The 57671-nt window shown below is 69.1% G+C and carries 11 protein-coding genes (2 of these 11 running past the window's edge); all 11 read right to left on the reverse strand.

Annotation, left to right across the window (positions count from 1 at the left end; translation table 11 throughout):
* Positions 1 to 191: the start of an MBL fold metallo-hydrolase gene (locus tag BKX93_RS02980; protein WP_052729381.1), read on the reverse strand. 511 nt of this gene lie to the left of the window's left edge; only the first 191 of its 702 coding nucleotides appear in the window; it begins with the start codon at positions 189 to 191; its stop codon lies off the left edge, out of view.
* Between the two features lie 15 nt (positions 192 to 206).
* Positions 207 to 13523 carry an SDR family NAD(P)-dependent oxidoreductase gene (locus BKX93_RS24435; RefSeq protein WP_070978674.1) on the reverse strand — a complete coding sequence of 4439 codons (13317 nt, stop codon included), beginning with the start codon at positions 13521 to 13523 and terminating at the stop codon, positions 207 to 209.
* An 88-nt stretch (positions 13524 to 13611) separates the two neighbouring features.
* Positions 13612 to 27810 carry an SDR family NAD(P)-dependent oxidoreductase gene (locus BKX93_RS24440; protein WP_070978676.1) on the reverse strand — a complete coding sequence of 4733 codons (14199 nt, stop codon included), beginning with the start codon at positions 27808 to 27810 and terminating at the stop codon, positions 13612 to 13614.
* Complete coding sequence (locus BKX93_RS24445) at positions 27807 to 43286, reverse strand: SDR family NAD(P)-dependent oxidoreductase (RefSeq protein WP_070978678.1); 15480 nt, start codon at positions 43284 to 43286, stop codon at positions 27807 to 27809. The genes BKX93_RS24440 and BKX93_RS24445 overlap by 4 nt, the downstream gene beginning before the upstream one ends.
* Positions 43287 to 43331: 45 nt before the next feature.
* Entirely contained in the window at positions 43332 to 43598 is a 267-nt protein-coding gene (locus BKX93_RS03000; protein WP_070978679.1) for a hypothetical protein, read from the reverse strand.
* A 14-nt stretch (positions 43599 to 43612) separates the two neighbouring features.
* Positions 43613 to 44350 carry an SDR family NAD(P)-dependent oxidoreductase gene (locus BKX93_RS03005; protein ID WP_145929240.1) on the reverse strand — a complete coding sequence of 246 codons (738 nt, stop codon included), beginning with the start codon at positions 44348 to 44350 and terminating at the stop codon, positions 43613 to 43615.
* Between the two features lie 77 nt (positions 44351 to 44427).
* Positions 44428 to 45207 carry an START domain-containing protein gene (locus tag BKX93_RS03010; protein WP_070978682.1) on the reverse strand — a complete coding sequence of 260 codons (780 nt, stop codon included), beginning with the start codon at positions 45205 to 45207 and terminating at the stop codon, positions 44428 to 44430.
* 8 nt (positions 45208 to 45215) lie between these two features.
* Entirely contained in the window at positions 45216 to 45959 is a 744-nt protein-coding gene (locus tag BKX93_RS03015; RefSeq protein ID WP_144408728.1) for an SRPBCC family protein, read from the reverse strand.
* Between the two features lie 36 nt (positions 45960 to 45995).
* Positions 45996 to 47267 (reverse strand): FAD-dependent oxidoreductase, encoded by a 1272-nt coding sequence (locus BKX93_RS03020; protein ID WP_070978683.1) that lies wholly within the window; start codon positions 47265 to 47267, stop codon positions 45996 to 45998.
* A 10-nt stretch (positions 47268 to 47277) separates the two neighbouring features.
* Positions 47278 to 50703 carry a beta-ketoacyl synthase N-terminal-like domain-containing protein gene (locus BKX93_RS03025; RefSeq protein ID WP_083340419.1) on the reverse strand — a complete coding sequence of 1142 codons (3426 nt, stop codon included), beginning with the start codon at positions 50701 to 50703 and terminating at the stop codon, positions 47278 to 47280.
* A 1-nt stretch (position 50704) separates the two neighbouring features.
* Positions 50705 to 57671 carry the 3' portion of an SDR family NAD(P)-dependent oxidoreductase gene (locus tag BKX93_RS03030; protein ID WP_070978687.1) on the reverse strand. Its footprint extends 3677 nt past the window's final position, so only the last 6967 of its 10644 coding nucleotides appear in the window; its start codon lies beyond the right edge, outside the window — the gene reads right to left on this strand; the stop codon is at positions 50705 to 50707.

A 57671-nucleotide genomic window follows, 5' to 3' on the forward strand; every position in this document is an offset into this window, starting at 1 on the left:
CGCAGCCTGGCGGCGCGGCCAGCCAGCGCGGCCTCTATCTTTTCATCCTGCCAAGCCGGGTCCACCAACACCGCGTCGCGGCTGAGCGGGTCCATCGCGAGATAGTTGTTGTTCTTCATGAACTGGTGCTCGACGCGGATCACGTCGACCACCGGCGCCACCTCGCACTCCTCCATCCGCATACGCTGCATCGCTCAATCCACTCCTCAGTCCGCGTGCTGCAGCCGCGCATCCCCCATGGAGCCGGCCCCTCCGGCGAAGGCCCGCGCGTACAGCCTGTTCAGCCGGAGCAGCGGTTCGCCGTTTTGATTGAGCAGCAGAATATCGAACTGCTTAAGGTCGGAGGGACGGCCATGCGCAGATTCGCACAGCCACGCGCATGCGTAGCATTCCGGCGGCAAACGCCCCAGCAACTGGACGCCGCCCAGCGCGAAAGGCAGGTGCGGCGCGGCGCTTGCGCCCTGCCCCGCGACGCCCAGCACCGTTTGCAGCGCGCCGTCCACCAAACTGGGATGCAGCGAATACTGGTCGAAATCGGCCAGGCAGCTGTCGGCTAGCTTGAGCCGCGACAGCGCGTAGCCCTCCCCGATGTGCAGTTCCTGGATGGTCTGGAAGCCGGGCCCGTAATGGAAGCCCAGCTTCGCCAGCTCGGCGTAGCAATCTGCGCCGGACTTCGTCTGAGCGGCCCTGGCCTTCAGATCGTCCAGCCGGATGGGCTCCGCCGCCTCGCTATGGCTTGCCCGGCCATAGACCAAGCGGGCCTCGGCATGCACCACCCGCTCGTTGTCCTCGTCAAAGGACACGATCAGGCAATCCGCGCCATCTTCTCCGCCGCGCAAGACGGTCTTCACCAACTGGCTGCGGCCGGCGTCCAGCCGCAGCGGCTGGTTCCACACCACATCTTCCAGTCCCGCCACCGGGCGCTCGCCGGCGATGGAGCCGGCCACGCAGGCCAGTTCCAGGAAACCCGCGCCGGGGAACAGCCCCTGGCCATTGATGCGGTGGTCGCGGGCATAGAAACCGTCGCCGGACAAGCAGGACGAAAACGCCACTTCCTTGAGCGTGGAGGCATTCTCCGCCACCAGCGGATGCAGGCGCGGAGCCGGCGCGGCCGGCTGCGATCGCGTTCCGGGCTGCGAAGGCGCGGCATCGGACACCCAGTAGCGCAACTGGGCGAAGGGATAAGCCGGCAACGGCAGCCGCGCGGGCGGTTCGCCTTGATGCAGCAGCGGCCAATCCAGCTCCTGGCCGGCCACCCAGGCGCGGGCGATTTCCAGCGTCTCTCCCGCGTCGCGCAGCGCGCGCAGACGAGCCAGCTCTTCGTCCGCCAGCTTCCGGCGCCGCTGATGAGGCTCCACCCTGCCCTCCGCCATGACTGGAGCGGTTTCGCCGGCGGCCGCCAGCCGCAGCGCGTCCAGCAGGCTGGCGCGGTCGTTCGCGGCGATGGCCAACCGTTGCTCCATCGCCTCGCGGCCGGTCTGCAGCGTCCAGGCCAGCGCGTCCAGGTCGATGGTCTGGTCCCCGGCCACGCGCTCGGCCAGCCTGACGGCCTGCTCGCGCAACCGGTCCCCGTCGCGCGCGGACAGCGGGAACAGTTTCAACGCCTCGCAACTCCGCCCGGTCGGCGGCAGGTGCTCTTCCAGAATCAGGCAGGCGTTGACGCCGCCGGCGCCGAAGGAGTTGATCATCGCCCGGCGCGGCTGGCCGTCTACCGCCTTCCAATCGGCCAGCTCATGCTGCAAATAGAACGGCGAAGCGGCAAAGTCGATGTTGGGATTCGCCTCTCGGGCGTGCAGCGTCGGCGCGATCTGCCGATGGCGCAGCTGCAGCAGGATCTTGGCCACGCCGCCCATGCCGGCCGCCGACTCCGCGTGGCCGATATTGGATTTCACCGATCCCAACGGACAGTACTGCTTTTTATCGGTGCCGGCGCGGAAGGCCTGGCTCAGGGATGCCACTTCCAGGCTGTCGCCCAGTTGGGTGCCGGTGCCGTGCCCCTCGACATAGCCCATGGCCTCCGGACTCAGGCCGGCCTGGGCTAGCGTGCGGCCGATCAGCGCCGCTTGCGCGCCGGGGTTGGGCGCGGCGTAACCATTGCCTCGCCCGCTGTGCTCGTAGCCGCTGGCGGCGATCACGCCGTGAATATGATCGCCGTCTGCGAGCGCGCGCGACAGCGGCTTCAGCACCACGGCGCCGACGCCCTCGCCGGGCACGAAACCATCGTCGCCGGCGCCGAAACTGCGGCAATGCGCGCCGCGCGCCAGCATGCCGCGGCCGCACAGCGAGTAATACTTGGACGGATGCAGGTAAAGGTTGACCCCGCCGGCCACCGCCGCCTGGCATTCGCCCCGGCGCAGGCTTTCGCAAGCCAGGTGCATCGCCACCAGCGACGACGAGCAAGCGGTGTCCACCGGCATGCTCGGACCGTTGAAGTCGAAAACATAGGACACGCGGTTGGCGATGGACCACGGCATCGAAGCCGGGGACGCCATGTTTCCGCGGCGCCATTCGTCCGGCGCCAGCATCTGGTAGCTGTTGGTGGTGACGCCGCAGAACACCCCGACATCCGCTCCTCGGCCTTTGGGGTGACGCCTGCGCAGACTGTCCCGGGTATAGCCGGCATCCTCCAGCGCGCTCCATGCCGACTGCAGGAATAATCTCTCTTGCGGGTCCATCAGCCTGGCGTCGTCATCCGGGATGCCGAAGAACGGCGCGTCGAACTGGTCGACGCCGTCGAGAAAACCGCCCCAGCGGCAATAGATGCCCTGCTCGCCCTCGGCCCAGGCCTCGGCGTTCCAGCGCGCCGCCGGGACTGGCGAGATCAGGTCGCGCCCGGCCTGCAAGTGGGCCCAGAAGGTGTCCAGATCATCCGCTCCGGGAAAGCGGCCATGGATGCCCACTATTGCGATTTTTTCGCCGCTTTCCATCGGCGCGACAGCCGATGCGACAGCTAAACCCACGGTCGACGCCGCTTCGGCGGACTCGGCTTCGCCAGCGGGCGCCATCGGCGCCGCCAGCAAAGCGGACAAGGCCGGCGCGGCTTCTCTGCGCAGGTAGCCGGCCAGTTCCGCCACCGTCGCGCATTCATAGAACAGGGTTTTCGGCAACACGCCCAGGCCGCGCTCCAGCTCGGCGTTCAGGCGATTCACCATCACCGAATCCAGGCCGTAGGCGTCGAAACGCTCGTCAGAGTCTATCCTATCCTCCGGCAAGCGGATTTCTGCGCTCAACAGGCGCTTCAGGTAAGCTTCCACCGCCTCCTGCCCCAGACCGGCGCTCGCCACAGCCAGCGAAGAGGCCGCGGGGCGTGGCCGCGCGGCAAGATTGGCGTCCAGCCGCTCGGCCTCGCCGTACAGCGCGATGCCCTGCGTCAGCCCGGACGCCAGGAAATCATCCCAGCAGCGCAGGCCCAAGGCAGTCGGCAGCGGGTGGATGCCGGCCCGCTCGCGCAACAGCTCTAAATCGGCGCTGGCGATGCGCATGCCGCCATCGGCCCAGAACGGCCAATCTATCGACAAGGTCCGGCCGGACGAGCGCGCGGCCCGCGCTTCGGCGTAAGCATCGAGGAAGCGGTTGGCATAGGCGTAGTCGCATTGTCCGGCATTGCCGGCCACGCCGGCGATGGACGAGAACAAGACGAACAAATCCAGGTCCAGATCGCGCGTCGCCCGATCAAGGTGGACGGTTCCCAATACTTTGGCGGCGAGCACCGCATCCATGTCTTCGCGCGGCTTGTTGACCGCGTAGGCATCCCGATGCGCGCCAGCGCTGTGGATTACACCGTCCAGCCTGCCGAAGCGGGTCAGAATCTTCGCCACCAGCGCGTCCGCCCGGCCGCGATCAGCCACGTCCGCCTGCAGATAGACGGCCTCGCCGCCGCAGGCGCGCAGATGCGCCAGCCTGCTTTCGGTGTTTTCATCCGCCGCTGAGCGGCCGCTGAGCGCCAGTTTGGCGCCGTACTCTCGCGCCAGATGCTCGGCCAGCAGATAGCCCAGCCCGCCCAGCCCGCCAGTGATCAGATAGGCCCCACCCTGGCGGATGGACGCGCTGGTGCGGCCAGCCGCGAAATCGGCGTCATCGCAGCGTTCGATGGCGCGGACCTGACGGCGCGCTTGCGCCCCGTAACGCACTTCCTCTCCGCGCCAGTCGGCATCGCCCAGCTCGGCGAGCGCTATGGCGGCCAGCTCGTCGCTGGTCGCGGCGGCTTCCGCCCCGATCACGCGTCCGGCGATGCGCGGCGCTTCCAGCGTCAGGCTGCGCAGATAGCCGGCCAAGGCGGCGTGGGCGGGCAAAGCTCCCCGCGCCGCGGCCAGGATGCGCAGCGGGCCGGCGTTCTTGCGTCGCAATTGCGCCCGGCACAGGCTATGCAGCGCATGCACGCCGCCATCCAGCTGCGCGGTGATTTCGCCTTTCGCGCTGAAATGCAACACCGCGCGCGGCCGCAATCCGTCCTGCTCCAGATCGTCCAACAGGCGGTCGAAATCGGCGTCGCTGGCCATGTCCAGCTCATAACAACCCGCCTCGGCGCGGCGATACTCGCTGGCGGCGGTCGCTGAAGCGACCTGCGCCCCGGCATTTTTCAACGCATCCGCCAGGGCGGCTTCGGCGCCCAGCAACAGGATCCCGCCGCTCCACTCTCCGCCGGCCAGCGGCTGATCCCGCCAAACCGGACCATAGCGGCGCAACGCCAGCTCCGGCATCCGCGCTGCCTGCGGCGCGTCGGCGGGCAAAGCCGCCGCCAGCCAGTAGCGCTCCCTTTCAAATGGATAAAACGGAAGCGAGACGCGGCGGCCCGACGCATGCAGCCGCGCCCAGGCGATGTCCGCGCCGGCGATCCACAACCTCGCCAACCGATCCAGGTCTCGCTGCCTCAGCGCTACGTCGAGGAAGGCCGCGCCCGCCTCGCCATCCGTCAGCAGCGACGCGCCGTTTCCGGCATCGCGGACATTGCCTTCATGCGCCGCCTCGCCTTCGCCCCGCAGCCAACGCGCAAGCTTGTCCCGCCATTCGTCCCGGCTGGCGGCGATGACCGCCAACCGCTCAGGCAACGGCTCGCGCCCTAGCTGCGAGGTGTACGCGATATCGGCCCAGGCTGCCGATTCGTCCGTCGCCGCGAAGGCCAGCATGCGCTCGGCGTAGACCCGCAACGCGGCTCGGCTGCGCGCGGAGAGCAGGAAGATTTCCGGCTGGTCGGCTGTCGCCGGCGGCCGCGCGGCCAGGCATTCCTCTATCACCAGGTGGGCGTTGGAGCCGCCCGCCCCGAAGGAGCTGACGCAGGCGCGGCGGGCTTGTCCGTTCCGCCGCGGCCAATCCGCAGACGCGGTCTGCACCCGAAACGGAGAGGCATTGAAATCGATGAGCGGATTCAGGGTGTCGGCATGCAGCGACGGCGCCAGCTGGCCATGGCGGATCTGCAACAGCACCTTGGTCAGCGCGGCGATGCCGGCCGCCGACTCCAGGTGGCCGATATTTGACTTCACCGAGCCTATCGGGCAGGACTGGGCCTCCAGGCCGTCGCCGAACGCGCGCGCCAGGCCGGCGATCTCGATCGGATCGCCCAGCGAGGTGCCGGTGCCGTGCGTCTCCACGTAACCGATGGCGGCGGCGTCCACGCCGGCCTTGTCCAGCGCCGCGCGGATCACTTCAGCCTGCGCCGAGGGATTGGGCACGGTGTAGCCATTGGTCTTGCCGCCGTGGTTGACCGCGCTGGCCTTGACGATGCCGTACACCTGGTCGCCGTCCGCCAGCGCGCGCGACAAGGGCTTGAGCACCACCGCGCCCACGCCCTCGCCCGGCACGTAGCCGTCTCCGCCGGCGCCGAAACTGCGACAGCGGCCGTCGCTGGAAGAGAAGTTTCCCTGACTCAGATTCAAGTATTTGTTGGGATGAATGGAGACATTGACGCCGCCGGCGATGGCCACGTCGGCCTCGCCGCCGCGCAAGGCGTCGCAAGCCAGGTGAATGGCGGTCAGCGACGACGAGCACATGGTGTCCAGCGCCAGGCTGGGTCCATGGAAATCGAAGAAGTACGACACCCGGTTGGCGATGGATGCGAACGAGGAGCTGGGCACCCCGTCCTGCGGCGCGTTGACGCCATATAGCTCGTAATGGCCCCACATGGCGCCGACATAGACGCCGACGCGACGGCCGGCGAAACCGGTCTTGCCGTAGCCGGCATCCTCCATCGCCTCCCAGGCGGTTTCCAGGAACAAGCGCTCCTGCGGGTCCATCAGCTCCGCTTCCTTGGGCGAAATGCTGAAGAACAGCGGATCGAAACGATCCACGCCATCGAGGAAGCCGCCCCACTTGCTGTAGGTTTTGCCCGGCTGGTTGCGGCGCGGGTCGAAGAAGCGCGCGTGGTCCCAGCGCTCGGCCGGCACTTCGCCTATGCAATCCACGCCGTCGCGCAGATTGGTCCAGAACTCCGCCAGATTCGCCGCGCGCGGATATCGGCCGGCCAAACCGATGATGGCCACCTCGTCGCGGCCGCCGGCCGGCGGCGCGGTGAAGCGGGCCGCGCCCGGCAGCCAGCGCGCGGCTTGCGGCGGTCGCGCCGGTTCAGGCTGCGCGGCATGCTGGCCCAACCCCGCTATGGCCGCGACAGCGCCGGGATATTGGCGCGCCAGATGGCCGGCCAGCGCGTCCAGCGTCTGGTATTCGAACAACAGCGTCTTGGGCAAGGCACCGAAGTGGCACTCCAGCTGCTGAGTGAATTTCATCGCCAGCACCGAGTCCATCCCATACTTGTCCAGCGGAGCGCGGACATCCACCTCCCTTGCGGGCAGCTTCAGCAATGCGGCGAACTCGCCGGCCAGCCAACGGCGCGCGCCGTCGCGCAAGGCCTCCCCGCCCGTCCGTTCCGCGACGGAAGCCGCCGGCTCGGCTTCGGCGCGCGCCTCCAGCAGCGCGCGGCGCAGCTTGGGCAGATCGCCCTGCGCCACCGCCACCCGCGCAGCCCCCGACGCCAACGCCGCTTCTAGCGCGGCGACGCCGTTCGCCGTTTCCAGCGGACGCATGCCGGAGGCCTGCTCCAGGCTTGCCGCCTGGCCCTCGTCCAGACGCATGCCGCCCTCTTGCCACAAGGGCCAGGCGATGGACAGGCTGCGGCCCGCGCGCAGGCCTGCCTTCGCCAGCCGCGCGCGATGCTCGGCGTAACGGTCCATGAAGGCGTTGGCGGCGGCGTAGTCGGACTGCCCCGCATTGCCGTAAGCGCCGGCCAGCGAGGAGAACAGCGCGAAGAAGTCCAGCCCGATGTCGAGAGTGGCCAAATCCAGATTGACCGTGCCCGCCGCTTTGGGCACCAGCACCTTGGCGAAACCGGCGGCATCCTTGCCGGCCAGCAGTCCGTCAGCAGTCATGCCGGCGCTGTGGAGCACCCCGCTCAAGGCGCCGAACTGCGAAACGATGCTGGAAACCAGTTCCGCCACATCCGCGGCATCCGCCAGATCCACGCGGCGATACGCCAGCCGCCCGCCAGCCGCGCCGGCCTGCCCGGCCAGCTCCTGCAAGGCTTGGTCCTGCGCGCTTCCTGCCGGCGCGCGGCCGCTCAGCACCACGACGGCGTCGCGGGTCCGCTCCAGAATGGAGCGCGCGAACACGCGGCCCAGCCCGCCCAGACCGCCGGTGATCAGATAGACGCCGCCATCGCGGAAAGCAGGTGCATTTTGCGGCGCGGCAAGCTCGCGCCAGCGTTGGCCGGAAGCCTGGCTGCCCTGGAATTTCAGCAGCGTTTCCGACGGCAGATTCGCGGCGGCATTCAATTGGGCGGCCAGAACCGCCGCGTCGCGCGCCGCATCCGTCAGCAGCAGCTGGACGCGCAAGTTAGGCCGTTCCTGGCGGGCGCTGTCCAGCATGCCGCTCAGCCCGGCCAGCAGCTCGTCTTCGCCGCACGCGACCGCCACTTGCAGCGAAACGGGATCTTGCCCGCCAGCGAACAGCGCATGCAATCGTTTCAGCGTCGCCAGCGCCGCCGCCTGGAAGCGTTCGGCCGGCTTGGCCGCGTCGGGCAAATCCAGGGTTTCGACATCCACTTCGGGCAAGGCCCGGCGCAGCGCGTCCGGCTCCATGCCGTCCATGCCCAGCAACAGCGCCGCGCGGCGCCGGCCCGCATCCGCCGCTTGCGCTGCGGCGTGCGCAGGCAACGCCTCCCACGCCGGCTCGGCCATCAGTACCCCGTCGCGCCCGCCCTCCGCGCGCAGCTCGCGCACCTCAAGCCCTCGCAGTTGCACGCAGACCCGGCCGGCCTGGTCGCACAGATCAATGTCTATCCGGCCTAAATCGTCCCGGCGCAGCCAGGCATGCATCTCGGTCTGGCACGGTGCGAATGCCGTTATTGAGCCCAGCGCGAACGGCACTGCCGGCGTGTCCGGCAAAGCCCCGCCGGCCAGGGCGGCTGAGGCCTGCAAGGCGCTGTCCAGCATCCCGGGATGCAGCGCGTAGCCACTGGCCATGTCAGGCAGCGCCAGCCTGGCCAGCGCCTGCCCCTCTCCTGGAAGCAGCTCGGCCACGCCGCGGAAACCCGGCCCGTAATGCATGCCCATGGATTCGAAAACCCGGTACAGCTCCGCCGCCTTCATCTCTCCGGCGCCCATTGCGCCACGCAACGCCGCCAGATCCAGCGTTGGTCCGGCTGCCGAGGCCAATGGCGTCGCCTCGCCCAGGCAGAACGGCTCGTTCTCGCCGTTCGCCAACACTTCGAAGCCTATGCCGCCATCCGCGCGCGGCGTCAGCGCGACATGGACTTCTCCGGCCTGCCCGGCCGTCAGCGGACGCAGCCACGCTACGTTGTCCAGCCGCCAGACTGCCGGCCTGGCTTCGGCCGGCATGGCCAGCTCCGCCGCCGCGCGGGCCATTTCCAGATAGGCGGCGGCCGGCAGCACGCCGCGGCGCTCGCCGGCCATATTCAGCTTGTGATCGGCGAAAAAGAATTCGCCGCCGTCAAAACGGGAAACGTAGCGCTGTCGCGCGAGGTCCGATGCGTTTTCATGCAGCAAGGGATGCAGCGCGGCGGCGGCCCCGGCTTTGCGCGCCTTGCGCCGGTCGGCGATCCAGTAGCGATCGCGGGCGAAGGGGTAAGCCGGCAGAGAGATCAATCTGCCCGCCCCGCCGCTGCGCAAGCGGCTCCAGTCCAACTCCAGTCCTCGCGTCCACATCTCGGCCAGCCGCTCCAGCTTGCCGCGCGCGATCCAGCGCTCCACGGTTTCCCGCATGTCCTCGTCGCGGACCAGCGACGCGAACTCGTCGCCGTCCCGCCCGGCGTCGCCGCGGAAGCAAGCCTCGATCTCCGTCTCGCCGCGACAGAAGGCCTCCAGCCGTGCCGTCAGCTGGGGGAGGCTGTCGACGACAAAAGCCGCGCGCGCGTCCATCGCCTCGCGGCCGGCTTGCAGCGTATGGCTCAGCGCCGACAGCGACGGCTCATGCTCTTGACGGCGCAAATAGGCCAGCAGATCGCTCGCTTTTTGCGCCAGCTGCTGGCCGGTGCGCGCCGACAGCGGCACGATGGCCGGCCCAGCCAGCTCGCCGGCAAAGGCCGGCTGGATATACTCCGCCACGATCAGATGGGCGTTGGAGCCGCCGGCGCCGAACGAGGAAATACCCGCGATGCGGGGCAGCGCGCGGCCGTTTTCCTCCGGCGCGTCCCACGGCCGCAACGCCTGATTGACGATGAAAGGCGTGGATTCGAAATCGATGTGCGGATTCAACCGGGCGGAGTGCAGCGAAGGCGCCAGGCTGCGGTGCCTCATCTGCAGCAGCACCTTGGTCAGGCCGGCGATGCCGGCCGCCGATTCGCAGTGGCCGATATTGGATTTGGCGGAGCCTATCGCGCAGAATTGGCGACGGTCGGTGGATTCGCGGAACACCTCGGTCAGCGCGGCGATCTCTATCGGGTCGCCCAGCTTGGTGCCGGTGCCGTGCGCCTCGATATAGCCTACATGGCGGGCCTCGACGCCGGCGTCCTTCAAAGCCTGGCGGATCACGCTGGCCTGGGCCCGGGGATTCGGCACCGAATAGCCGTTGGTCTTGCCTCCATGGTTCAACGCGCTGCCGCGGATCACTCCGTAGATGACGTTTCCGTCGCGTTCGGCGTCCGACAGGCGCTTGAGCACCACCGCGCCGACGCCCTCACCGGGAATGTATCCGTCCCCGCCCTCGCCGAAGCTCTGGCAGTGGCCATCGCTGGAAATATACTGGCCAGCGCTGAGAATCAGGTATTTGTTGGGGTGTATCGTGACATTGACGCCGCCGGCGATGGCCAGCTCGGCGCGGCCGCTCTTCAAGTCCTGGCAGGCCAGGTGGATGGCGGTCAGCGACGATGAGCACATGCTGTCCAGCGTCATGCTGGGACCATGCAGGTTGAGCAGATAGGACACCCGGTTGGCGATGCTGGCGTAGCTGACCGGCACGCCCACTCGCTCCCCGTCCAGACTGGCTTCGGCGCCGAACAGCTGGTACTCGCCGTACATCACGCCGACATAGACGCCCACCTGTCCTGGCAGATCGCCGTCGCGCGGAATCTGCAATGCGGCCCGGCTGTAGCCGGCGTCCTCCACCGCCATCCAGGCGTGCTGCAGAAACAATCTCTCCTGAGGATCCAGGTATTCCGCGTCTACCGGCGGGATGTTGAAGAACAGCGGGTCGAATTCGTCTACGCCCTCGATGAAGCCGCCCCATTTGCTGTAGTGCGCGCCCGGTTTGGTTCGGTCCTCGCTGTAATACTCTCGCCAGTCCCAGCGCTCGCGCGGCACCTCGGTGACGCAGTCCTCGCCGTCGCGCAGCTTTTGCCAGAAGGCGTCCACATCCATGGCCTGCGGATAGCGGCCGCTGAGTCCGACGATGGCGATGGGCTCGTCGCGGCGCTGTGCGGGAGCGGCTGCCGGCTTGGCCAAGGGCCGCATTGCGCGCGCGGCTGGACGCGGAGCGGCGGGAGGCTGTCGCTTCGCGGCGGTTTCCGGCCGCGCCCCAGCGAACAGGCCGTCCAGCTTATCCGCATGCGCGCGCAGGAAATAGCCGGTCAGCTCATCGATAGACTGATATTCGAAAAACAACGTCTTGGACAGCGGGCCGAAGGTCTTTTCCAGCTGTCTGGTCAGGTCCATCGCCAGGATGGAGTCTATGCCGTATTTTTCCAACGGCGCGCGCGCGTCTATCTTGTGGTGCGCCAGCTTGAACAGCGCCGCGAACTGGCGGCGCAAGTAGTCGCGGGTTTTATCGGCCAGGTCGCCGCCAACGATGGCCGGCATCGGCTCTTCAATCGGTTCCAATCCAGCGGACGCCGGCGCGTCGAACAAAACCTGGCGGATGCGGCGGCCATCGCCCTCCACCACCACGGTCTGGGACACCCCTGACGCCAGGCTGATCCTGAAGGCGGACATGCCGCTCTGCGTCTGCAGCGCCCGCATGCCCGTGGATTCGAACATCGCGGCCAGCTGGCTCTCGGGCATGCTCATGCCGCCGTCGCGCCACAGCGGCCAATTGACGGCCAGCGCGCGGCCCTGGCGCAAGCCTTGCTCCGCCAATTGGCCGCGGTGCGCGGCGAAAGCGTCGAGAAAACCGTTTGCCGCCGCGTAATCGCCCTGTCCCGGATTGCCCAGCACGGATGCGCCGGATGAGAACAAGGCGAAGAAATCCAGCGGCGAATCGGCGCAGGCCAGGTCCAGATTGACTGTGCCGGCCACCTTTGGCGCGAGCACGCTGCGGAATTCCGCCTCATCCTTTCGCGCCAGCAGCTTGTCCCTGACCGTGCCGGCGCAATGCAGCACGCCGTTCAGGCCGCCGTGAGCGGATGCGATATCGGCCACCGCGCGGGCCGCCGCGTTGCGGTCGGCCAGGTCCAGCTGCCGATAGTGCAGCCGCGCCCGCGATGCCGGGTCCGGCGCGATCTCGCCAAGCCGGGCCTGGATGCCCTCCCCGTCGGCGGCCCGGCCGGCCAGCACCACGCGGGCGCGCGATGCCTGGCTCAGGATGTCGGCGGCGAACAACGCCCCGATGCCGCCCAGCCCCCCGGTGATCAGGTAGACGCCGTCTTCTTTGTACGCCAGCGGAGCGTGCTCGTCCGCCGGCAGCGCCGCCCAGCCGCGCGTCTTGCGCATGCCGTCGCGATAATCGACCAGCGCGTCGGCGCCGGACTCCGCCTGCAGTCGCTCAGCCAGCGTTGCCGCGTCGCAGTCCGGCTCAAGCAACAGCAATTGCGCGCGCAGCCGCGGACGCTCGAGCGCGGCAGTCCGCAGCAGGCCGGACAAACCAGCGTGCAGCTCATCGGCAACCGCCAGTTGCAACAGGACTTCTCCTTCTTCGGAGGACAACCGCTGGATCGCGCGCAGGCAGGCCAGCGCGGCGGCCTCGTAGCCGCTGGCCGCGTCTTCGCCAAGCCAAGGCAGGCATTCGATGGACGCGCCCGACAACGCCCTCCCCAGCGCATTGGCCTGCCCATCTGCCACGCCGCACAACAACACATGGCGGCTGCCCTGGTGGCTGCCCGACGCCACCGCCTCGCGCCAGACCGGCTTGGCGATCACCAGCTCGTCGGCCGAGCCGTTTTGCAGAGGCCGCGAGCAAAAACCGCGCAGCGCGGCGCATACCCTGCCATCTTCGTCGCAAAGGTCGATGTCCAGCCGCGCGGTCAGATCGCCGCCGGGCTCGCCCGGACAGCGGCGCACCCAGGCGAACATGCGCCGCGCGCAGCCGGCGTAAACGGTCAGGCGGTCCAGCGCGAACGGCAGAGAAGGCTCGTCCGGCGCGGCGGACGGGTCGGCCAGCAAGCCCATGGCAGCTTGCAGCGCGCCGTCCAGCAGGCTTGGATGCAGCCGGAACGCGCCCAGCGTATCGCCCACCGCGGCCGGCAGGCTTAGGCAGGCCAGGACTTCGCCATCGCCGCGCAGCACCCAGTCCACCGGCCGGTGGGCCGGACCGAAACGCATGCCCATCGCGTGATAGGCGGCATACAATTCCTTCGCGTCCAGCCGGCCGGCCATCATGCGCGCCTGAAGTCCCGCCAGATCCAGCTTGGCGGGCGGCTCGTCTGGCGACGGCCTGGCCGTGCCGCGGCAGTGCGGCGATGGTTCCCCGCCGCCGCCGGGCACGCTCAGCACCTCGAAGGCGATGTCACTGCCCTCGTCGGCGGACAGCTCCAGCAGCACATCGACGCGGCCGTCCGCCACCACTGGCTGCAGCCATACCACGTCGTCGAGGCGCAGCGCGTCGGATGCCTGGCGTTCCGGCGAAGCGTCCACTGCGGCTGCGCGAGCCATTTCCAGGTAGGCGACCGCGGGCAATACCCGGATGGGCTCGCCAGTCTGCACCGCCACCCGATGGTCGGCCAGGAAGAACTCTCCACCGTCGAAGGACGAGCCGTAGCGCTGGTGGTAAAGATCGGAAATATTGTGCTGCAGCAGCGGATGGCGCGCGCCGTCCGGACGCCCCGCGCCGCGCTGGCCGGCGTACTGCCGGATCAGGCCGAAGGCGTTGTCGCGGGACAGGCGTCCTTCTTTCAATTCGCTCGCCACGTACTCGATAAAATCCATCATCTCTCGTCTCTTTCTCCGCGCGGCCGCAGCCGCCGCGCTGTCATGGATCGCACTCGCGCGCGCCGCGCTGGCGGCGCGTGGCGGCTTGTCAAACCAGGTTCTTCAGCAAGCGCGCGCCTTCGGCGGGGCTCAGCGTCGAGTCCTCTATCCGGCCCAGGGTTTCCATCAGCCGGGACAGGCCGTCAACTTGAGGCGCGGCCGATTCGGCGCGGCCTTGAACGGTTTCCGGCAGCCAGTACTCGTCCCGGGCGAACGGATAGCCCGGCAACTCGATCCGGCGCGGTTCGCGCCCGCGGTACAACCCGCGCCAATCGATATCGAAGCCTTGCATCCACAGTTCCAGCAGCTTGGTCTGCCTGCCGGCGGCCGCCCAGCCCGCGATCGCGCTCTTGATGTCCTCGTCCTGCAGAACCCGCCTCGAGCCCTCCGGTCCGCGCTGCGCCTGGCCGCGCCAGACGCCGTCGACCACACGCTCCTCGTCGGCATAGCCGCTGAGCATCGCGATCAGCTGTTCCGGGGATTCCGCCGCCAGGCCCAGCCGTTCCTCCATCGCTTCGCGCCCCACTTGCAGCGTGTAGGCCAGAGCCGCCAGATCCACCTCCTTGCCTGATGCGGCGAGGTAGTCTCGCAACTCCCGCGCCTTCTGCCTCAGCTGCTCCGGCGTGCGCGCGGACAAGGGCAGCGCGGCGATGCCGCCAACCGGCGGCCCCGCCGGGCGCGCGGGGCTCTGGACCCGGTATTCGCCGACGATCACGTGGGCGTTGGCCCCGCCGGCTCCGAACGAGGAAATGCCGGCGATGCGCGGTCTCTCCCCTCCGCCCACTATTGGCCGGTTCCACGCCGCCAGCTCGCGGTTGACCTGGAACGGGGTTTTGTCGAAGCGGATATGCGGGTTCAACGTCTGCGCGTGCAGCGACGGCGCCAGTTGACCATGCTTGATCTGCAGCAGCACTTTGCTCAGCCCCGCCACGCCAGCCGCCGCCTCGCAGTGGCCGATGTTGGATTTCACCGAGCCGATCGCGCAGAAGCCGGTATCGGCGGTGTCTTGGGCGAAAGCCTGTTGCAAACCGGAGATTTCGATGGGGTCGCCCAGCTCGGTGCCGGTGCCATGCGCCTCGATATAGCTGACGTCGCGGGCGCTGATGCCGGCCTTGTCCAGCGCGCGGCGCACCAGCTCCGCCTGCGCGGCCGGATTGGGCACGGTGAAGCCGTTGGTTTTGCCGCCATGGTTTACCTGGGTGGCCAGGATCACGCCGTGGATGATGTCGCCGTCGGCCACGGCCCGCTCCAGGGGCTTGAGCAAGACCACGCCGACGCCCTCGCCCGGCACGAAACCGTTGGCCCCGCCGCCGAAGCTCTTGCACTTGCCGTCCGCGGACAGCATGTGCTGCGACGACATGTCGGTGAAGCTGGTGGAATGCAGGTACAGGTTGACCCCGCCGGCGAAGGCCAGATCGCAATCGCCATTGGCGATGTGCTCGCAAGCCTCATGCAGCGCGGTCAACGAGGACGAGCACATGGTGTCCACCGGCAGGCTGGGGCCGTTGATGTCCAGGAAATAGGACAGCCGGTTGGCCACCGAGGCGAAGGAGGTCCGCGGCCAGAACTTCTCGTCGTTGCCGTTCAGCGGCCGATGCAGGTTGTAGCCGGCGCGGGTGATGCCGGCGAACACGCCCACCCTGCCGCCGAAACGCTCTCGCAGGTCGCGACGGGTATAGCCGGCGTTCTCCAGCGCGTGCCAGGCGGACTGCATGAACAGTCGCTCCTGCGGGTCCATGTTGTAGGCCTCGCGCGGCGGGATGCCGAAAAACAGCGTGTCGAACTCGGCGAAGCGGTCGACAAAGCCCCCCCACTTGCAGTAACTGAGGCCCGCGTCCACAGCCCTCTGCTCGTCCGGCTCGTAAAACCCGGCCAGTTTCCAGCGCCGCGCCGGGATTTCGCCGACGCAGTCGTCGCCGTTTTTCAGCCGCTGCCAAAAGGCTGCCAGATTGTCAGCGCCAGGATACATGCCGCTGATGCCTATCACGGCGATAGGTCCGCGTCCCGGCTGCTTCGGCGCGATTGCCGGATGCGCCGCCGCAGCGGCAGGCTCCGGCTCGCGCGTCGATGCGGCCGCCGCGCCTTGCCCGCACAGGCGGGTCAGCGCGTCGGCTCGGGTTTGCGCCAGGTGGCCGGCCAGGGCGTCCAGGGTCTGGAACTGGAACAGCAAAGTGCTGCCGATCTCGCCGAAATGCTGCTGCAAGCGCTGATTGACCAGATTGACGATGATGGAGTCGAAGCCGTAGCGCTCCAGCGGCTCGGCCGGGTCGATATGGTTCGGGTCCAGCTTCAGCGCGTCGGCGAAGACCTGGCGGCACAGCTCCACCGCCTTGGCCCGCAACGCAGCCGGATCGGGCTGCGCCGCGGCCGCAGAAGTCAGCGTCGGCGAGGCAGACCCCTCTCCTCCCCCGAACATCGCCTCCAGCCTTCCGCGCTGCGTCTGCAGCAGGTGTTCCGCCAGCGCGGCTATGGTCTGGAACTGGTACAACAGCGTGCTGCCGATGTCGTCGAAATGCCGCTGCAGCTGCTGGTTGACCAGCCCGATCACGATGGAGTCTATGCCGTAGCGTTCCAGCGGCGTCTCGGCGTCCAGCTCGCGCTCGTCTATTTTCAGCGCCTCGCCTATGACCCGCTTGCACAGGGCCACGGCGCCTTCGCGCAGCGACGACGCCGATGGGCGGACGGCTGTGGCGGGCGCTTCCACGCGGGCCAGCTGGGATGTTGGCGCCGCCGGCGGCGGAGTGTCCGGCTCGCGCTGGCGCATCACGCCGTCGCTGACGGCGACGATGATCTGCTGGCCGGCGGCATGCGCGCCGCGGCAAGGGAAATGCACGGCGGAGAAGCCCTCCTCCTCCAGCACCTGCCGCCAGGCTTCGGGAAACAGGCCTGGGGAGCCCGGAATCCGCACCTCGTCGTCTTGGTTCAGCCACCAGCCGTCCAGCAGGCCGAAAGTCAGATGGCCGCACACCGAATGCAGGCTGATTTCGTTCATCAACAGCGCGCCGCCGCGCCGCAGCAGCGCCTTGGCGTTGCGCAGCGTGTTGCGGATGTTGCGGGTGGCGTGGATCACGTTGGCCGCCACCACGAAATCGTAGCTGCCCGGCGCCACATCCTGGCCGGCGAGCGGCTTCTCCACATTGAGCAGCAGCGTGCGCAAGTACGGCGCCCTCGGCGCATACTCGCGCTCGGCGTGGAACAGGAAGGCTTTGGAGATGTCGGTGTAGGCGTACTCCTCGATGCGGTCCGCGCGCGGCGCCAGCCGGTCGAGGATGCCCGAAGTGGTGGCGCCGGTGCCCGCGCCGATTTCCAGCAGCCGCAGCCGCGCGGACGGCTCCGCGGCCAGCCGCGCGTCCACCGCCGCCAGCAGCGTGTCGCGCAGGCCTTGATTGAAGGCCAGCGAATGGACGTCGGTTTTGTACACCCGCTCCACCCACTCCAGCGAGGAGCCCGGGAAGATCACGTCGGTCGCCTTGCGCGCGCCGCTCAGGATGTCGGGCAGCGCGCGGACGCAGCGGTCCACCAGCCGGCACAGCTCGCTGCCGCCGGGCTTGTCCAGCCAGGCCGGCAGCGCGGCATCCCACTCCCGCCACGCGGCATCCAGCGGCGCGTTCTCATCCACGCCGGCCCTGGCGATGATCTTGCGGCTTTCCTCCAACCAGCGGCGCAGGCCGGGCGCGGGATGGGTCGCGCCGCGGATCACGCCGGCCATCAGCCGGATCAGCAGCGGCTCCATTTGCTCGCCCGCCCGGCCCTGAAGGGCCGCGAAAGCCTCGGGCAGGGGCTGGCTGTCGAAATCCGGGAGCGCCGGCAGCGTTGCGCCATGGGCCGGCTCGGCCAGCCATTCGCCGTCCGCGCACAGCCGGGCGGCGGAGCCGCGCGCCACCCGCGATATCGACATCTGGGAGAAATCGCCTGCCAGGAAGGCGTCCAGCGCGGCCATGGCTTCGGATTCCCGCAACGGACGATATCCGCTGGCATGGAAGAAGCCCTTGAGCGCATCGCTCAGTTTGTCGCCGGCGCCGATGTCCCAATAGCCCCAGTTCACCACCTTGACCGCGCACGGCCACAAGCGGGCCAGCTGGCCGGCGAAGGCGTCCTTGAACGCGCAGCCGGCCGCGTAACCGCCCATGCCCGCGCCGCGGACGAAGGAGGCGTTGGAAGAGAAGAACAACGCGAAATCCAGCGCCTCGCCGGCGAAAGCCTGGGCGATGCGGACGCTGATGTCCACCTTGGCGGCCAGCACTGCGCGAAAATCGGCCTCGGACACTGTTTTCAGGCTTTGGTCGAACGCGCCGACCGCCGAGTGCGCCACCCCGTGGATGGCGCCATGGCGACGCTTGATCTCGTCGCGAGCCGCCTCCAGCGCGCCGGGCTGCCTGGCGTCAGCCTGGACGTATTCCGGCCGGGGGCCGAAGGCGGCCAGACCGTCCAGCTTGCGCCGCAACGCCTCGTCCAGCGGCCGGCGGCCTATCCAGACCACCTGCGCGCCGCAGGCGGACATCACATGCCGAGTCCAGGCCTCGCCAATGCCGCCGGCGCCGCCTATCGCCACATATACGCCGCCAGCGCGGTACGGCGTCTCCGCCGGCTGCGCCATTTTGGCCTCCACCAGCTTGCGCGCGAACCACTCGCCGCTGCGCCAGGCGTAGCAAGCGCCCTTGCCTCGCAGCGACAAGCCGCCCAGCGCCGCGACCGCGTCCGCGCTCCAGGTTTGCAAATCGCACAGCCGCAGCGACCAGGCTGGGTAAGCGTCGGCCAAGCTGCCGCACAAGCCCTGAAGGCCGGCGTGGGCCGGATTGGCCGCTTCGGTCCTGTGCGTGGCCAGCGCGCCTATGGTGATCCAGTCCCATTCCAGCGCCTGCGAATCCAGACCGGCGCGCTGCAAAGCCCGCGCGAGGCGCAAGGCCCGCAGCGCGCCGCGCTCCTGATCGGCGATCAGCGACTCCACGGACAGCTCGGCCGCGTCGCCGGCATGCGCCAGCCAGACCAGGCGATCGAAGCGCTGCCCGGCCAAACGATCCGCCAATTCTTCCATTTCGCCGTCGTCGGCGAGAAAAGCGAACGCCGCGGCCGGATAATGCCGCCGCAGCAGTTCGGCTTGCGCCTCGTCCGCGCCCAGCACCAGGGCACGGCGTCCGGCGGACGCGGCGCGGCCGGTGTCGAACAGCCTGTCCCATACCGGCGTCGCCGTCTCCAGCATGTCCTCGTCCGCCGCCTCGGCGCGATCGGCCGGGCTCTCCGCCTTCGCCCTGCCCGCCGCGATCCAGTAGCGCTCCGCGGCGAACGGGTAATTGGGCAGCTCGACGCGGCGCGGCGCCGCGCCGGGATACAGCAGGCTCCAGTCGAAATCCAGACCCTTGGCCCACAACTCCAGCAGCTTGCCCAGCCTGCGCTGGCTCAGCCATTTTTCTACCAGACCGGAGCGAACTTCCGCGTCCTGGTTCAACAGCTTCAGGCTGTCGCGGTTGCGCCTCGCGTCGCCGCGGTGCGCGCCATCCGGCATCGGCTCTCCGGCGACGAAAGACGCCAGCTGCCCGCGCAGCTCCGCCACGCTGGCGGCGAGGAAACCCACGCGTTCGTCCATGGCCTCGCGGCCAAGCTGCAGCGTGTAGGCCAGCTCGGCCAGCTCCGGCTCGCTGACATTCAACGCCGACAACAGATCCGCCGCCTTGCGCCGCAGTTGTTCCTCCGTTCGCGCGGACAACGGCACCATCAGCCTGCCATCCTGGTTCAGAACCTCTATTTCACGGCTCTCCCGCCGCGGCGCCTGGTATTCGCCAAGCACGATGTGGGCGTTGGTGCCGCTGAAGCCGAAGGAGCTCACCGCCGCCAGCCTCGCCCGCCCATCCTCGCCGCGCCACGGGCGCAGGCTGTCGTTGATGTAGAACGGACTGCCGTCCAGCTGGATGTGCTCATTGCGCTGGCGATAGTGGATGGTGGGCGGCAGCTGGCGGTGGCGCAGCGCCTGCACCAGCTTGATCATGCCGGCCGCGCCGGCGGCGGTGAGGCAGTGGCCGATATTGCTCTTCACCGAGCCGATCGCGCAGTAGCCGGCGCGATTGGTGAACGGCCGGAATGCCGCCTTCAGCCCGGCCACCTCGATGGGATCGCCCAGCTTGGTGCCGGTGCCGTGCGCTTCGATCAGGCCGATTTCAGCCGGGTCGATGCCGAAGCGCCGGTAAATCGACTGCAGCAGCTCGCTTTGCGCGTCTTCGTTGGGCGCGGTGATGCCGTTGGATTTGCCATCCTGATTCACACCCCAGCCGCGCACCACGGCCAGGATGCGGTCGCCGTCGCGTTCGGCGTCGGACAGGCGCTTGAGCAGCAAAGCGCCGACGCCCTCGCCCGGCACGAAGCCGTTGGCCCGCTGGTCGAAAGCGTGGCAGCGTCCGTCCGGAGACAGCATGCCGGCCTGGGCAGTCATCACGTGCATGGACGGACCGCCCATCACATAGACGCCGCCGGCCAGCGCCAGATCGCAATTGCCGGCGTTCAAGCTATCGCAGGCGGTGGAGAAAGCCACCAGCGACGACGAGCAGGCGGTGTCTATCGCCAGGCTGGGGCCGCGCAGGTTCAGCATGTAGGCGATGCGGGCCGCCAGGATGGAGCTGGCCGTGCCCAGGAAGCCCTGGGCGCTCAGCCGCGCCTCGTCCGACGGCATCAGGTAGTCGCTGGCGCCGCAACCGACAAACACCCCGCAGCGGCTGCCCGACAATGCGCTCGCGCTGTAGCCGGCGTTTTCCACGCAATGCCAGCCGGCCTGCAGGAACAGGCGTTGCTGCGGGTCCATCGCCTCGGCTTCGGTCGGAGAGATGCTGAAGAACAGCGGATCGAAGCAGTCGTATCCGTCCAAGGCGCCCAGCCAGCGGCTATTGGTCTTGCCGGGCGTCGGCGCGCCTTCCCGGTAGTGTTCGGCCAGGCTCCAGCGTTCCGCCGGCACCGCGGCGACGCAGTCGCGGCCTTCCGCGATATTGCGCCAGAAAGCGTCCACGTCCGCGGCCTTGGGAAATTGGCCGGCCATGCCGATCACGGCGATGGCTTCCGGCGCTTGCCGGCCTTTGGCGGCGGCCTTCGCGCGGCCGGGCTTGCGCCAGGAAGCCAGCGTCGGCGCGGCCTCCTGCGTTGGCGCCGCCGGCTTTTTCCCGGCCGTCGAAACCGGCACGTCCCGGGCCGGCCCCGGCATGGCTTCGGCCACCAGCCTGGCCATCTCGGCCAGCGTCGGGTGGCTGTAGACGCGGGTGGCCTCGATATCCACGCCGTAGCGCTCGTTGATCCTGCGCACCCAGGTGACGCCGGTGATGGAGTCCAGCCCCAGCTCGATGAACGGGGTCTCGTCGTCTATCTCGTCCGGGCCCAGATGCAGCTCCCGTGCCAGCAGCTCGCGCAGCGTCGCCGCCACATCGCCTGAGCCGCCGGAGCGGACGGGCGTAGCCGCTGCCGCGCCGCTCGACTCGCGGCCGGCGAGCAGCTCCGCAAGGTGGCCGGCCAGGGAGGCCAGGGTCGGGTGGCTGTAGACGCGGGTGGCTTCGATATCGGTGCCGAACCTGGCATTGATCTTTCGTATCCAGGTGACGCCGGTGATGGAGTCCAGCCCCAGCTCGATGAACGGCGCGTCGTCGTCGATTTCGTTTTCCCGCAGCAACAGCTCCTGCGCCAGCAGCCCCCGCATGGCGTCGACGATGTCCGCCGCGCCGACTGTCGGCGAGCCGGCCACGCGAACCTCCTGCGGCGGCTCTCCCGCAAAGCGGCTTTCTATGCGCCGCAAGGTGTCGTCGTTGCGCACGAAAGTGGCCTCATGCATGGCCACCTCAAGGCGATAGGCCTCATCGCGGCCTGCCAGCAGCGGCTGCGCCAGCAAGCGCTTGAGACGAACCAGGCGCTCGCGCGGCTGGCTGGCGATGCGGGCGGCCCGCTCCAGCGCGGCGTCCAGCAAGGCGCGGCGCGGCAGCGCCGGCATGCCGCGGCTGGCCAGATCGGCGCCCGACTGTTCGCGCGCCGTCAGCAACGTTTCCCGCGCCAGATCCAGGCCCAGCCGTTCCGGGAATATCAGGGTGGAACCGGCTCCCGGCGTGAAGCCGTAGGACATATAGGGGTTGAAATAGCGGGCCTCTTCCGCCGCCCAGGCCAGGTCGGCGAACATGCCGAAAGCCCAGCCGCCGCCTATCGCATGGCCCTGCATCGCTGACAGCACCGGCAGCGGACACGCCAGGGCCAGCTGGAAGGCCATTTCGTCAGTGAACTGCGCTTGGCCTTTCTGGATAGCCTGCAGGGTTTCACGGGTGCCGCCGGTGGCGAAATAGCCGTCATGGCCGGTCAGCACCACGGCCCGGCAAGCGGGCGCGGCGGCGGCATGAGCGAAAGCCCGTTTCAATCCGTCCACCAGCGCCGGGGTGAACATGTTTTTCGCCTCGCGCTCGCACATCGCCACCAGGGCCACGCCATCGGGGCGGATTTCCAGACTCACCGGACCGAAATCCAAATCGAAAGATTCGGCTTGCGCCGGAGCGGCGCCTGCCGGCTCAACCGGCGGCAAGGCGCTCAATTCCGCATTGCGGCAGGCCTTCCAGTCCCGCGCCAAGCCGCGCGGCCAGCCCCGCCATTGCGAGGCGAGCGCCAACGCGCGCGGCAAGGCGCCGGCGGCATCGGCGATCTCGGCCGCGCCGCACAGCTGCCCCAGCGACAAACCGCTTCGGCTGTCCGCATCCAGGCTCAATTCGCGCGCCGCCTTGCCGCCCAGCCGCAGAGCCGCCAGGCGCGCGGCTTCGTCTTCCAACGCCGGCGCGGAAGCCAGGCCCGCGAAGCCGTAGCGCCCTTCGTCGACAAACACCGCCGCGTCGCACCACAGGCACAGCCACCAAGCCAGTCCAGTCGCATCACCATCGCAGGCGACGATCAGCGGCAAGGGGCTGGCGCGCAAGGCGTCGCGCAAAACTTCCGCCTCGGCCGCCGGCCATTGCCCGGCATCGCCGGACAGCCCGGCCGGCATGCCGGACAGCACGATGGAACGGCAAGCCGGCAGCATGTCCGCCCGGGCATAGGCGGCGCGCAGTTCCGCCGCCATCGCGGCTGGACTCCACTTTTTGCCTGAAGCGGCAGGCACCACCAGCAACGCGCCTTGCCGCAGGCTCTCATCCTCAGCCGGGCTGGCCGCCGCTTCCGGCAGGCCGGCCGGCGCCAGCTCGGCGGCCAGGGCCGCCACCTTGCGCCCCAGATGGGCTTTCAGCAGGCGCAAGGCCTCGGCCGGCTTGTCCGCGAGATCGCGGGCCAGCGCCAGCGCGCGCTCCGCCGCTTCGCCACGGGCCGCGACCGGACACGCCAGCCCCATGCGCGCCAGCTGCGCGCCGCTCGCAAGAGGCCGGCGGTACAGCGTGGCTTCGGCCAGCGCCTCCCCCAGCCGCGCGCGCAGCAGACGATCTTCCGCTCCGCTCGGGAACAGGTCTGCGGCCGGATCGGCATAGCCGTACTCGGCATCCTCGGCCAACACCATGAAATCGCACAGCAAGGACAGCAACCAGCCCGCGCCCACGGCGCCGGCAGCAGGCGAGGCTATCAACGGAAACGGGAAGCGGGCGACGGCCTGAGGCAGGCCGGATGCGATGGCCGCGTCGCAGGTTTCGCGCCCGCCGCGCCAGCTTTCATCGCCTCCGGTCAGCAGCAAGGCCTTCAGCGACGACATCCGGCCTGCCTGCTCCAGCGCGCGGAGCAGCGAGGCCAAGCCGGCTGCCAGGTCGCCGCCCGGCACATCGAGACGGAATATGCCGTCGCCCAAGTCGCGCAACCGATCGCTTTCCCCTGCTGCGCCAGCAGCGGAAACATCGGGCAGGGCCAGCCGCGCCTTGGCTGCTAGCGGCGCGACGATAGGCTCCGCCGCCTCGGAGAGCGCGACGAGGACGGGCTTGCCGCGGTTCGCCGGCAGGGCCGAAACCATAGGAGCGGGGGGGCGCGGCGGCTCGTCCGCGCGCGGCGCCTCTGCCTGCGTGGCCAGCTCGGGCGCGGCGGCGCGGCGGCGCAAGCCCGCCAGCCGGGCGAGAACCTGTCCGCCCGCGTCGCAAAAATCGATATCGAAAACGTCGGCCTCTGCCTGGCGCAGATATAACCAAGCTGCTTCGCCGGGCTCTCCGGACAGCCGCAACTCGGCAAGAGAGAGCGGTTCGGCGCGCAGGCCGGCCATCTCGTCCAGCAACAATGCCGCCATCCGCAGGCCGCGGGGACTCAGCGTCCACTCGCCGCCCTCGTCGCCGGACTGCAGCGCCGCCAGCCGACGTCCCTCTGCGGACCACAAGCCGGACGCAGCGGCTCGCATTCCTGCCCGCAGGCGGCTCAGATCGTGCCGCTCGGCCAGCGGCTCGTCGACCCGCTCGGCATGCAGCTGGCAATGCACGGCCTCGCCGGTATGGATCTCGACATCGACATGCTCGTCGTCGCGCGCCAGCAAGGCGGCGCGCAAGGCATGCTCGCGTCCCGCTCGCGCCGGCTCGCCCCAGCGGATATCGCTCAGCGCCCAGCCGCCCCGGGATTCCGAGGCGGCATCCAACGCGAACCTCGCCATCTCCAGCATCAGCAGCGCCGGCAGCCGCGTGAAGCCGCCAACGGTCTCGAGGAAAGTCTCGTCGCCGGAAAGGCGGGTTTCATAGGCTTGTTCGGCCAAGCTGGAGACGTTGGCGTGCGCCAGCGGGTGCAGGACGGAGCGGGCGGGTTGAATGGCCGCCGGAGCCTGCCAGTAACGCTCGCGGGCGAAAGGGTAGCCGGGAAGGCTGACCAGCCCCGCCCCGTCCGCGCGCAAGCGCTCCCAACCCCAATCCAGGCCTTGAGCCCACAGTTTCGCCAGCTTGCTCAGGTCTGCGGCAGCGATCGCATGCTCCGCTTCGGCTCGCGACTGGGCGTCGGCCTCGTCCAGCGTCAGCATGTCCCTCGACTTGACGCTGCCCCGGAACGTGGCGCGGCCGTCGCGGATAAAAACTTCCAGCAGCGCTTGCAGCTCCTTGCTCGAGGCCGCGACGAAGGCCGCGCGCTCGATCATCGGCTCGCGGCCGCTCTGCAGCGTCCGGGCCAGGTCCCGGATATCGATGCCGCCAGCGCGCAATCGCTCCAGCAGGTCGAGCGCGCGCTGGCGGAGATGCTCCGGCGTGCGCGCCGACAAGGGGGCGATGAAGACCGACTCTGCCGCGGTTTGCGGACCGCGGGCCGGATGATATTCCTCGATGATCAGGTGTGCGTTGGAGCCCCCGGCGCCGAAAGAAGACACGCCGGCGACGCGCGGCAGTTCCCGTCCATCGCGCGCCGGGCGCGCCCAGGGGCTCAGCGTCTGATTGACGACGAAGGGCGTGGACGCGAAATCGATATGCGGATTCAGCCGGCTGGAATGCAAAGACGGCGCAATCGCGCCGTGCTTCATCTGCAGCAGAACCTTGGTGACGCCGGCGATGCCGGCCGCCGATTCGCAATGGCCGATATTGGACTTGGCCGAGCCGATGCGGCAGAAGCCGGCCTGCCTGTCGTCCGGCGCCTCTCCCTCGTAGAAGGCCCGGGTCAAGGCGGCGATCTCGATCGGATCACCCAGCTTGGTGCCCGTGCCGTGGGCCTCGATGTAGCCTACATCGCGCGCGGCCACGCCTGCCTCCGTCAACGCCATGCGGATCACTTCCGCCTGGGCCTGCGGACTCGGCACCGTGTAGCCGTTGGTCTTGCCGCCGTGGTTGAGCGCGCTGCCGCGGATCAGACCGTAGATGTGGTTGCCGTCGCGCTCGGCGTCGGACAGGCGCTTGAGCACCGCCACGCCCACGCCCTCGCCCGGGATGTAGCCGTCGCCGCCCTCGCCGAAGCTCTGGCAATGGCCGTCGCCGGAAATGAACTGGCCGGCGCTCAGCATCAGGTATTTGTTGGGATGCACCGTGACATTGACGCCGCCTGCGAGCGCCAGCGCGGTGCGGCCCTGCCGCAGGTCCTGGCAGGCCAGATGGATGGCGGTCAGCGACGACGAGCACATGGTGTCCAGCGTCAGGCTGGGGCCATGCAGATCAAGAAAATACGAGGTCCGGTTGGCGATGCTCGCCAGGCTGCCGGACAGATTGTATTCGCCGTACATCACGCCGGCGTAAACGCCGACCTGCCCCGCCCGTCCGTTCGCGGTCGCGGCTTGCAAGGCCGCGCGGTTCAGGCCGGCGTCCTCGATGGCCTGCCAGGCGTGCTGCAGGAATAGCCGCTCCTGCGGGTCCATGCCGGCGGCTTCCTTGGGCGAAATATTGAAAAAGCGCGGATCGAACTCGTCCACGCCTTCAATGAAACCGCCCCATTTGCTGTAATGGCGGCCGGCTTCGCCGCGGTCTTCGCTGTAGTGCTCGCGCCAGTCCCAGCGAGAGGCCGGCACTTCGACGATGCAATCGCGGCCTTCGCTCAGATTGCGCCAATACGCGGCCAGGTCCCATGCTTCGGGATAACGGCCGCTGAGGCCGACGATCGCGATGGGTTCGTTCACCGACGACGCGGGCATGGATGGCGCCGCCGACCGCTGAGGCCGGCCGCGGCGCGCCATCGCGGGCGCGGCGGACGGCATGATCGGCGCGGATGTCTCGGGCGCTTGCGCCTCAGGCGCGAACAAGGCCAGCAAGGCCGGTTTTTGCGCCTGCAGGAAATAGTCGGCCAGTTCGTCCAGGGTCCGGTACTCGAAGAACAGCGTCTTGGCCAGGGTGCCGAAGGTTTTTTCCAGCTCGCCGGTCACATTCATCGCCAGGATGGAATCGATGCCGTACTTTTCCAGCGCCGCCCGGCCCTCGATCCGCTCAGGCGGCAGCTTGAGCGCGCCGGCAAACACGCGGCGCAGGAAATCGCGCGTGCGCGCGGCCAGATCGGCTGGCTCGGCCGTCGCGGCCAAGGTCTTCGCCATCGGCTGCGCGGCATGTCCGCGCGGCTCCAGCGCCTTGCGCATCGCAGCGGGATCGCCGTGCATCGCCATCAGCGCGCCCTGCGGCTGCGACAAACAGCGGCGCCATGCCTGGATGCCTTCCTCCGCGCGCAATGAGCCCATGCCGGTGCGCCTGCGCAGCGCGTCCATGTCCGCTGCGTCCACATGCATGCCGCCGTCCAGCCAGTGCGGCCAGGCGATGGCCGCCGTTCGGCCGGAGCGCTCTCCAACAGCCGCCAGACGGTTGCGATAGACCGCGAACTGCTCGAGAAAGCCATTGGCCGCGGCGTAGTCGGCCTGGCCGAGATTGCCCGCCCAGGAGGCGATGGATGAGAACGAAACGAAAAAGTCCAGCGGCAGCGCGCGGGTGGCGCGGTCCAGGTTGCGGCAGCCCGCCACCTTGGGCGCCAGCACGGCGCGGAAGGAATCCGCTGTCTTCTTCAGGATGAATTCGTCCCGCAACAGGCCGGAGCTGTGGATTACGCCATCCAGCCTGCCGTGGCGGGCCAGGATGTCCGCCACCAGCGCGTCCGTTTCGGCGGGATTGGAAATGTCGGCTCGCGCGTATTCCACGCGCCCGAGAGCTTGCAGCTCGGCCAGCAGGGCCTGCTTCGGCTCGGAACGGCCGGCCAGCACGACCGCGACGTCCGCGCCTCGGCTCAGCATCTCGCGGGCGAACAGCCGCCCCAGCCCGCCCAGGCCGCCTGCTATCAAATAAACCCCGCCTTGCCGGAGCGCGTCCGGCGCAGTCGGCGCCTCGTCGATGACGCGCCAACGACGCGCCTGCCTGCCGGAGCCATCCAGCCGGACTGCGACGTCCGACGATCCGCCCCATTCGGCGCGCAGCCCGCGGGCCAGAGCCGCCCCGTCGACGCCGGCGGAAACCAGAACCAGCTGGGCGGCGACCGCCGGGTTCTCCAGCCTGGCCGTTTCGAACATTCCGGCCAGGCCGATCAGCCATTCGGCCTCGTCGCCGGTCGCAACCAGCTGCAGGCGGGCGGGAGACTGGGGGCGGGCCCGCATCAGGCCCCGCAGTGCCTCGAAAACGCCCAGAGCCAGCGCTTCGTAGCCCTCGCCCTCCAGCACCCGGCAAGTCGCCGGCGCCAGTCGCGAAGACAGCGCCTCGGCGTCTTTGGGACCGAAGCCGCGCAGCAGCACCAGCCGCTCGCACGCGTCCTCCCCGGCCCCGTCCGGCGCGACGACCGCTTCCCACTGCGGCGAAGCCAGCAGCGTGGCGAGCGCCTCGCCGCCCTTCCGTCGAAGCGTGGCGATCCGGAGCATGGCATCCTGTTGCGAGAGTTCGCCGCTCGCCAGCGCGCGATAGATACGTTCCAGCTCTTGCTTCATAAGTCCAACCCAGTCAGTTCAACCGCCTGGTCGGCGGAGAGTTCGTTGTTGAGGACGCGCGCGATGATGGCCGCGACGCGGGTCTGTTCGTCGCCGCCCAACGGCCTGGCGGAGAAGCCGCGCATCTCCACGCATACGACGCCATCCCTGTCGCACATATCGATATCACACTTGAATAGCCGTCCTTCCGCGCCGACCGAAACGCGGCGCAGCCAGGCGAACATCACGCGTTCGCAGCCTTTGATCACTCGCATAGCCTCCAGCGCGTACGGCAGCCATGCGCCGTTCTCTCCCGCCCTGTCCGCGATCAGCTCGATGGCGCCTTGCAACGCGCTGTCCAGCATGCCAGGCGGCAGCAGGCAGTCCGGGCCGCCGGCCGGCAGCCGCAGCTCGGCCAACGCCTCGCCGTCTCCCAGATGCAGCGCGGCGATGCCCTGAAAGCTCGCTCCGTAGGCCAAGCCCATCGCGGCGAAGCGCGGATACAGCTCGTCCGGCCCCAGTTCGCCGCGCCGCATGCCGGCGCGGAGGCTTTCCATGTCCAGCCTCCGCGGCTGGGTCTGCGCCTCCGTCACGGCCATCCCCCGGCAGTGCAGCGTTTCCCGGCCATCGGCACCCTCGCTGCGGATCTCGAACGCGATCGCGCCGTCATCGGCGGACGTGAGATCGACAATTGCCTCGACCGCGGCGTCCGCCGCCAGCGGCTGCGACCACACCGCGTGCGCCAAGCTCAGCCGCAGATGGCTTTCCTCCGGCGGCAGGGCGTCGGCCACCGCGGCGCGCGCCATTTCCAGATAGGCGGCAGCCGGCAACACCGGCTTGCCGTTGACGCGGTGGTCTGCCAGGAAGGACTCATCGCCCAGAAAGCGGCTGCGGTAACGCTGCTGATTCAAGTTGGACGCGTTGCGGTGCAGCAGCGGATGCAGCGCGCCGCCTTTTGCCTCCGTTTTGGCCGCCGGGCGGACCCAGTGGCTTTCACGGGCGAAGGGATAGGTCGGCAGCGCCAGTTTCCGAGGCGCGCCTCCTTGATGCAGCGCGCGCCAATCCAGATCCACGCCGCGCACCCAAAGGCTAAGCAACTTGGGCAGGTTGCGCCGCGCCAGCCACTCGCCGGTCAATCGGCGCATGTCCTCGTCGGCGGCGAACAGGCTCAGCGTGTCCTCGTCCAGCCCGGTCGGACTGTAGTGGACGCCGTCCATGCGCCGCCCTGCCAGATAGGCAGCCAGCTGTTCGCGCAACTGCGCGGCCGAAGCGGCGACGAAACCTGCCCGGCGCGGCATCGCGTCGCGGCCGGTCTGCAAGGTATGCGCCACGCGGGCCAGATCGGCCTCGCCATCCGCGAGCCAGGCCAGCAGCGCCTCGGCCTGCTGCCTCAGCTGCTCATCGCCGCGCGCCGACAGCACCACCGCGTGGCTGCCGCTCGCATCGGACATGGCCGGTTTCTCCTGCGGATATTCCGAAATCACCACGTGGGCGTTGGTGCCGCTGAAACCGAACGAGCTGACCGCCGCGACGCGCGGAACATCGCTGTCCCAGCCACGGCAAGCCGTGTTGACGTAGAACGGCGAAGCTGCGAAATCAATGTGCGGGTTCGGCTGCCGGTAATGCAGCGACGGCACCAGCTTGCCGTGGCGCAGGCACAGCAGCGCCTTCACCATGCCCGCCACGCCGGCAGAGAAACCGGCATGGCCGATATTGCTTTTCACCGAGCCCAGCGCGCAGGCTTGCGCCCCCGCGCCGGCGGCGCGGAACACCGCGCTCAGCGCGTCCACTTCGATGGGGTCGCCCAGCGGGGTCGCCGTGCCGTGCGCCTCCACGTAGCCGATGCGGCGCGGATCGATGCCGAAACGGCCGTACACCTGGCGCAGCAGCCTCTCCTGCGCATTGGCGCTCGGCGCGGTGATGCCGTTGGTCTTGCCGTCCTGATTGACGCCGGAGCCTTCGATCACGCCGAGGATCTCGTCGTTGTCGGCCAGCGCCCGGGATAGCGATTTGAGCAGCAGCACGCCGCAGCCCTCTGAGAACACGATGCCGCCGGCCTCGGCGTCGAAGGCAGCGCAGCGGCCGTCCTTTGACGGCATGCCCACCTGTGAGGTCAGCACGTGGCCTATCGGCGTGGTCAGCAGATTGATGCCGCCGGCGAGCGCCATCTCATTTTCGCCGTTGCGTATGCTTTCGCAGGCGAGGTGCACCGCCACCAGCGATGACGAGCAAGCGGTGTCCACCGCAATGGCCGCGCCTTTGAGGTTCAGATAGTAGGAAATCCGGGCCGCCAGTATCGCGCTGGACGTGCCCATGAAGGCGGCGCCCGCGCCGTCCCGTCCCGCGTCGCGCAGCACGCGCCCATAATCGCCGGACGCGCAGCCCACATAGACGCCGCAGCCCGCGCCCGACATCGCGCCCGGCGCATAGCCGGCGCTTTCAATCGTCTTCCAGCATTCCTCCAGGAAGATGCGCTGCTGCGGGTCCATCAGCTCTGCCTCCGCCGGCGAGATGCCGAAAAACAGCGGATCGAACAGGTCGATGCCATCCAGCAGGCCGGCCCATTTGGAGTAAGAGGTGCCCGGGTGGCGCGGATCGGGGTGGAACCAGGCCGCGCGCTCGCCCCAGCGCGCTTCCGGAATCTCGCCGATGCTGTCCACGCCCTGGCTCAAATTGCGCCAGAACGCGTCGGCGTCGGGGCTGCCCGGATAACGGCAGGACATGCCGATCACGGCGATTTTCTCCGCGTATCCGGTCTGCGCCGGAACGGCCGGCAGCGCTGGAGATTCGCGGCCGCGCAAGGCCTGGGCCGATACCCGCCGCAGGCTGATCGCCTCCATCGACGCCACAGCCTCGCCCGCCGCGTCGAGCAGGACGAAATCGAACTCGAAAGCGTCGAACGCGCGCGCGCGCAGCCGCGCCAGGCAGCGGTATTCGCGGTCGTTCAGCGCCCCGGCCACGCTCACCGCGCCTATCCGGTGCGGCAGGAACTGGTCGTCGCTGGCGCCGTAGTGCCGCGCCGCCAGATGGCCCGCGTGGTTGATCACCGTGCACAAGCCGCCGTACAGCGCGAAGGGACTGGCCAAGAAACGGTAGCCATGGTCGGCGACGCGGATCTCGCCGCGCGCGGCCTCCTCCCCGAATGTCAGCGAGCGCAGCGGCGCGTAGCAGGCGCCGACGTTGGTCGGAATTTCGTCCGCGTCGAGCGTCGCCAATTCGGCGAAACCGTTGTCCTCCACCCGCATCGGCGCGGTCTCGGCCGGCGCGATGAAGCCCTGCATGTGCAGGCGGTCTCCGGCGGTTTCCAGCGAGTCGCCTGAGCGCACGAAGAACTGCAGGCCATCGCCGCTGCGGCGGAAAACAATGCGCGCGTGGCGCTCGCAGCCGGGTTTTCCCAGCAGCGGATTAGCGATGGCGATCCGCTCCAACCTGACAGCGGGCGCGTCGAAGTGGCTGCGCAGGGCGCTGAGCACCAGTTCGATATACGCGTCGGTGGGCAGCAGATGTTCGCCGAACACCACGTGCTCGCGCAGGCAGACATTGCTTTCTGGGCTGACGCGCCAGGACACTGCGCACTCGCCCGTGGCGGCGAAGTCCCCCTCGCAGTCCGCGCTGTGGAAATACAGGTCCCGCAAACTATCGTCGCGGCGCTGGCGGAAAGGAAACCCCGCCTCGGCTGGCGCATTTCCGACCGGGGCCGCCGCGCCTAACTGTCCAGCCAGATAGGCGGCCAGAGCCTTCAAGTCGGGATAGTCGTAGATGCGCGTCGCCGACAGCGATACGCCGTAGCGGCTGTTGAGCGCCTTCACCCACTCGACGCCGATGATGGAGTCCAATCCCAGCTCCATGAACGAGCGACCGGCATCGATGTCGCCCGGCTGCATCAGCAGCGCCTCAGCCAAGCTGGCTTTCAACTCCTGTTGCAATCCAGCCGTGTCGACGCGCTCCGGCGCGGAGGCGACTGCGGCTGCCACGGCATGCGCAGCAGCCGGAACGGCTTCGGGAACGCTGTCGCCAGCCAGTTGCGGATGCAGGAAGGCGGCCAGGGCCTTCAGGTTCGGGTAATCGTAAATGCGCGTCGCCGACAATGCGACGCCGTGCTCGCGGCTTATCGCCTTCATCCATTCCACGCCCAGAATGGAGTCCAGACCCAGCTCGGTGAAGGAGCGGCTGTCGTCCAACTCGTCCGGCCGCATCATCAGCACCTCGGCCAGGCTGGCCCGCAACTGGCGGCGCAACAGGTCCGGCGCGGATGCCGCAGGCGCGGCCGCAGCCTTGGCGGGAATCGGCGCAGACATGCGGGCCGGCTCGATAGCCGCCGGAACAGGAGGCTGTTCTGTTTCCAGCCAATAGCGTTCGCGGGCGAACGGATATGGCGGCAAACCCAGTTTGCGCGGCGCGCCGTTCGGATACAGCCGCGACCAGTCCAGCGCCACGCCCTTGACCCACAATTCCGCCAGCCGGCCCAGTTCGCGCCGCGCCATCCACTTGGCGGCCATCGCCTGGAAGTCGGCGTCGCCGCCCATGCCCGACAGCGCGCCCTTGCCGCCCGCCCTGCCCCGCAAAGCGCGGCCGCCGGCCGTGTCGTCGCCATTCAGAAAGGCGCGCAGCCCCGCCGCCAGTTCGTCGGCGGAGCCGGCCAGCAGCGCCAGCCGTTCGCCGAACTCGGTCCGGCCCAGTTGCAGCGTGGCGGCAAGGCGAGCCAGATCAGCGGTGTTTTCGCCCAGCCAGGCCAGCAGCCGGCCCGCCTGTTCCCGCAACTGCTCCGGGGTGCGGGCCGACAGCGGCAGCAGCGCGTCGCCGCTCCAGCCGGAGTCGTTTTCCTCCTGCCCATGCTCGGCCAGCACGATGTGGGCGTTGGTGCCGCTGAAACCGAAAGCGTTGATCGCGGCGCGGCGCGGCTGGCCGTCCCGCGCCGCCCAGTCGCGCAGCTTGTCGTTGACGTAGAAAGGCGAACCCTGCAGGGAAATATGCGGATTCAGCCTGGAGAAGTTGGCTGCCGGCGGCAACTGGCGATGCGTCAGCGCCATCAACAGCTTGAGAAAACCGGAAATGCCGGCGGCGGACAGGCAGTGCCCGATATTGCTCTTCACCGAACCCAGCGCGCAGAAGCCTTGCGCCCTGGCATCCGGCGCGAACGCGTCTTTCAGCGCCGCCACCTCGATCGGATCGCCCAGGGGCGTGCCGGTGCCGTGCGCCTCTATCAGGCCGATGCTGGACGGGTCGATGCCGAAACGCTGGTAAACGTCCCGCTGCAGCCGCGTCTGCGCCTCGGCGCTGGGCGCGGTGATGCCGTTGGTCTTGCCGTCCTGGTTGACGCCCCAGCCCTGCACCACGCCGTAGATGCGGTCGCCGTCGCGTTCGGCGTCGGCCAGACGCTTCAGCACCACCACGCCGGAGCCTTCGCCGATGGCGATGCCGTCGGCGGCCTCGTCGAAAGTGCGGCAACGGCCGTTGGGCGACAACATGCCCATCTGCGAGGTCATGATGTGCATGGCCGGACCGGCCAGCACGTTGACGCCGCCGGCCAAGGCCAGATCGCTGGCGCCGGAAGCCAGGCTGTCGCAGGCGCTGGCGATGGCCACCAGCGACGACGAGCAGGCGGTGTCTATCGCCATGCTGGGCCCGCGCAGGTCCAGCAGATAGGAGATGCGGGCGGCCAGGATGGCCGGCGATGCGCCGGTGAAGCCCGGTCCGCTGAGCTGCTCGCGCTCGGACAGGCGGTGGTAGTCGCCGGCGGCGCAGCCGACGAAAACGCCGCAGCGGCTGCCGGACAGCTTGCGCGGATCGTAGCCTGCATGCTCGATGCCGTGCCAGCAGGTTTCCAGGAACACCCGCTGCTGCGGGTCCATGCTGCGCGCCTCGCGCGGCGACAGGTTGAAGAATGCCGGATCGAAGCAGTCGTAGCCGCCCAATGCGCCCATCCACTTGCTGTAGGTCTTGCCCGGAGCGGCTTCGCCCGGCTGGTAATGGCGCGACATGTCCCAACGCCCCGCGGGCACTTCCTCCACGCAGTCCCGTCCTTCGGCCAGATTGCGCCAGAACGCGTCCAGATCGTCCGCGCCGGAGAACCGCCCGGCCATGCCCACCACCGCGATCGCATCGCCGCCGCGGCCCGCCGGCGTGCTTGGCCGGCTGCGCCGGGAGCGCAGCGCTATCCGCTCAAATTGCGGCGCGCCCTCGGCCGCGGTGATTTGCGCCTCCTCCCGGACCGGGGCGGTTTCGGCCACGTGCCGCGCCAGCTGCGCCAATGTCGGATAGCTGTAGATGCGCACGGCTTCGATGTCGGTGCCGTAATCCTCGTTGATGCGTCGTATCCAGGTGACGCCGGTGATCGAATCCAGGCCCAGCGATACGAAGGGCTCGTCGTCGACGATCTCCGCTTCGTCTATTCTCAGCTCCTGGGCCAGCAGACTGCGCAGACGCTCGGCCACTTTGCCCGCATCGCGGGCCGGAGCCGCCGCGCCGGCGGCTTTGGCTGCCCCCGCCGCCGCGCCGAAACCGCCCTGAATCCGCGCCAGCGCGCCGGCCTGGCCGACAAAGGTGCGCTCGTGCATTTCCAGTTCACGGGCGATGGCCTCATCCAGCTCGCGGCGCAAGGGGGCGGAGCGGCAGCGCTTGCACGCCAGCAGCCACGACCGCGGATGCCGCGCGATGCGGCCGGCCAAGGCCAGCGCCTCGGCCAGCACCTCGCCGCGCGGCAGCGCTTGTTGCGGCAGGCCGCGGCGCGCCAAATCCGCGCCTGAATACTCACGGGCCGTCATCAGCGACTCCAGAGCCAGGTCACGGCCGGCTTCCAGCGGGAAGATCAGGGTCGCGCCGGCTCCGGGCGTGAAGCCGTAACCCATGTAAGGGCTGTAGTAACGGCTTTCCTCGGCCAGCAGCGCGAAATCGGCGAACATGCCCAGCGCCCAGCCGGCGCCTATCGCATGGCCCTGCATCGCGGCGATCACCGGGATGTCGCAATCCAGCGGCAGCCGGAAAATCGGGTTGTCGTTGAAGCGGATGCTGCCCTCGTGTATCGCCAGCAAGGTTTCCCGCGTGCCGCCCGACGAGAAGTACTGGTCATAGCCGGTCAGCACCACCGCCTTGTAGGCGCGGCTGGCCGCGACGTGGGCGAACGCTTCCCGCAGCCCGTCGCTGAACGCGTCGGAGAACATATTCTTGGCCGCTCGGTCCTCCAGGCGCACTTCCAGCACGCCGTTCGGATGGGCGACCGCCTTCACCGCGCCGGACGACAGCGCGACCGGGCCGGCCACGACCGCTTCGTCTTCGCCCGCCGGCTCATAAGCCAGGGGCGGCTGCACGCCGGCCGCGCGCCAGGCGCTCAGCTCCTCGCGGGACAGCATCGCCATATTCGCCGCCAGCGCCAGCGCGCCTTGCGCGACCTTGCCCGGCTCGCATGCCTGCGTCGCGCCGAAACGTCCAAGCAGTTCGGCGCCAGTGTATTCGCCGCCGTCCAGCAGCAGGCGGTAGGCCGGCTCATCGTCGAAATGGCGCAGCAAGGCCGCTTGAGCGGCGTCGCTCAGCAAGCCTCCCATCGCATAGCGGCCATCGGTTCGATAGACGCAAACATCCGCGCCGAGCGCGGCCAGCCAGGCTGCTCCGCGAGCGCCGGCGTCCAGAGCGGCAACCAGCGGCCGCTCCAGCCGGCCAAGCTCGGCCATCAGCGAGGCCGCTGCGTCTTCCGATACGCCGTCCAGCGGCAGGAAACCCGGATGCTCGCTCATCAGCGCCAGGCTGCGGCAATCGTCGTCGGCGTTGACCAGATCGACCAGCCTCTCCAGTTCGCCGGTCAAGGCCTGGATATCGATGCCGCCGTCCAACACGCGGATGGACGCCTCCAGCACGCCGGCCGGATGGCCGCGCAGCTGCAGGCATTCGAAATCGGCCGCCGGCAGGCGCGCTTCCGGCGCGCGCTTCCGGCGCGCCGCCACCGTCGCGGCATCCAGCCCAAGCGCGGGTTCAGCCAGAGGCCGGGCCAGATGGCGCTTCAGCAGGCGCAGCGACTGGGTCGGCTTGCGGGCCAGGTCTCCGGCCAGACGGCGCGCATGCCCCTCAACTTCAGCCTCCGGCAGCACCGGGCAGGTCCAGCCCTTGCGCCGCAGCCCCTCGCCTTTCTGCCGCTGTTCCAGGTACAGCAGATCGGCAGCGCGCGCGCGTCCGAATCGGGCCTCGAGCAATCCGCGCGCATGGCCGGGATGAAGTCCGGTTTCGAAATCGATGAAGCCATAGCTCGACGCCTCGGCGCAGACCATGAAATCGCACAGCGCGCCCAGCAGGAACCCCGCGCCCAGCGCTTCACCGCGCATCGCGGCGATCACCGGCACCGGGAAGTCCAGCAACGCCCGGTACAGCCCGGCCTGCAACGCTTCGGCATGCGCGTCTGCGCCGCCTTGCAGAAAGATTGTTCCGGTTCCGCTCAAAATCAGCGCCTTCGCATCCGCATCGGCCGCCGTGGCGTCCAGCGCGGCGCGCAACTGCGCGGCGCAGGCGGCAGACAAGGCATTCGGCGCGCCGATTCGCAGCTCGTATACGCCATCGCCATGCCGGTACAAATCGACCAGCGGCTCGGGCTGAGCCAAAGACGCGGCCGGCGCGGCGGAGCCCCCCAGCGCGACAGCCGGTTTCATCGCCGCCATTGATCCGGAAGCCAGCGCAGCGGCGATGGGTTCGCCCAGTTGGATGCCCAGCGGCTTGCCGGGTGCCCCGGCCGGGCCAGTGGGCAGCGCGAGCGCCACTTTGTGCGGCGCGACCTCGGCGACCGCGGCTGCCTCCAAGACCGCGCTGGCGTGCGGGTACGCGAGGCCTTTCAGTTGCGCCAGCACCGCGCCGTCATCATCGCAAAGATCGATGTCCAGTCCGGCGCGATCCCCCTGCGTCGGCCGCAGCCAAGCATGAGTCGCCTGCTCGACAGCGCCTGGAAAACGCGCGCCGGCCAGCCAGGCCGGCTGCATGACCGCGCCGGCGGCCCGCAATGTCTGATCCAACCGGGCGATGCGCAAGGCGTGGCCATTGCCGCCTTCCGCCGGCGGCAATGGCAGCAAGCGCCCTGCCGCTGCGGCGCGCAGCGCGGCCAGATCCAGCCTTGCGGCCTGCTCCGCGGGGCGGAAGGCCAGCCGGCCCTGGCAATGGACGGCTTCGTCCCCATCCGCGCGGTAGATTTCGAAACGGGCGGAATTGCCGTTCCGCTCGAACAGGGAAATCGCCAGCTCGCGGCCTTCAACGCCGACGCCGGGAACAGCCCAGGCCACCTCGGACAGCTCCAGGCACTCCGCCCCCTCCTGATTCATCACCGCTTCGAACGCGGCGCGGGCCATTTCCAGGCAGCCGGCCGCGCCCAAGGCGCGCTGTCCCGGCTCTCCGGCCAGGAAAGGTTCTTCGCCGGAAAAGGCCGATACATAGCGCGGCCCGTCGAAGCCGGAACGGTTCTCTCCCAGCAGCGGATGGCTATCCTGAACGACGACTCGGCCCTTGGGCACATCCACCCAATGGCGTTGCCGCGCGAACGGGTACGCAGGCAGGCTGACCGGCGGCGGAAACACCGGCTCCAGCGCGCGCCAATCGGTCTCGGCGCCGGCAGTCCACAACTCCAGCGCGCGCGCGCATTGGGTCTCGCTAATCTCCGGCGACAGCGCGGCCTGCGGCTCGGCCGCGGTTGCGGCGCGGCCGCGGAACACGCCGGCCTCCAGGCGGCCGTGATCGACGAAGGCGCGCAGCTTGGCGGCTAGGTCGGCGGCGTCGGCGGCCAGCACGCCCAGACGCTCGGCCATGGGCTCGCGGCCGAGCCGCAGCGTCGAGGCGATAGCCGGGAAGTCCGCGCCGCCGGCTTCCCGGTCCAGCATCGCCAGCAGATCGATGGCCTTCCGCCGCAGCTGATCGGCGGTGCGGGCGGACAAGGGCACCGGCTGCGCGCGAACCGCCTCTGCCGGCGCGCGGACTGCGGGCACATGCTCCTCCACCACCAAATGGGCGTTGGAGCCGCCCGCGCCGAAGGAGGAGATGCCCGCGACGCGCGGCAGCGCGCGGCCGCCCGCCTCCGGCGCGTCCCAGGCGCTCAGCGTCTGGTTGACGACGAAAGGCGTGGACGCGAAATCGATATGCGGATTCAGACGGCTGGAATGCAGCGACGGCGCGATGCTCCGGTGCCGCATCTGCAGCAGCACCTTGGTCAGGCCGGCGATGCCGGCCGCGGCTTCGCAATGGCCGATGTTGGACTTCACCGATCCGATCCGGCAGAAGCCGATGTCCCCTGTGCTTTCGCCGAACGCCTTGGCCAGAGCGGCGATCTCTATCGGGTCGCCCAGCTTGGTGCCGGTGCCGTGCGCCTCGATGTAGCCGATATTCCTGACATCGACGCCGGCCTCCTCAATCGCCTGGCGTATCGCGGCGGCCTGGGCCTGCGGATTGGGCACGGTGTAGCCATTGGTCTTGCCGCCATGGCTGAGCGCGCTGCCGCGGATCACGCCATAGATGCGGTCGCCGTCGCGCTCGGCGTCGGACAGGCGCTTGAGCACCACCACGCCGACGCCTTCGCCCGGGATGTAGCCGTCGCCGCCCTCGCCGAAGCTCTGGCAATGGCCGTCGCCGGAAATGAACTGGCCGGCGCTCAGCATCAGATATTTGTTGGGGTGTACCGTGACATTGACGCCGCCGGCGATGGCCAGGCCGATGCGGCCCAGCCGCAGATCCTGGCAGGCCAGGTGGATAGCGGTCAAAGAGGACGAGCACATGGTGTCCACCACCATGCTGGGGCCGCGCAGGTCGAGGAAATAGGATACGCGATTGGCGATGCTGGCCGGATTGCTGGCAAAGCCCATGCGCTGGCCAAGCAGGCTGGATTCGGCACCCAACAGCTGGTATTCGCCGTACATCACGCCGGCGTAGACGCCCGCCTGCGCCGGCTTGCCGCCGGCCGGCGCGCGCAGCCGCGCGCGGGTATAGCCGGCGTCTTCCACCGCCATCCAAGCGTGTTCGAGGAACAGCCGCTCCTGCGGGTCCATCTTGTCCGCCTCGGGCGGCGCGATATTGAAGAAGCGCGCGTCGAACTCGTCCACGCCCTCGATGAAGCCGCCCCACTTGCTGTAGTGCGCGCCCGGCTTGCTCCTGTCCTCGCTGTAGTACTCGCGCCAGTCCCAGCGTTCGCGCGGCACCTCGGTGATGCAGTCGCGCCCCTCGCGCAAGGCCTCCCAGAGCGCGCCGACATCGCGCGCGCCGGGATAGCGCCCGCTGAGGCCGATGATGGCGATGTGCTCCTCCCCGCTGGAGCGGCGCGCGCGCGCGCCTTGCCCCCGCAGGCTGCGCGCATTGGGAAAGGCAAGCTCAGCGGTGGCCGCTGCCGCGGCCCCCCCCGCCGCCTCGCCGCCCAGCAGCCGCGTCAGCCTGCCGGCATGGGCGCGGGCGAAGTAGCCTGCCAAGTCGCGCAGGTTCAAATATTCGAAAAACAGCGTCTTGGGCAACTGGCCGAACGACTTCTCCAGATGCCGCGTCAGGTCCAGCGCCAGGATGGAGTCCATGCCGTAAGCATCCAGCGGCGCGGCCGGATCCACCGTATCCAGCTTCAGCAAGGCGCTCAATTGGCCGCACAACCAGGCTTCCGCCTGGCGCGCCAGCTCCGGCGCGGACGCGCTGTCCGCGGCAACCGCCGCGGTTTCCATGGGCGCGGCGTGTTCGCCCAAGACGCGGCGCATCGCGGCGAGGTCGCCTTCCATCGCCAGCGCCTGGTCGAAACCGCCCGCCAGCGCCCGGGCGAACAGACGCATGCCGGTTTGCGTGGCCATCGGCTGGATGCCCATGGCGTCGGCCAGCCGCTGGCTTTCCTGTCCGGATACCGCCATGCCGCCCTCGCGCCACAAGGGCCACAGCATGGCCAGCGCGCGGCCGCGGCAAACGCCGGCCTCGACCAGTCGGTTGCGATAAGCGGCGAGACGGTCAAGGAAGCCGTTGGCCGCCGCATAGTCGGCCTGCCCCAGGTTGCCGAGGGCGGACGTCAGCGACGAGAACAGCGCCAGGAAGTCCAGGTCCAGATCCAGCGTCGCCCGGTGCAGATTGAAGGCGCCGGCCACCTTGGGCGCCAGCACCGCGCGGAAGCTCTCATCCGTTTTTTTCAGGACAAAGCCATCGTCTATCATGCCGGCGCTGTGCAGCACGCCGTTGAGCCGGCCGTAGTCGCGCGCGACGGCGGCGATCACCTCCCGCGTCCGCTCCGCGTCGGCAGGGTCCATCCGGCGATATTCCACCGAGCAGCCCGCTTCGGCCAGCTCCGCCAGCAAGCGGCTCTTGTCCGCAGAAGCAGCCACGTCCTCCTCACCCGCGCGGCCGGTCAGCACGATGCGGGCTCTTTCGGCCTTCCGGGCGATCTCGCGGGCGAACAGCATGCCCAGGCCACCTAGGCCGCCGGTGATCAGGTAAACCCCGCCGGCCTTGAAAGGCGCTTCCTCCGATCCGGCCTGCGGCGCATCGTTCAGCACCTCCCAAATGGCCGCCATGCGCTCGCCGCCCGCATGGCGGATGAGCGTTTGCTCCGGCGATCCGGCGTCGGTAGCCAGCCGCGCCGCCAACGCTGCCTCGCCGCCGGCGAGATCGGTGAAAATCAATTGGCCGCGCAGCAAAGGATTTTCCAGCGCGGCGGTCTTCAGCATGCCGGCCATGCCGGCCATCAGGCCCGGCTCGTCGCCATCGGGCATGACGAACTGCAGCAGCGTTTCCCGCTCCGGCTTGCCGGCCAGGCGTTGGCGCAGCAGGCCGAAGCAAGCCAACGACAGGCTGGCGTAGCGCTCGGCGGCGTCGCCGCCCGGCATCGGCAGCGCCAGGGTTTCGCAACCCAGCGCGCCGGCATCCACATCCGGCAGACCGCACAGAACCGCGATTCTCTCGCCGGAAAAAGCCGTTTCGCCGGCTTCGCGGCGGGCCCAGGTTTCGGTGGCCAACAAGGCGCCTCGCCGGCCGCCGTCCAGCGCGCGGGCGGCGAAGCCGCGCAGCGACGCGCAGACATTGCCGTCAGCGTCGGCCAGATCGATGTCCAGGCTGCCCGACTCGTTCACGCGCGCCCACGCCAGTGTTTCCTCCGCCGGGCAGGCCGACCAGACCCGGACGAGGTCCAGCGCGAACGGCACGACGGGCGCGCTCGGCGGCGCGTCCAAATCGAACAGCAGCGTGGAGGCGGCCTGCAGCGCGCCGTCCAGCAAGCTGGGATGCAGCAGGAATTCGCCCGCGCCGTCGCGCGCGGACGCCGGCAGCGACAAGCGCGCCAGCGCGGCGTTTTCGCCGCGGCGCAGCGCGCGTATCGCCCGGTGCGCCGGCCCGTAGGCGAGCCCCATCGCATCGAAGGCGGCGTAGACCGCGTCGGCGCCGCGCGCCTCTCCATCCAGCGAGGCCTCCAATTCCGCGGCGTCCAGCTTGGCCGGCGGCTCTCCCGCGGCCGCCTCCGCCCGGCCCTGGCAGTGCGCGGCGTCATCTTCGCCGTAAGCTTCGAAAGCGATGCCGCCGCCGTCCGGCAACAGCGCGATATTGACTCGGCGCGGCTGGTCGACCACGGCCGGCCTCAGCCACGCGATGTCGCGCAGGGTCCAGCCGCCGTCGGCGAGGCCGGTCCGCTCGGCCGCCGCGCGCGCCATTTCCAGATAGGCCACGCCGGGCAACACCCGACTGGCCTCTCCCTCCGCCTCCGCGCGCACCCGGTGGTCGCGCAGGAAGAACTCTTCGCCGCTGAACAGCGAACTGTAGCGATGCTCGTCCAGATCCGAAGTGTTGGCGTGCAGCAACGGATGCAGCAGCGCGCCTCCGCCGGCGCGGGCCTCGGCTTCCAGCCAATAGCGCTCGCGGGCGAAAACATAGGTGGGCAGACTGACGCGCAGGCGCTTGCCTTTGCCGCGCGCGGCGCTCCAGTCGACGTCGCCTCCAGCCATCCAGGCGGCGGCCAGTTCGCCTGGCGCGCCGGCGGCGGCCAGCGGCTCATGGCCGCCGGCATAGGCCTGCAACTGCTCCCGCAGCTGCTCGGCAGTGTCCGCGACGAAGGCCGCGCGGCAAGCCATGTGCTGGCGGCCGGTCTGCAGCGTATAGGCCAGATCGCCCAGGTCCGGGGCCTCGCGGCCGAGGAAGTCAGCCAACCGCCCCGCGTAGGCGCGCAGGCTTTCCGCCGTCCGCGCCGAGATGGGCGCCACGACCGTGCCCGAAGCCTTGCGGACGCGGCGGGACGGCTGATGCTGCTCCAGCACCACGAAAGCGTTGGTGCCGCCCACGCCCAGTCCGTTGACGGCGGCGCGGCGCGGCCCATCCTGCTTCGGCCAGCCTCGCGCTTCGGCGTCAACGTAGAACGGCGTGTTTTCGAAGCGTATCCGCGGATTGGGCTTGGCGTAGTTGACGACCGGCGGGATCACGCCCCGCTGGACAGCCAGCGCGGCCTTGATCAGGCCGACCACGCCGGCGGCGGCTTCCAGATGGCCCAGGTTGGCCTTCGCCGCGCCCAGCGCGCAATAACCCTTGCGCTCGGTATCGCGCTTGAAGGCGCTGGACAGCGCCTTGACCTCCTCCGGATCGCCCATCGCGGTGCCTGTGCCGTGGGTTTCCACCAGGCCTATGCTGTCGGCGCTCACTCCGGCGTTGTCCAGCGCGGCGCGGATGCAGGATATCTGCCCGCTGGCGCTGCTGGCGGCGTAGCTCATCTTGGCCTTGCCGTCGTTGCCGATCGCCGAGCCTTTGATCACCGAGTAAATGTGGTCGCCGTCGCGCACCGCTTCGTCCAGCCGCTTGAGCAACACCAGCCCCAGGCCGCTGCCGAACACCACGCCGTCGGCGTCGGCGTCGAAAGCGCGGATGCGTCCGGTTTTCGAGAAGATATAGCCCTCGCGGTAGCGGTAGCCGTGCTCCAGCGGCACCCGCACGCTGACGCCGCCGGCCAGCGCCATCGAACACTCGCCGTTGAGCAGGCTCATCCGCGCCTGGTGGACCGCCACCAGCGAGGTCGAGCAGGCGGTCTGCACCGTCATGCTCGGTCCGGTCAGATTGAGCTTGTACGAGAGATAGGTGGAGAGAAAGTCCTTGTCGTTGCTGATATGGGTCGCGCCCGCCGAAATTTTCTCGATGCGATCATGGAGATTGACGAAGTTGGCGAAGTAACTGGTGACCACGCCGCCGGCGCCGGCGAACACGCCGATATTCTGCGGCCCCGCTCCGGCGTAGCCCGCGTCTTCCAACGTCTCCCACGCGCATTGCAACAGCAGCCGGACCTGCGGATCCATCAACTCCGCCTCCCGCGGGGCGATCTTGAAAAAGCCCGGATCGAAGCGATCCGCGTCGGCTAGCGGCGCGCAGGCCTTCACATAACTAGGGTCGGCCAGTTCCGCCTCGCTCACGCCTGCGCGGCGCAGCGTTTCGTCCGACAGGTCGCGGATGCCTTGATGCCCCGCGCACAGCTTGGTCCACAGTTCGGACACATTGTCCGCGCCCGGAAAACGACCGGCCATGCCGATCACCGCAACATCTCTAGCCTTGTTCATGTGCTCTTCATCTCTCGAGAAAACGGGCGGTGCGCGACCGCCGGGTTACGCTTGCGCCGCCAGGCAGTCCGAGTAAACGCGACAGAGATCGCCGACGGTGCGGATGTCGGTGATGCGCACGTTCTCGTCCAGGAACGGGTCCACGCCCAGTTCCACCTCCACCCGGAACAACAGCATGGCGATGCTCACCGAGGTAAAGCCCATCTCGTCCACCAGCTCGGTGTCGTCTCCATAGGCCGGCAGGCTCAGCAGGTTTTCCTCCGCCACCAGGCGCAGCGTCTTTTCAATCACTTGTCTAACGTCGTGTTGCATCTGGATATCTCCCGTCAAGTCGTCAAACCGCCATCCACGATCAGCGTCTGCCCCGTGACGAATCCTGCCTCGTCCGACAACAGAAACCGGACGACGGAGGCGGCGTCGTCCACCGTCGTCAATCTGCCCAGCGGCGTTTGCCGCACGAGCTGCTCCTTTTGCCTCGCCACCATGCCGGACACCATTTCCGTCTCCATCAGCCCGGGCGCCACCGCGTTGACGCGGATGCGCATCGGCCCCAGCTCCCGCGCCAGGCTGCGGGTCAACCCGTCCAGCGCGGCCTTGGTGGCGCTGTAGGCCGCCACGCCTTCGAAGCCACGGACGCCGGCCACCGAGGACACGTTGACGATGGACCCGCCGCCGCCCACCATCATCTGCTTGGCGCACAGCTGGGCCAGCCGGATCGCGCCGCCCAGGTTCACCTCCAGCAAGCGGGCGATGTCGTCCGGCCGGCTCATCGCCAACAAGCCCTCGTGATAGACGCCGGCGTTGTTGACCAGGCCGCGCAGCGGGCCCAGCTTCTCCCGCGCGCGCCCGAGGAAACGGGACAGCGCCGGCGCGTCGGTCACGTCGGCGGCCTCCCAATGGAAATCGCCGGCGGCGCTATCCCGCAGCAGGCTCAACTCCGCCGTGTCGTTGCGGCTGAACGTCGCCACCCGGTAGCCGCCGGCCAGCAGGCTTTCGCAAATTTTCAGACCCAGGCTGCGGCTTCCGCCGCTGACCACTACGGCCGGTTTGACTGTTTCTTGCATCGCCACTCCAGTCATTTGTCATAATCATGGCGCGCAAGCGCCCGCTCGGGCGCGCCTTGGCGCGCCCCCCGCCGCGCTCAATGCTTGGCCAGCGTCCGGTCGGACAGGAAGTCGAACCTCGCCTTGCGGTATTTCTCTTGATTCAGTTGGCGGGGAATATCCTTGGTCAGCATCTGCCTCACCACCATCGGCGCCATCAAGTTCTGCGCCCACTGCGGGAAGCCGCCGCCCATGTCCATGTCGTACAGCACCTCCACCTTGACCGCGCCATCCTGCTGCGGGGTGTAACGGAAGACGTTGTGCATGTGCTCCAGCCGCACCCGGTTCTCGTTGGGCGGCAGTTTGTTGGGCGCCGCGATGTTCTCCAGCGTGACCACGCCGGTGGCCGGGTCCTGCCTCAGTTGGCCCAGCAGCAGCATTTCTCGCGGGGTGAACGGCGGAAACAGCTCCACCGACCACAATGTGACGATGCTCCCGCTGCGCGGGTCCCATGGCTGGACGATGCGGTAGCCCAGGCACCCCTGCACCCACTCGGCGCAGTTGTTCTGGATGCTTTCATCCAGGAAAGGCGCGATGTGGTTGCTGAGGCTGAACTGCTTCATCGTGGTGATGCCGCGCACGCGCAGCGCCGACGAACCCGGGGTCTTCATGGTGTAGACCTGCACGCCGTCGGCGTCAGACTGCAACTCCCAGCGATTGGAGCCGGACAGCATCCACAGCCAGTTGCCCAGCACGGACAGCAGCGCCAGCGCCGGCACGGCGTAGATCAGCGCCTTGCCCAGCCGGCGCAGGCGGGAACGGCGCTTGGCGGGCGCCGGCATCGCGGCCGGCGGCAAAGTGTTTTCGAGCTTGCTCATCTACATCCTCACGTTTTCGGAGTGTCCAGTTCGCGGATGCCGGGGACCCGCGCGTTGCGATACTTCTCCATATTCATCAGCCCTTGCATGCCGTGGAGAATCTGGTAGGTGCTTTCGATCAGCGCCGGGTTGACCAGCGGGTACGGCAATCCGCCCACGTCTGTGTCCTGGGTGAACTCGATGTCCAGCCAGCCGCCCGGCTGCGGCGTGATGGTCCAGTGGTTGCTCAGATGGGCGATGCGCACGCAGCACTCGTCGCGCGGGATGCGGTTGGGCGCGGCGATGATGTTGAGCTCCAGCCGCTTGCTGACCGGGTCTTGCCAGTGTTCCTGCAGCAGCACGTACTGGCGGGTTTTCAACAAGGGCATGTCGAACTTGAACTGCACGTACGCGGCGTAGCGGTCCGGCGGCGTCGGCAGGCGCTCTATCACCGAGCCGTCGTAGCAATAGGCTTCGGCGCAGCTGCTCAGATCCTCCAGCAGCTTCACCATGCCGGAGAGGCTGGATTTGACGCGGGCGTGCGCCTTCACCAGCACCAGGCCGCTGCCCGGCGTCTTCAAGGTCCACACCTGGACCCCGTCCTGATCCCGCGATGGTTCCCAGCGGTTGGAGCCCGAATACACCCAGGCGAAATGGGCGGCCACGGCCAGCGCCAGCAGAACCAGCCCCGCCCGCGACAGGCGCTTGCGCCATCGCCGTTGCGGCTTGGCCTGGGCCGGGGCGGCCGTCGCCATCTGATTGCTTGATGTCATTGCTCGATTCCGAAGGTTGGTGGATGAAAGCCGCGTTCAGGTCGCGGCCAGCAGGTGCCGGGACAGATGGCGCGCCAGGCAGATCAGTGAAACCGTCGGCGTGCCGCGCATGTCGTCGGGAATGACGGAGCCGTCGCAAACGTGCAGGCCGCGCAGCGAGGTTTCCAGCTTGCCATCGACGTGCTCGCCGATGCGGATCAAACCGCCGATGCGTCCAGCGGCGCGCAATCCGACGTCGAAAATATGCTTGGCGCCCGCCCGTTCCAGCAGGCGGACCGCCTCGCGCCGCCCCCGGTCCAGCCGGACCTGGTCGCCGTGGTCGAAGCTCTTGCGCAAGCGCCCGTCCGCCTCCAGGCGGCCGCCCAGGCCATCCTTGACCTTGACGCCGACGCCCACGCAATCGCTGTAGGAGAACAGGTGCCGGAAACGCAGCGCCGCCAGCATCATCGGCCGGTGCAGCACGCGGGCCACATTGGCGTCGCCCAGCTCGATGCCGTCGTCCAGATGGCAGCTCATGCTGCCGACGAAGCCCTCCTCGCCGCCCCCCAGTCCCGGCACCAGGCCGTAAACCCCGTAACCGGGATTGCAGAAGAAGCCCCGCGCGCCGACGCCGTCCACGCCGCAGTCCCGCAGCATTGTCGGGGTGGCCAGCTCGCCGGCCGCCAGCACCACTTTCTTGGCGTAAGCCTGCCGCAGCTCGGAGCCGAAGCCCTTGCGCCGCCGGTATTCCACGCCTATCGCCCGGCCGCCTTCCCGCAGCACGCGCACCACCATGGCGCGCGAGATCAGCGTCGCGCCGGCCGCCAGCGCGTCCTCGACGTAGTCCAGCGCCTTCCATTTGGCTTCGTAGCGGTAGCCGGAGTCGCACCGCGACGCGTCTATCAGCATCTCGTTCTTGCGCCAGTCATGCCCCAGCTCGATGGCGCTGGCCCGCAGCCGGCGCGCTTTGGCCGTCAGCAGCCTGTCCGGCAGCGCGGCGATCGGCAATTCGCTGCGCACCGCTTCCAGGTCATCCGCCAGCTCGATGCCGTGCGCGCGGAACAGCTCCAGCGGCGGCATATTGGCGACGGCGAAATACATCGAAGTGGAGCCGCCGGTGGTCAATGCCCTGACCGTGGCCAGCTTGCGTTCGCCCAGCCGGACTTCGTCGGCGATGCCGGCGATGCCGGCCAGGCTTTCTCTGGCCGGCGCGGAGCCGCCCCTCTCCAGCATCAGCACCTTGCGTCCCTGCCGGCTCATTTCCCGGGCGATGGTGGCGCCGCATACGCCGGAGCCGACGACGATGACGTCGAATTCTTCATGCTTCATGGATGCTCCCCTAGCCGCTGACGGCCAGCTCGCCCTGCGCGGCGGGCTTGCGGGCCGGCTTCGCGTCGCGCTGCCGCATGCGCTTGGCCACCTCGGCCACCGCCGCAGGATCGGTCACGATGGAAAAATGATCGGCGGCGACCTCAAACACGCTGAACCGCTCCGCCGCCAGCTCGCTCCAGCCATAATCCTCAGGCACGCCGGCGAAGCCGCCGCCTGCCCGGACCAGCATCAGCCTCGCGCCGTCCGGCAGCGGCTGCGGCCGGTAGGCCCGGCAAGCTCCCTCGCTGGCCACCGCGATGTCCAGCGTCGCCTGGAAAGCGTCGAATGGAATCCGGACGCCCTTTTCGCCCAACAGGGCATGCAGCCTGGCGCCGCGCTCGCCGGCCGGCAGCGCTTCCAGCTCGCCGGCATCCAGGGATATTTCGGCACCCAGCGTCCGGGAAAAATGGCGGAACACTTCGGCCATCATGGCCGCCATGCCGTAGCCGCGCAGATCGGGACGCAGGGTGTCGAGCAGAATCACCGAAGACACCTGCCGCCCCATCGCCAGCAGTTGGCGCGCCATTTCATAGGCCACCACCCCGCCGTTGGAATAACCCAGCAGCCGGCACGGCCCCTGCAAGCCGGCATCGCCCAGCAGGCGGATATTGGCTGCGGCCGTCTCCTCCACGCTGGCCGCGCCGCCGGCGGGCTCCACGCAGTAGAACGGCTGGCTATCGCCCAGCTCGCGGCTCAGCAGTTGCAGGGACAGCGCGCCGCCGCCCGCGCCGGGCAAGGCGACGATGGGTTCCCGGCCGCCGCCGACCCGCATCGGCACCAGCCGTTCGCCTCCATTCTCGGTCCGCGGCTCGCGCTCCGCCGCGAGGGCGGCGATGCGGCTGGCCAACGCCGCGATGCCCGGGTAGCGGAAAATGTCGGCCGGCGATAGGGCCACGCTCATCTCCGCGTCCACCCGCTGCATCATCTCCATGATCTCCACCGAGCCCAGCCCCAGCTCGATCAATGGTCTGTCGGTCGCCACGTCGCCGACGGCGAGGCCCAGCTTCACGGCGGCTTCGCGCGTCAGCAGCACGATGGCGCGGCCGGCGGCGTCCCCCCAGGCGCAATCGTCCGGCGCCGAAGCCTGGGCGGCCTGCGGCACCGCAGGAGCGGCAGCGCCATCCTCATTCCCATCCTCGTCCAGCCAGTGCCGCGTCCCGGCGAAGGGATAGCCCGGCGCCGACACCGGCTGAACGCGGCGGCCGCGCCACAATGCGCGCCAAGGCATCTCCACTCCATGCACCCACAACCGCGCCACATGCCCCCACCGGCCGCCATCCCGCGCCTGTTCCAGCTGCATGGCGGCGATGTCGCCGCCGATCAGGCCAGCCAGCGGATTGCGCCGCTCGGCATCGGCGGCGGCGTAGTAGATGCCGCGCGCCTCCGAGCCGGACGGCTCTGGGCTCTTCGCCGCCGATGCCAGCTTGTCGCGCAGCTCGGCTATCGAGCCGGCCTCCACCGCCAGCCGCGCGTCCATCGGCTCCCGGCCCAGCTGCGAGGTATAGGCCAGGTCCGCCAGGCGGGCATGCGCGCCCTCCGCGTCCAGGAAAGAGAGGTAAGCGTTCAGATAGGCCGCGAGCCGCTCGGGCGTCCTGGCCGACAGCACGAACAATTGCTCGCCTGCATCCTCCACGCGCTCGCCGCCTTCCTGACACTCCTCCAACAGGATGTGGACATTGCTGCCGCTGTCGGCGAAGGAGTTGACGCCGGCGCGGATCGGCTGGTCGCCGTCGCGGATATCGTCCAGGACGATTTCGCGGTCGGCGATGTAAAGCGGATGGTCCTCGCTGGCGATATCGATGAAGCTGCTGAGCTTGCGCATCGAAATGGTGGCCGGAAAGCGGCCGTGGCGCAGCGACAGCGCCAGCTTGATCACGTTGACCACGCCGCTGGCGGCTTCCACGTTGCCGATATTGCCCTTGACGCTGCCCAGCGCGCAGCGCTTGCCCGCCATGGCCTGTCCCAGCGCGTTTTTGACGCCCTCGAACTCGAAGGAGTCGGCCCATTTGCGCGCATAGCCGTCCACCTCGATGTAGCGCACCGAGTCCGGCTCCACGCCGGCCTTGCGGTAGCAATCGGCCAGCGCGGCGGTGATAGACTCGTGCTTCACTTCGGACAGGCTGCGCGCCCCGCCGCGGTGGTTCTGATGGCAGGACTTGATCAGGCAATAGGCGCGGTCGCCGTCGCGGCGCGCGTCGGCCAGCCGCTTCAGTACGATCACGCCCACGCCCTCGCCCCGGGTGAAGCCGCTGGCGTCGTTGTCGAACACGCCGCTGCTGCCATCAGGAGACAGCAATCCATACTGCGAGGACGCCACGTAATCGCCCGCGCCCAGATTGAGCGAAACGCCGCCGACGATGGCCAGGTCGCACTCGCCGTTGAGCAGCGAGTAATAAGCGCGGTTGATCGCCACCGCCGACGACGCGCAATTGACATTGATCGCCTCGCTCGGGCCGCGGAGATCGAAGACGTGCGAGAGGCGGTTGGCCAGGTAATAAGTGGGGCTGGACGAGGTGAACACCGGGCCGTCCACCAGTGCGCGGAAATCCATGCCGCGCAGCAGCTGCTCGTATTCCGAGTACTGGTAGCCGACGAAAACCCCGCAACGGGAACCCGCCAGCGAGCGGATATCGACCCCGGCATCCTCCACCGCGCGGTAGGCTTGTTGCAGCAGCAGGCGCAGCTGAGGGTCCATCGCCCGCGCCTCGGCCGGCGGAATATTGAAGAAAGCCGCGTCGAAGCAATCGACGCCGTCCACCAGCGCGCCCCATTTGGACAGGGTCTTGCCGGGCGACGGCGCGTCGGCGTAATGCGCTTCCCAACGCCAGCGGGACTCAGGCACCGGGCGGACGCTGTTCTTGCCCGCCATCAGATTGCGCCAGAACGCGCCGGCGTCCGGCGCGTCGGGCAGCAAGCAGCTCAGGCCCACCAAGGCGATGTCGCCGCCAGCCGGAGCCGGGGCGGATTCCTCCCCGGCCAGGCCGTAATGGCGGATCAGCGCGTCGGCATGGCCGGAAACCAGCGCGTCGGCGACGGCTTCGGCCGATGCGCCGGCCGCGCCCTCCAGACGGATGCCGTAGCGGCGGCTGACGAAGTCCGCCAGATCGGCGCCGGACGGCGCGGACCGGACCGCATCCGGCTCGCTTTGCGGAGCGTTGGCGTCCAACAGCACCGCCAGTTCGCGCAGCGTGCCGACGCCGGCGAACTGGGCCGGCGCCAACGCCAGGCCGAACTCGCGGGCGATGCCGTCTATCAGCTCCATCATGATGATGGAGTCGATGCCCAGCTCGGGCAGCGCCGCATCGGCGTCCACCTTCGCCGCCGGCAACTTCAACGTGGTCTCGATCAGGCCGGTCAGGCGGTCGAGCGCGCTCATTCGTGACGGATGCGACATATCAGACTTCCTTTGCAAGAAAACCACGCAAATCGGCGAGCACCAGCTGCCGCAGCTTGTCGGCGGCCAGACTGCGCGCCGGCGCGGACGGCCGCGGGGCCCCGTCCGCCTCGTTGCCGGACAGCAGCCGTCTCAGCCGCGGCGTCTGTCCTTCCATCACCAGCGTCTGCCCGCCGCCGGCCGCCAGGCAGTCATGCCAGGCTGCCAAGCCGGTTTCGCTGCGCATCGGCAACATGCCTGTCGCTTCCAGCATGCGGACCCGGGCCTTGGCCGGCAGCCCCATGCCGCCCTCTTCCCACAGCGGCCAGTTGATCGACAGCGTCAGCCCGCTGCGCAGCCCGGCCGCCGCCTGTCCGTTGCGCCAATGGGCGAATTGATCGAGGAAACCGTTGGCCGCCGCGTAGTCGGCCTGGCCGGCGTTGCCGAAAACGGCGCTGGCCGAGGAGAACAACGCCAGAAAATCCAGATCCAGCTCGCTGGTCGCGGCATCCAGGGCGGCATCCAGGTTCGCCGCGCCGTCCACCTTGGGCGCCAGCACCTGCTCGAAATCCGCTCGGGTTTTGCCGGCGATCAGCCCGTCCCGGGTCATGCCGGCGCTGTGGATCACGCCATTGAGCGCGCCGAAGCGGCTGAGCGTTTCCGCGATGGCGGCCTCCACCTGGGCCGGATCCGCCGGGTCCATCCGCAGGTAGGCCAGGCGAGCCGGCGGGACGGAAGCCTCCGCGGCCAGGCGTTTCAGCTCGGCCAGCCGCTCCCCATCCTCGCCGCCGCGGCCGGTCAGCACCACGATGGCGTCAACGGCCCGCGCCAGGATGTCGCGGGCGAAGATGCGCCCCAGCCCGCCCAAACCGCCGGTGATCAGGTAGACGCCGCCGGCGCGCAAGGCCGGCGCGGCCTGCTTGGGCGCATCCGCCTCATGCCAGCGCTTGACGCCGGCCTCGCGGCCGGCGAACCGCAGCACGGCTTCGTCCGGCGCGGCGGCCGCCAACTTCAGCCTCTCGGCCAAAACGGCCTCGGAGCAGGCATCGCCCAACAGCACCAGTTGCGCCGCCAGGCCGCCATGTTCCAGCCGGGCGCTGCGGACCAGGCCTTCCAAGCCGGCCAGCAACGCGCCGTCTCCGCTTTCCGCGACAACGATCTGGAACAGAATCCGCCCAGCCGGTTTGGCTCGCAGCAGGCGCTGCAGCCTTTCGAAGCAATCCACGGCGACTGCGCGGTAGCGCTCGGCCAAGCCGGCGTCGGACGGCATCGCCGCGTGCGAAGCGTCGTCGCAACCCAGTTTGCCGGCCAGGCTGGCGGCATGGATCGCGGGCAGGCCGCACAACAGCAGCTCGCGGCGGCTGAAATCGCCCTCGGTTTTGCGGACGGCCGCGGCAAGCGGCGTCCATGCGGGGCGCGCCAGCACGCGCCCCACCTGCGCTCCGCGCAATACCGATACCGGCGCGCCGCGCTCGACCGGGGCAGGCGCTATCCAATAGCGCTCTCGGGCGAAGGGATAGCCGGGCAGATTCAGCCGGCGGCGATCCGCGCCGGCATGCAGTCCCGCCCACTCGACGCGGCGGCCCGCCACCCAGGCTTCGGCCAGGCGGCTCAAGTCGTCGCCGTCGCCGGGACGCAGCGCATCCTCTTCGGCCAGCTTGCGCGCCGCGCGGCCGCTCAGCAGGCCATCGGCCTCCCGCCCTCCCGCATACGCCTCCAGGCCGGCGATCCACTCCTCGCGGGTCGAGGCGGCCAGCGCCAGCCGTTCGTCCATTTCTTCGCGGCCCAATTGCAGCGTGTAGGCCAGATCGGCCAGATCGACATCATGCCGGCGCAGGTAGACGGCCAGATTCGCCGCGCTGGCGCGCAGCCGCTCATCGTTCTTGGCCGACAGCACCAGCAACTGCGGGCCCGCCGCCGCCGGACGGCGCGCTGACGGGACGTGCTCCTCAAGCACCACGTGGGCATTGGCGCCCCCCCAGCCAAAGGCGCTGACACCGGCCCGCCGCGGCAGCGCCTCGCCGCTTGCATTCCGCGGCGCGGCCCAAGGCGTGGTCTTGTCGACGATGTAGAACGGGCTGCCGGCCAGATCGATGTAGGGATTGAGCGCGTCGAAATGCAGCAGCGCCGGTATTTGCCGGTTGCGCATCGCCAGCAGCGCTTTGAGCATGCCGGCCATGCCGGCCGCCGGCTCCAGGTGGCCGATATTGGTTTTCACCGAGCTCAAGCCGCAGTGCGGCGCGGCCGGCGCCGCGCGGCCGTGTTTCGCGTACAGATCGGCGAAGGATTTCTTCAGCGCCTGGATCTCTATGGGATCGCCCAGGCTGGTGCCGGTGCCGTGGCATTCGATATAGCCGACGGTGGCGGGGTCGATGCCGGCCTGATCGTAGGCGTCAGTCAGCAGTTCGATCTGCGCCTTGGGGTTGGGCGCGGTCAGATTGCTGACGCGGCCGCCGTGGTTTTCCGATGTGGATCTGACCACCGCGTAGATCGGATCGCCGTCGGCCAACGCTGTGTCCAGCGGCTTGATCAGCATCGCGCCCACGCCCTCGCCGCGCACATAGCCATCGGCGGACTTGTCGAAAGTCTTGCACTTGCCCTCCGGACTCAGCATGCCGGCTGCGCTCAGCGAGATATGGGCGGTGGGCGTCAGCATCACCTGCACGCCCGCGACGATGGCCATCTCACTGCTGCCGGTGTGGATGGACTCGACCGCCCGGTGCAAGGCCACCAGCGAGCTGGAGCAGGCGGTGTCCAGCGGCGCGCTCGGGCCGCGCAGGTTGAACAGGAAGGAGATGCGGTTGGCCAGGATGGAATGGGAGTTGCCGGAAGCCGAATAGCCGTCCAGCGAAGCGCCGCTGTCGGCCAGCACATCCACGTAATCCTGCGAGGAGGCGCCGACGAACAGGCCGGTGCGGGTGCCGGACAGATCGGACATCTTGTGGCCGGCATCCTCTACCGCCGCCCACACGGTCTGGATCAGCAAGCGCTGCTGTGGGTCCATCATCTCGGCTTCGCGGGGGGTGATGCCGAAAAACAGCGGATCGAACTTGTCCACTTCCTTCATGAAGCCGCCCCAGCGCGAGTAGGACTTGTTGGCGTCCTTGACCGGCTCGCCGTGCACGTGTTCCCAGATCCAGCGGTCGCGCGGGATTTCCGTGACCAGGTTGCGCTCTCGACTGAGGCTGTCCCAAAAGGCTTGCAGGTTTTCCGACTGCGGCATCACCCCGGCGATGCCGACAATGGCGATGGGTTGCCGGGCGAAACGGTTGCCGCCGGCAGGTCTGTCCGCGGCGGGCGCGCGCCAACCCTTGTCGATGCCGCTCGGCAACGCCGCAGGCTTGGCCGCGACGGGCTGCGAGGCCGCCGCCGCGCCGCCGTGTATGCGGCGCGCGGCGGCGGCGTGTTCGCCGCACAGCGCGTCCGCCACTGCGGCCGGCGTCGGATGCTCGAAGAACAGCACCGGGTTGACTTCCAGTCCATAGGCCTCGTTGAGCGCGTTGGCGAAAGCGGTCAGGCCGATGGAGTCGAACCCCAGGTCCAGCAGCATGGTGTCGGTCGAATAGTCGTCGTCGCCCAGCTTCAACAGCCCGGTCACGATCGACTTCAGTTTCTCAGCGACTGCCGCCCGCAGCGCGCCGCCTCCCGTATCCGCCCCGCCGGCCTGGGTCGGCGCCGCCGCCCGCGGCGACAGGCCCCAGGCCTTTTCCAGCTTGTCGCGCACGCCGCTGACCACCGCGACCTGATGGCGCGGCGACGCCAGCGCCGTCTCGAAAGCCGCCAGGCCATCCTGAGTCGCCAGCGGCTCCATGCCCAGGTTGTGGCGGAACATTTTCTCGGTCTGCTCGTCCAGCCGCATGCCGCCCTCGGCCCACAACGGCCAATTCAGGCTCAGGCTGCGCCCCTGCCGCCGGCCGGCCTGCCGCTGCGCGTCGCGCCAGGCGGCGAAGGCATCCAGATAGTGGTTGGCGAACGCGTAATCGCACTGGCCGGCGTTGCCGCCTATCGCCGCCAGCGAAGAGAACATCGCGAAGAAGTCCAGCTCGCCGTCGCCGACGGCGCGGTCCAGATGGAAGGCGCCCAGAACCTTGGGCGCGAGCACCGCGTCCATGTCTTCCCGCGTCTTCTTGCGCATCAGCGAATCACGCAGCACCCCCGCGCCGTGCAGGATGCCGTCCAGCCGGCCGAATCGGGCCCGGGCAGCCTCCACTGCCGCGCGCGCGCCATCCTCGGTCGCCACATCGGCCTGCAGATATGACGCCTCGCCCCCCTTGGCGCGCAGCGCTTCCAGCATGGCCTCCAGCTCTGGAGTCCGCGCGGAACGGCCTGTCAGCGTCAGCCTGGCGCGGCAGCGCTCCGCCAGATGTCCGGCGAAGATCAGACCCAGCCCGCCGGCTCCGCCGGTGATCAGATAGGAGCCGCCCTGCCGCAATGCCGGACGGCCGGCATCCGCCGCATCCAGCGACAAGCGGCGCAGAACGCGCGCCTGCCGGCCGCCGCCGGCGTAACGCACGGCCTTGTCCGCCGCCGTGGCGGCGCTGAATTCCGCCATCGCCGCCGCCAGCGTTTCGTCGGCGTCGAACCCGTCCGGCAATTGCAGCGTCTTGCAGGACAACTTGGGGTTTTCCAGCTCCAGCGAACGGGCGAAGCCATGAATCGCCTCATTGTGCGGCTGCGTCCCATCTCCTCTATGCAGATACAGCAGTTGCGCGGCGGCGGGCTTGCGCTCGATCAGCGCCTGGCACAGCCACAGCATGCCGCCCACGCCGCGGTCCAGGGCCTGCCGCAACCCGGCTTCATCGCCAGCCTCTCCCGCCGGCCAAGCGTAGCAAATCCTTTCCAAAGGCCAACCGGCCTCCGCCAGCGCGGCCAACGCGCGGGCAATGTCCTGCGGCCGGGACGCATCCACCTCGTAGACATGATCCCCGGCTTCGGCGTAGCGGTCGGCGCGCAGAACCAGCGCGGCCTTCAGTCCGCGGCGGATGCATGCCTCGAACAGCGCCCGATCGGTGTCGAACAGCACCAGCCGGCCGGGGACGGCATCCGCGCGCTCCGCGTCCAGCGGTGCGGCCTGCCACTCGCAGCCGTAATGCAGCATCTCGAACGCTTCGGCCGGCCCGGCCCGGACGACGGGTTTGTCGTGCACACTGGCCAAGGGCACGCCGACGGTTTCATGGATGCGCACCAGCACGCGGCCATCCTCGTCGACGATGGCCACCTCGTCGCGCGCGACGCCTGACGCGCCGCGGCTGCCGTAAACCACGTGGCTGTAGCAAACGCGCGGCAGCGGGCGGAGCATCTCCACCTCGCCCAACGAGTACGGCACCCTCGCCTCTCCGGATGCGCCCAGCAAGGCCGCCACGCCGGCCTGCATCGCCGCGTCCAGCAGGCTGGGATGCAGCGGCAGGCTGTCGAAGTCGGCGGCGCAAACGGCGGGCAGCTCCAAACGGCCCAGCGTCTCGCCATCGCCGCAGCGCACCTCGGAAAGCACGCGGAAGCCGGGGCCGTAGGCCATGCCGGCGGCGGCGAAAGCCGCGTACACCTCGCCGGCGGCCAGCGTCCGGCCGCAGCGGGCGCGGATGGCATCCAGATCTATCCTCTCCTCGGGCGCATCGCCGCCGTCGGCGTAGAACAAGCGGCCCTGGGCATGCAGCTGGCGCGACTCGCCGCCGCGCACTTCGAAAGCCACCGCCTCGCCGTCAGGCTTCAGCTCGACAAAAGCCTCGCGGCTGCCGCCGTCTTCCAATGCCAGCGGGCTGACCCAGGTGACGTTGCGCAGCCGCGCCACCGGACGGCCCGCGGCCAATTCGCCCGCTTTGCGCGCCAGCTCCAGATAAGCGGTGCCGGGCAAGGTGGGAATGCCGGACACCACGTGGTCGGCGAGGAAGTACTCGCCGGCGCGGAAGGTCTTGCGGAAGAGCTGGCGCTCGAAGGTGGACTCGTTGCTGTCCAGCAGCGGATGCAGCGCGGCTTGCGGCGCGCCGGCCGCCGCGGATTCGCCGCGGGAAATCCAGTGCCGCTTGTCGGCGAAGGGATAGGTCGGCAGCGACACCCGGCGGCCCTCGCTTTCGATGCCGCGGCAATCCGGCAGCAGGCCCTCCAGCCACAATTGCGCCAGTTTGCGCGGGTCCCGGCTTGCGGACAGCAGGCCCACCAGCTGCTCGGTCTCCCTTCGGCTCAACAGGCGGGCGACGCCCTCGGCGCCGCGCGCGTTGCCGCTCAAAACGTCCGGGTCGGCTCGTCCAGCGGCGAAGGCCGCCAATTTGTCCGCCAAGGCGTCGACGCTGTCCGCCAGTACCGCCAAGCGGCAGTCGAAGGACTTGCGGCCGCGCTGCAGCGTGTAGGCGATGTCGGAGAGCCGGCGCCCGGCATCAGGGCGCCGCAGATGGGCGGCCAGACGATACGCCATCAGCTTCAGCTGTTCCTCGCTGCGGGCAGACAGAGGGAATACCCTCAGGCCGGCGCTTTCCGGCCGCGTCGGCTCATCGGGATACTGCTCCAGCACCACGTGGGCGTTGGCGCCGCCCGCGCCGAAGGAGCTGACCCCGGCGCGCAGCGGCGCGCCGTCTTTGGGCAGCCACGGCGCCAGCTCGCGCTGCACCTGGAATGGCGACGCGGCGAAATCGATGTGCGCGTTCAGCGTCTCGGCGTGCAGCGACGGCGCGAGCTGGCGGTGCTTGATCTGCAGCAGCGCCTTGCTGACGCCCGCCACGCCCGCGGCGGCCTCCAGATGGCCGATATTGGTTTTCACCGAACCTATCGCGCAGCTCTGGGCCGCCTGACCGGCGAAGGCATGGCCGAGGCCGGCGATCTCGACCGGATCGCCCAGTTCCGTGCCGGTGCCGTGCGCCTCGATGTAGCCGATGGAGGACGCATCGACGCGCGCGCGGCTCAGCGCCTCGGCGATCAATTCGCCCTGGGCCTTGGGATTGGGCACGGTGTAGCCGCCGGAGCGCCCGCCGTGGTTGACGGCGGAGGCGCGGATCACG

The sequence above is a fragment of the Chromobacterium vaccinii genome (assembly GCF_001855275.1).
Taxonomy (GTDB): domain Bacteria; phylum Pseudomonadota; class Gammaproteobacteria; order Burkholderiales; family Chromobacteriaceae; genus Chromobacterium; species Chromobacterium vaccinii.

What these genes read in the sequence shown, in the direction of transcription:
- BKX93_RS24435 (WP_070978674.1), bottom strand. Translation starts at nt 13,523, where the DNA reads ATGATGGATTTTATCGAGTACGTGGCGAGCGAATTGAAAGAAGGACGC.
- BKX93_RS24440 (WP_070978676.1), bottom strand. Translation starts at nt 27,810, where the DNA reads ATGAAGCAAGAGCTGGAACGTATCTATCGCGCGCTGGCGAGCGGCGAA.
- BKX93_RS24445 (WP_070978678.1), bottom strand. Translation starts at nt 43,286, where the DNA reads ATGAACAAGGCTAGAGATGTTGCGGTGATCGGCATGGCCGGTCGTTTT.
- BKX93_RS03000 (WP_070978679.1), bottom strand. Translation starts at nt 43,598, where the DNA reads ATGCAACACGACGTTAGACAAGTGATTGAAAAGACGCTGCGCCTGGTG.
- BKX93_RS03005 (WP_145929240.1), bottom strand. Translation starts at nt 44,350, where the DNA reads ATGCAAGAAACAGTCAAACCGGCCGTAGTGGTCAGCGGCGGAAGCCGC.
- BKX93_RS03010 (WP_070978682.1), bottom strand. Translation starts at nt 45,207, where the DNA reads ATGAGCAAGCTCGAAAACACTTTGCCGCCGGCCGCGATGCCGGCGCCC.
- BKX93_RS03015 (WP_144408728.1), bottom strand. Translation starts at nt 45,959, where the DNA reads ATGACATCAAGCAATCAGATGGCGACGGCCGCCCCGGCCCAGGCCAAG.
- BKX93_RS03020 (WP_070978683.1), bottom strand. Translation starts at nt 47,267, where the DNA reads ATGAAGCATGAAGAATTCGACGTCATCGTCGTCGGCTCCGGCGTATGC.
- BKX93_RS03025 (WP_083340419.1), bottom strand. Translation starts at nt 50,703, where the DNA reads ATGTCGCATCCGTCACGAATGAGCGCGCTCGACCGCCTGACCGGCCTG.